The sequence below is a fragment of the Nocardioides sp. genome (assembly GCF_035697785.1).
Taxonomy (GTDB): domain Bacteria; phylum Actinomycetota; class Actinomycetes; order Propionibacteriales; family Nocardioidaceae; genus Nocardioides_B.
The window spans coordinates 1-53,535 of the sequence record NZ_DASSCL010000109.1 but is presented as its reverse complement, the minus strand read 5'-3'; the positions used below and the strand labels follow the sequence as shown (position 1 = coordinate 53,535).

General features: G+C 70.7%; 64 protein-coding genes. 34 read left to right on the top strand and 30 right to left on the bottom strand.

Annotation, left to right across the window (positions count from 1 at the left end):
• Nucleotides 1-1,130: 1,130 nt before the first annotated feature.
• From VFH10_RS11405 to VFH10_RS11345, 13 genes are all read right to left on the bottom strand, one after another.
• Nucleotides 1,131-1,526, bottom strand: coding sequence for a cupin domain-containing protein (locus VFH10_RS11405; protein WP_325128559.1), 396 nt, complete (start codon nt 1,524-1,526; stop codon nt 1,131-1,133).
• A gap of 195 nt (nt 1,527-1,721) precedes the next feature.
• Nucleotides 1,722-2,603, bottom strand: a complete 882-nt coding sequence (locus VFH10_RS11400; protein ID WP_325128583.1) for an EamA family transporter — start codon at nt 2,601-2,603, stop codon at nt 1,722-1,724.
• 248 nt (nt 2,604-2,851) lie between these two features.
• The gene (locus tag VFH10_RS11395; protein WP_325128557.1) at nt 2,852-4,474 is read right to left on the bottom strand and encodes an MFS transporter; all 1,623 of its coding nucleotides are present in this window, start codon (nt 4,472-4,474) and stop codon (nt 2,852-2,854) included.
• Nucleotides 4,471-5,793 carry an ATP-grasp domain-containing protein gene (locus VFH10_RS11390; RefSeq protein ID WP_325128555.1) on the bottom strand — a complete coding sequence of 441 codons (1,323 nt, stop codon included), beginning with the start codon at nt 5,791-5,793 and terminating at the stop codon, nt 4,471-4,473. The genes VFH10_RS11395 and VFH10_RS11390 overlap by 4 nt, the downstream gene beginning before the upstream one ends.
• Nucleotides 5,794-5,983: 190 nt before the next feature.
• Nucleotides 5,984-6,145 (bottom strand): hypothetical protein, encoded by a 162-nt coding sequence (locus VFH10_RS11385; protein WP_325128553.1) that lies wholly within the window; start codon nt 6,143-6,145, stop codon nt 5,984-5,986.
• 31 nt (nt 6,146-6,176) lie between these two features.
• Nucleotides 6,177-7,238: an aminoglycoside phosphotransferase family protein gene (locus VFH10_RS11380; protein ID WP_325128551.1), complete on the bottom strand. Its 1,062-nt coding sequence runs from the start codon at nt 7,236-7,238 to the stop codon at nt 6,177-6,179.
• A gap of 93 nt (nt 7,239-7,331) precedes the next feature.
• Nucleotides 7,332-7,826 carry a DoxX family protein gene (locus tag VFH10_RS11375; protein WP_325128549.1) on the bottom strand — a complete coding sequence of 165 codons (495 nt, stop codon included), beginning with the start codon at nt 7,824-7,826 and terminating at the stop codon, nt 7,332-7,334.
• A gap of 217 nt (nt 7,827-8,043) precedes the next feature.
• Nucleotides 8,044-8,247 carry a cold-shock protein gene (locus VFH10_RS11370; RefSeq protein ID WP_325128546.1) on the bottom strand — a complete coding sequence of 68 codons (204 nt, stop codon included), beginning with the start codon at nt 8,245-8,247 and terminating at the stop codon, nt 8,044-8,046.
• A 212-nt stretch (nt 8,248-8,459) separates the two neighbouring features.
• Complete coding sequence (locus VFH10_RS11365; RefSeq protein WP_325128544.1) at nt 8,460-8,771, bottom strand: DUF6510 family protein; 312 nt, start codon at nt 8,769-8,771, stop codon at nt 8,460-8,462.
• A 1-nt stretch (nt 8,772) separates the two neighbouring features.
• Nucleotides 8,773-9,456 (bottom strand): FAD-binding oxidoreductase, encoded by a 684-nt coding sequence (locus VFH10_RS11360; RefSeq protein ID WP_325128542.1) that lies wholly within the window; start codon nt 9,454-9,456, stop codon nt 8,773-8,775.
• Between the two features lie 109 nt (nt 9,457-9,565).
• Nucleotides 9,566-10,165: a sulfite oxidase-like oxidoreductase gene (locus tag VFH10_RS11355; protein ID WP_325128540.1), complete on the bottom strand. Its 600-nt coding sequence runs from the start codon at nt 10,163-10,165 to the stop codon at nt 9,566-9,568.
• Nucleotides 10,166-10,237: 72 nt separating this feature from the next.
• The gene (locus VFH10_RS11350) at nt 10,238-10,360 is read right to left on the bottom strand and encodes a hypothetical protein (protein ID WP_325128538.1); all 123 of its coding nucleotides are present in this window, start codon (nt 10,358-10,360) and stop codon (nt 10,238-10,240) included.
• A 128-nt stretch (nt 10,361-10,488) separates the two neighbouring features.
• Nucleotides 10,489-10,968 (bottom strand): hypothetical protein, encoded by a 480-nt coding sequence (locus tag VFH10_RS11345; RefSeq protein WP_325128536.1) that lies wholly within the window; start codon nt 10,966-10,968, stop codon nt 10,489-10,491.
• A gap of 163 nt (nt 10,969-11,131) precedes the next feature.
• On the opposite strand from VFH10_RS11345, the gene VFH10_RS11340 reads away from it, so the two are divergent.
• Nucleotides 11,132-11,722, top strand: coding sequence for a carboxymuconolactone decarboxylase family protein (locus VFH10_RS11340; protein WP_325128534.1), 591 nt, complete (start codon nt 11,132-11,134; stop codon nt 11,720-11,722).
• On the top strand, nt 11,719-12,597 hold the full coding sequence (locus VFH10_RS11335; RefSeq protein WP_325128532.1) for an RNA polymerase sigma-70 factor: 879 nt from the start codon (nt 11,719-11,721) through the stop codon (nt 12,595-12,597). The genes VFH10_RS11340 and VFH10_RS11335 overlap by 4 nt, the downstream gene beginning before the upstream one ends.
• Before the next feature lie 772 nt (nt 12,598-13,369).
• On the opposite strand, the gene VFH10_RS11330 is transcribed toward VFH10_RS11335, so the two are convergent.
• Complete coding sequence (locus VFH10_RS11330; protein ID WP_325128531.1) at nt 13,370-13,861, bottom strand: MarR family winged helix-turn-helix transcriptional regulator; 492 nt, start codon at nt 13,859-13,861, stop codon at nt 13,370-13,372.
• A gap of 94 nt (nt 13,862-13,955) precedes the next feature.
• Between VFH10_RS11330 and VFH10_RS11325 the strand changes: the two genes are divergently transcribed.
• The 3 genes from VFH10_RS11325 (at nt 13,956) to VFH10_RS11315 (ending at nt 16,494) form a co-directional block, all read left to right on the top strand.
• The gene (locus tag VFH10_RS11325) at nt 13,956-14,126 is read left to right on the top strand and encodes a hypothetical protein (RefSeq protein ID WP_325128529.1); all 171 of its coding nucleotides are present in this window, start codon (nt 13,956-13,958) and stop codon (nt 14,124-14,126) included.
• Nucleotides 14,127-14,223: 97 nt separating this feature from the next.
• Complete coding sequence (locus VFH10_RS11320) at nt 14,224-16,017, top strand: FAD-dependent oxidoreductase (RefSeq protein ID WP_325128527.1); 1,794 nt, start codon at nt 14,224-14,226, stop codon at nt 16,015-16,017.
• Nucleotides 16,018-16,188: 171 nt separating this feature from the next.
• Nucleotides 16,189-16,494 (top strand): GNAT family N-acetyltransferase, encoded by a 306-nt coding sequence (locus VFH10_RS11315; RefSeq protein WP_325128525.1) that lies wholly within the window; start codon nt 16,189-16,191, stop codon nt 16,492-16,494.
• Nucleotides 16,495-16,695: 201 nt separating this feature from the next.
• Here VFH10_RS11315 and VFH10_RS11310 read toward each other — a convergent pair whose 3' ends face one another.
• On the bottom strand, nt 16,696-16,983 hold the full coding sequence (locus VFH10_RS11310) for a hypothetical protein (RefSeq protein ID WP_325128523.1): 288 nt from the start codon (nt 16,981-16,983) through the stop codon (nt 16,696-16,698).
• A 212-nt stretch (nt 16,984-17,195) separates the two neighbouring features.
• On the opposite strand from VFH10_RS11310, the gene VFH10_RS11305 reads away from it, so the two are divergent.
• From VFH10_RS11305 to VFH10_RS11290, 4 genes are all read left to right on the top strand, one after another.
• Nucleotides 17,196-17,528 carry a hypothetical protein gene (locus VFH10_RS11305; RefSeq protein ID WP_325128521.1) on the top strand — a complete coding sequence of 111 codons (333 nt, stop codon included), beginning with the start codon at nt 17,196-17,198 and terminating at the stop codon, nt 17,526-17,528.
• A 156-nt stretch (nt 17,529-17,684) separates the two neighbouring features.
• The gene (locus tag VFH10_RS11300) at nt 17,685-18,146 is read left to right on the top strand and encodes an isoprenylcysteine carboxylmethyltransferase family protein (RefSeq protein ID WP_325128519.1); all 462 of its coding nucleotides are present in this window, start codon (nt 17,685-17,687) and stop codon (nt 18,144-18,146) included.
• Between the two features lie 92 nt (nt 18,147-18,238).
• The gene (locus tag VFH10_RS11295; protein ID WP_325128517.1) at nt 18,239-18,826 is read left to right on the top strand and encodes a DUF2231 domain-containing protein; all 588 of its coding nucleotides are present in this window, start codon (nt 18,239-18,241) and stop codon (nt 18,824-18,826) included.
• 44 nt (nt 18,827-18,870) lie between these two features.
• Nucleotides 18,871-19,482, top strand: coding sequence for a GNAT family N-acetyltransferase (locus VFH10_RS11290; protein ID WP_325128515.1), 612 nt, complete (start codon nt 18,871-18,873; stop codon nt 19,480-19,482).
• Nucleotides 19,483-19,593: 111 nt separating this feature from the next.
• Here VFH10_RS11290 and VFH10_RS11285 read toward each other — a convergent pair whose 3' ends face one another.
• The 4 genes from VFH10_RS11285 to VFH10_RS11270 form a co-directional block, all read right to left on the bottom strand.
• Nucleotides 19,594-20,847 (bottom strand): FAD-dependent oxidoreductase, encoded by a 1,254-nt coding sequence (locus VFH10_RS11285; RefSeq protein ID WP_325128513.1) that lies wholly within the window; start codon nt 20,845-20,847, stop codon nt 19,594-19,596.
• A 24-nt stretch (nt 20,848-20,871) separates the two neighbouring features.
• Nucleotides 20,872-21,174, bottom strand: coding sequence for a TraR/DksA family transcriptional regulator (locus VFH10_RS11280; RefSeq protein WP_325128511.1), 303 nt, complete (start codon nt 21,172-21,174; stop codon nt 20,872-20,874).
• Nucleotides 21,175-21,266: 92 nt separating this feature from the next.
• The gene (locus VFH10_RS11275) at nt 21,267-21,443 is read right to left on the bottom strand and encodes a hypothetical protein (protein ID WP_325128510.1); all 177 of its coding nucleotides are present in this window, start codon (nt 21,441-21,443) and stop codon (nt 21,267-21,269) included.
• Nucleotides 21,444-21,536: 93 nt separating this feature from the next.
• Entirely contained in the window at nt 21,537-22,097 is a 561-nt protein-coding gene (locus tag VFH10_RS11270; protein ID WP_325128508.1) for a hypothetical protein, read from the bottom strand.
• 186 nt (nt 22,098-22,283) lie between these two features.
• Here VFH10_RS11270 and VFH10_RS11265 point away from each other — a divergent pair, with 186 nt between their 5' ends.
• From VFH10_RS11265 to VFH10_RS11245, 5 genes are all read left to right on the top strand, one after another.
• Nucleotides 22,284-23,510 carry a PucR family transcriptional regulator gene (locus VFH10_RS11265; protein ID WP_325128506.1) on the top strand — a complete coding sequence of 409 codons (1,227 nt, stop codon included), beginning with the start codon at nt 22,284-22,286 and terminating at the stop codon, nt 23,508-23,510.
• A gap of 485 nt (nt 23,511-23,995) precedes the next feature.
• On the top strand, nt 23,996-24,469 hold the full coding sequence (locus VFH10_RS11260) for a hypothetical protein (RefSeq protein WP_325128504.1): 474 nt from the start codon (nt 23,996-23,998) through the stop codon (nt 24,467-24,469).
• Between the two features lie 158 nt (nt 24,470-24,627).
• Complete coding sequence (folE, locus tag VFH10_RS11255) at nt 24,628-25,206, top strand: GTP cyclohydrolase I FolE (protein WP_325128581.1); 579 nt, start codon at nt 24,628-24,630, stop codon at nt 25,204-25,206.
• Nucleotides 25,203-26,438 (top strand): NAD(P)/FAD-dependent oxidoreductase, encoded by a 1,236-nt coding sequence (locus tag VFH10_RS11250; protein ID WP_325128501.1) that lies wholly within the window; start codon nt 25,203-25,205, stop codon nt 26,436-26,438. The genes folE and VFH10_RS11250 overlap by 4 nt, the downstream gene beginning before the upstream one ends.
• Complete coding sequence (locus tag VFH10_RS11245; RefSeq protein WP_325128499.1) at nt 26,435-27,319, top strand: patatin-like phospholipase family protein; 885 nt, start codon at nt 26,435-26,437, stop codon at nt 27,317-27,319. The genes VFH10_RS11250 and VFH10_RS11245 overlap by 4 nt, the downstream gene beginning before the upstream one ends.
• Here the strand turns inward: VFH10_RS11245 and VFH10_RS11240 are convergent.
• Nucleotides 27,308-27,631: a MerR family transcriptional regulator gene (locus VFH10_RS11240; RefSeq protein WP_325128497.1), complete on the bottom strand. Its 324-nt coding sequence runs from the start codon at nt 27,629-27,631 to the stop codon at nt 27,308-27,310. The genes VFH10_RS11245 and VFH10_RS11240 overlap by 12 nt on opposite strands.
• Nucleotides 27,632-27,836: 205 nt before the next feature.
• Between VFH10_RS11240 and VFH10_RS11235 the strand changes: the two genes are divergently transcribed.
• Complete coding sequence (locus tag VFH10_RS11235) at nt 27,837-28,268, top strand: HSP20 family small heat-shock protein (protein WP_325128496.1); 432 nt, start codon at nt 27,837-27,839, stop codon at nt 28,266-28,268.
• A 377-nt stretch (nt 28,269-28,645) separates the two neighbouring features.
• Here VFH10_RS11235 and VFH10_RS11230 read toward each other — a convergent pair whose 3' ends face one another.
• The 3 genes from VFH10_RS11230 to VFH10_RS11220 all read right to left on the bottom strand — a co-directional run bounded on the left by VFH10_RS11230 (nt 28,646) and on the right by VFH10_RS11220 (nt 30,122).
• The gene (locus tag VFH10_RS11230) at nt 28,646-29,149 is read right to left on the bottom strand and encodes an SRPBCC family protein (RefSeq protein ID WP_325128494.1); all 504 of its coding nucleotides are present in this window, start codon (nt 29,147-29,149) and stop codon (nt 28,646-28,648) included.
• On the bottom strand, nt 29,146-29,457 hold the full coding sequence (locus VFH10_RS11225) for a metalloregulator ArsR/SmtB family transcription factor (protein WP_325128491.1): 312 nt from the start codon (nt 29,455-29,457) through the stop codon (nt 29,146-29,148). The genes VFH10_RS11230 and VFH10_RS11225 overlap by 4 nt, the downstream gene beginning before the upstream one ends.
• 83 nt (nt 29,458-29,540) lie before the next feature.
• On the bottom strand, nt 29,541-30,122 hold the full coding sequence (locus VFH10_RS11220) for a dihydrofolate reductase family protein (protein ID WP_325128489.1): 582 nt from the start codon (nt 30,120-30,122) through the stop codon (nt 29,541-29,543).
• A 414-nt stretch (nt 30,123-30,536) separates the two neighbouring features.
• On the opposite strand from VFH10_RS11220, the gene VFH10_RS11215 reads away from it, so the two are divergent.
• The gene (locus VFH10_RS11215; protein ID WP_414689865.1) at nt 30,537-31,715 is read left to right on the top strand and encodes an acyl-CoA dehydrogenase family protein; all 1,179 of its coding nucleotides are present in this window, start codon (nt 30,537-30,539) and stop codon (nt 31,713-31,715) included.
• A 12-nt stretch (nt 31,716-31,727) separates the two neighbouring features.
• Here the strand turns inward: VFH10_RS11215 and VFH10_RS11210 are convergent, their stop codons facing one another.
• Nucleotides 31,728-32,558, bottom strand: a complete 831-nt coding sequence (locus tag VFH10_RS11210) for a class I SAM-dependent methyltransferase (RefSeq protein WP_325128487.1) — start codon at nt 32,556-32,558, stop codon at nt 31,728-31,730.
• Between the two features lie 69 nt (nt 32,559-32,627).
• Here VFH10_RS11210 and VFH10_RS11205 point away from each other — a divergent pair, with 69 nt between their 5' ends.
• Genes VFH10_RS11205 through VFH10_RS11190 form a run of 4 tightly spaced genes read left to right on the top strand, consistent with a single transcriptional unit; the run spans nt 32,628 to nt 35,384 of the window.
• Entirely contained in the window at nt 32,628-33,281 is a 654-nt protein-coding gene (locus VFH10_RS11205) for a CDP-alcohol phosphatidyltransferase family protein (protein WP_325128486.1), read from the top strand.
• Nucleotides 33,278-34,120 carry a methyltransferase domain-containing protein gene (locus tag VFH10_RS11200; protein WP_325128484.1) on the top strand — a complete coding sequence of 281 codons (843 nt, stop codon included), beginning with the start codon at nt 33,278-33,280 and terminating at the stop codon, nt 34,118-34,120. Before VFH10_RS11205 ends, VFH10_RS11200 begins: the two co-directional genes overlap by 4 nt.
• A gap of 47 nt (nt 34,121-34,167) precedes the next feature.
• Nucleotides 34,168-34,680, top strand: a complete 513-nt coding sequence (locus VFH10_RS11195) for a sigma-70 family RNA polymerase sigma factor (RefSeq protein WP_325128482.1) — start codon at nt 34,168-34,170, stop codon at nt 34,678-34,680.
• Nucleotides 34,677-35,384 carry an anti-sigma factor family protein gene (locus VFH10_RS11190; RefSeq protein ID WP_325128480.1) on the top strand — a complete coding sequence of 236 codons (708 nt, stop codon included), beginning with the start codon at nt 34,677-34,679 and terminating at the stop codon, nt 35,382-35,384. Before VFH10_RS11195 ends, VFH10_RS11190 begins: the two co-directional genes overlap by 4 nt.
• Before the next feature lie 21 nt (nt 35,385-35,405).
• Here the strand turns inward: VFH10_RS11190 and VFH10_RS11185 are convergent, their stop codons facing one another.
• Nucleotides 35,406-37,049: a CDP-alcohol phosphatidyltransferase family protein gene (locus VFH10_RS11185; RefSeq protein WP_325128478.1), complete on the bottom strand. Its 1,644-nt coding sequence runs from the start codon at nt 37,047-37,049 to the stop codon at nt 35,406-35,408.
• A 102-nt stretch (nt 37,050-37,151) separates the two neighbouring features.
• Between VFH10_RS11185 and VFH10_RS11180 the strand changes: the two genes are divergently transcribed.
• Genes VFH10_RS11180 through VFH10_RS11155 form a run of 6 tightly spaced genes read left to right on the top strand, consistent with a single transcriptional unit; the run spans nt 37,152 to nt 41,977 of the window.
• Nucleotides 37,152-38,138, top strand: coding sequence for a zinc-binding alcohol dehydrogenase (locus VFH10_RS11180; RefSeq protein ID WP_325128476.1), 987 nt, complete (start codon nt 37,152-37,154; stop codon nt 38,136-38,138).
• Nucleotides 38,138-38,536, top strand: coding sequence for a 6-carboxytetrahydropterin synthase (locus tag VFH10_RS11175; RefSeq protein ID WP_325128474.1), 399 nt, complete (start codon nt 38,138-38,140; stop codon nt 38,534-38,536). The genes VFH10_RS11180 and VFH10_RS11175 overlap by 1 nt, the downstream gene beginning before the upstream one ends.
• The gene (locus VFH10_RS11170; protein WP_325128472.1) at nt 38,533-39,636 is read left to right on the top strand and encodes a glycosyltransferase family 4 protein; all 1,104 of its coding nucleotides are present in this window, start codon (nt 38,533-38,535) and stop codon (nt 39,634-39,636) included. The genes VFH10_RS11175 and VFH10_RS11170 overlap by 4 nt, the downstream gene beginning before the upstream one ends.
• Nucleotides 39,599-40,591, top strand: a complete 993-nt coding sequence (locus VFH10_RS11165) for a lysylphosphatidylglycerol synthase transmembrane domain-containing protein (RefSeq protein WP_325128577.1) — start codon at nt 39,599-39,601, stop codon at nt 40,589-40,591. The genes VFH10_RS11170 and VFH10_RS11165 overlap by 38 nt, the downstream gene beginning before the upstream one ends.
• Nucleotides 40,584-41,291: a RibD family protein gene (locus VFH10_RS11160; RefSeq protein WP_325128470.1), complete on the top strand. Its 708-nt coding sequence runs from the start codon at nt 40,584-40,586 to the stop codon at nt 41,289-41,291. The genes VFH10_RS11165 and VFH10_RS11160 overlap by 8 nt, the downstream gene beginning before the upstream one ends.
• A complete protein-coding gene (locus VFH10_RS11155; protein ID WP_325128468.1) occupies nt 41,288-41,977 on the top strand; it encodes a GTP cyclohydrolase II in 690 nt (229 codons plus the stop codon). The genes VFH10_RS11160 and VFH10_RS11155 overlap by 4 nt, the downstream gene beginning before the upstream one ends.
• Here VFH10_RS11155 and VFH10_RS11150 read toward each other — a convergent pair.
• The 3 genes from VFH10_RS11150 to VFH10_RS11140 are packed head-to-tail and all read right to left on the bottom strand — an operon-like array spanning nt 41,974 to nt 43,294.
• Nucleotides 41,974-42,159, bottom strand: coding sequence for a hypothetical protein (locus VFH10_RS11150; protein ID WP_325128466.1), 186 nt, complete (start codon nt 42,157-42,159; stop codon nt 41,974-41,976). The two genes, VFH10_RS11155 and VFH10_RS11150, sit on opposite strands and share 4 nt — an antisense overlap.
• Nucleotides 42,156-42,683 (bottom strand): VOC family protein, encoded by a 528-nt coding sequence (locus VFH10_RS11145; RefSeq protein WP_325128464.1) that lies wholly within the window; start codon nt 42,681-42,683, stop codon nt 42,156-42,158. Before VFH10_RS11145 ends, VFH10_RS11150 begins: the two co-directional genes overlap by 4 nt.
• Nucleotides 42,684-42,685: 2 nt before the next feature.
• Complete coding sequence (locus VFH10_RS11140) at nt 42,686-43,294, bottom strand: YceI family protein (protein ID WP_325128463.1); 609 nt, start codon at nt 43,292-43,294, stop codon at nt 42,686-42,688.
• Between the two features lie 133 nt (nt 43,295-43,427).
• On the opposite strand from VFH10_RS11140, the gene VFH10_RS11135 reads away from it, so the two are divergent.
• The 5 genes from VFH10_RS11135 (at nt 43,428) to VFH10_RS11115 (ending at nt 47,030) form a co-directional block, all read left to right on the top strand.
• The gene (locus VFH10_RS11135; RefSeq protein ID WP_325128461.1) at nt 43,428-44,336 is read left to right on the top strand and encodes an NAD(P)H-binding protein; all 909 of its coding nucleotides are present in this window, start codon (nt 43,428-43,430) and stop codon (nt 44,334-44,336) included.
• A gap of 4 nt (nt 44,337-44,340) precedes the next feature.
• Entirely contained in the window at nt 44,341-45,081 is a 741-nt protein-coding gene (locus VFH10_RS11130) for a type II CAAX endopeptidase family protein (RefSeq protein WP_325128459.1), read from the top strand.
• On the top strand, nt 45,078-46,034 hold the full coding sequence (locus VFH10_RS11125) for an SDR family NAD(P)-dependent oxidoreductase (RefSeq protein WP_325128457.1): 957 nt from the start codon (nt 45,078-45,080) through the stop codon (nt 46,032-46,034). Before VFH10_RS11130 ends, VFH10_RS11125 begins: the two co-directional genes overlap by 4 nt.
• Before the next feature lie 48 nt (nt 46,035-46,082).
• Entirely contained in the window at nt 46,083-46,667 is a 585-nt protein-coding gene (locus VFH10_RS11120; protein ID WP_325128455.1) for a DNA-3-methyladenine glycosylase I, read from the top strand.
• Nucleotides 46,668-46,880: 213 nt separating this feature from the next.
• Nucleotides 46,881-47,030, top strand: a complete 150-nt coding sequence (locus VFH10_RS11115; RefSeq protein ID WP_325128453.1) for a hypothetical protein — start codon at nt 46,881-46,883, stop codon at nt 47,028-47,030.
• 9 nt (nt 47,031-47,039) lie between these two features.
• Here VFH10_RS11115 and VFH10_RS11110 read toward each other — a convergent pair whose 3' ends face one another.
• The gene (locus tag VFH10_RS11110; RefSeq protein ID WP_325128451.1) at nt 47,040-47,423 is read right to left on the bottom strand and encodes a PaaI family thioesterase; all 384 of its coding nucleotides are present in this window, start codon (nt 47,421-47,423) and stop codon (nt 47,040-47,042) included.
• Nucleotides 47,424-47,591: 168 nt separating this feature from the next.
• Here VFH10_RS11110 and VFH10_RS11105 point away from each other — a divergent pair, with 168 nt between their 5' ends.
• Together VFH10_RS11105 and VFH10_RS11100 are read left to right on the top strand one after the other, a co-directional pair.
• Entirely contained in the window at nt 47,592-48,623 is a 1,032-nt protein-coding gene (locus VFH10_RS11105; protein WP_325128449.1) for a 5'-3' exonuclease, read from the top strand.
• Nucleotides 48,624-48,635: 12 nt separating this feature from the next.
• Nucleotides 48,636-50,096: a cobyric acid synthase gene (locus VFH10_RS11100; protein ID WP_325128448.1), complete on the top strand. Its 1,461-nt coding sequence runs from the start codon at nt 48,636-48,638 to the stop codon at nt 50,094-50,096.
• A gap of 105 nt (nt 50,097-50,201) precedes the next feature.
• Here VFH10_RS11100 and VFH10_RS11095 read toward each other — a convergent pair whose 3' ends face one another.
• Nucleotides 50,202-51,575, bottom strand: a complete 1,374-nt coding sequence (locus tag VFH10_RS11095) for an NADP-dependent succinic semialdehyde dehydrogenase (RefSeq protein ID WP_325128447.1) — start codon at nt 51,573-51,575, stop codon at nt 50,202-50,204.
• A 184-nt stretch (nt 51,576-51,759) separates the two neighbouring features.
• Between VFH10_RS11095 and glgX the strand changes: the two genes are divergently transcribed.
• The coding region (gene glgX / locus VFH10_RS11090; RefSeq protein WP_325128446.1) for a glycogen debranching protein GlgX at nt 51,760-53,535 on the top strand (1,776 nt) is incomplete at its 3' end.

Here is a 53,535-nt window from a genome sequence, read left to right as displayed (position 1 = left end):
CGGGTGACGGGAGGTCCAACGACCTCGCGGACGATGTCGCCGCCGGCACCCCCAAATTGGGGAGTGACGATCGGGACGCCGAACCATTCATCTCGGCAACTACCCACGCGGGCGTAACATTCGGGGGGAGCGGGTAGTCGATCGGCGCGCTTTTCGATGTGACCTGCCGCCGCCTGATCGAGGGGGCGCAAGATGACTCTCGCCGCGGAGCTGAGGGAGCTCACCAAGTCCGTCGGGACGCTTCGCGCGGTCAAACAGCGGGACCAGCACCTCGCCACCGGAGTGGCGCCAACGCGGGACCACGTGTGACTACGCCCGGGACGACGGAGTCACACGCGCCAGCGCTCGTGATCCTGGGCGGGCCCTGTGGGCTTGCATGGGCGGCAGGACTCCGCGGCTTCATGGCACAGATCACCGACGTCGCCAGCGTGAGCTGGTCCGGCACCTTCGGCTACATCCTTTTGCCCGGAATCGTGATCGGGGTCCTCTTGGGATGGGCAGAGCACCTGCGCAGGACGGGCGGTCGGCGAGGATGGCGGTGGCTCGCTCTCTCACCGCTGCCGTCCTTTCAGCGAAGGCTCGCTCGGAGTGCTCGGCATCTTCGAGGTGGGATCGGAGGCGGTGCGCTGGGCGTTCCGCTCTTCGCCGTGGCTGGCGGCTATGCCTGCTCTCGGCGTGGGCCTCGGTGGGGTCGGTCACTGGCCGGTGCGCTCGCCCTGACGGCCATCCCGATCTGGGCATTGACGGTGGAATCTTTCGCCGGGCCCGAGCTTGCAGTGGACAACGCACGCGGACTCTGGGTCGCCCTCTACTACTACTCGTTCATCGCCGTGTTCAGTGTCGCTGCCTCCATTCCCCATCGCGCGCCGGTGAGCGGCGGCCACACACGATCGGCGAGTCCGGGGTTGCCGCACGATGCGGTCGGAATCGCGGGATCGGCCTGCTGTGCTCTGCGACCCGCGTGAGCACTACGCTGCCGGAAGGCCTCCACCTGCTCTGGTCATCCCCCGTACCAGACAGGTGGGGGCCGCTGGCGTCGTGGGTCAGATCGGCGGAGCCGGAGGTCCTGGCTCGTCCGGCTCGCCCTGCCCCGCTGGCTCAGGCGGGGGAGTTGCCCCCTGATCTGTGCTTTACAGGGGGTCCGAAACTTTGAGCTGCGGCCCGACGAACTCCACCCAGTTGGCGCGCGCGATGTCCGCGAGCGCCTGCGGATCCACCGGTCCTGGTAGGAGCTTGGCGTAGTCCTCGAACAACCGCTCGGCTCCCGAGGGTGCGGTGATGATGAGCAGCCGAGCCGGGGAGCCTCCGACGTTCTGGAAGGCGTGCGGGGTGCCGCGCGGACCGAACGCCAGACCTCCCGCCGAGACGCGGAACATCTCATCACCCGCCTTGAAGCGGAAGTCCCCTTCGAGGACGAACCACACCTCGTCCTCACGCTGGTGCGTGTGCAGGGCGGGTCCGTTCTTCGGTGAGATCACCAGCTCTATGACTGTCAGGGACCCGTGGGTGTTCTCGGTGCTCGTCATGACATAGGCCGAGTCGCCGGTGGGGGTCTCTAGGCGGGTGGCCTCCCCGGCTTGCACGGAGAAGGGCCTGAGGGATGTGGACATCTCGTCTCCTCGGGGAATGCGAAAACGCTACGCCCGAAGCCCCGCAGCCGCATCGGTGGAAGTGCTCATTCCCCAGGACTGCCCATGGGCCGAACCCCGTACGTGGAGCCATCAGTCCCGGTCACTTCTCGCCATGGCTGCGCGCAACGCGCTGAAGTGGCGCCCAGTTCTGCGCACTCGTCCGACGTCGCGGGCGGATGTCGTGCGGGTCGCGCCCACGCTGGCGGCGGTCACGCAGGCAATCGCGAGCAGCTGCAGCGGGGTGAGCCATTCATGGAGGAGGACGGCGGCAACCAGCGCCGCGGTGGCCGGCTCCAGGCTCATCAAGATGCCGAACACCCGGGGCGGCAGACTGCGCAGGGCGGCCATCTCGAGGCTGTACGGGATCACCGAGCTGAGCAGACCGACCAGAGCCCCGAGGAGCAGCAGGCGGGGCTCGAGCAGGCCGGCGCCCGCCGTCGCTACGGCGAACGGAGCGATGGCAAGTGTCGCGACCGTGCTGGCCACCGCCAGTCCGTCGAGGCCGGCCCAGCGGCGCCCGGTGGCCGCCGTCGAGACGATGTACAGCGCCCAACAGCCGCCCGCAAGCAGCGCCAAGCCGAACCCGAGGGCGTCGACCTTCGTGGGCCCGGCGCCGAACAAGACGACGCCCGACGCGGCGAGGCCCACCCACACCAGGTCGCGCGGGCGGCGGCCCACCGCGGCGAGCGCCAACGGGCCGACGAACTCGATCGTCACCGCCACGCCCAGTGGGATCCGGGCGAAGGACTCGTAGAAGGCCCAGTTCATCGCACCCAGCGCCGATCCGAGCGCCAGCACCGGTCGCCAGTCCGCCGCGGTGCGACCGGCCAGCCTGGGGCGGGCGAGGACGAGCAGGATCAGCGAGCTCGTGAGGAGCCGCAGCAGCACCATCCCCACCGGCGGGATCTCGCCGAACAGTCCCTTCGAGACCGCCGCACCGAACTGCACCGACATGATGCCGATCAGAACCATCGACACCGGTGAGAAACGATCAGCCGAGTGCTCCCGATCAGCGGGCACCTTCACAACCCCTCTGCCGTGCGTACGTCCGCAGTGTCGGGACGACTGCCGCGGACCGGAACGGTGCCCATGCGGTCCGGGCGCTCCCACTCATCATCAGACCTCTCCTCGGCTGCTGGTCCCACGACAACCCTGCTGCCCTGAGGTAGCCACGGCACATAGGGAGGGGTCCCTATTGCTGGGCGAGCGCGCGATCGGCTTCATGTGGCTGCGGGGATGATGCGGATGTCTCGTTCTGCAGCGTCGCCGAGGACCTTGAGGGCCTCCTGGTAGGCCGGGCTGTGGTACGTCGTGATCGCGGCTTCGACGTTGGGGAACTCGATGAGCGTTGTCCTCTCGACGGTCCCGGTTTCATATGCGGCGGCAGGCAGTCCGCGGGCCAGGAACCGGCCGCCGCCGGCGAGCATCGCCGGGCCTGCCAGTTCGACGTAGGCGGCCAGACGCTCCTTGTCGTTGACGGAGCGGAACGTGTTGATCCAGTAAGCAGTCATTCTTTCTCCTTCTCTCTCCGTGCTTGGGTCGGGCTGGGTTGCCGCACCCGGCGGAGCCTTCGCGCAACTCAGCAGCGAGTCTTTTCCGTCGCCTCGCATGTCGGTTGTGCTGCCTTCGCGGCGCGGCGGGAGGCAGAGCTGGGCGGACACCAGGCCGGCCGCGGCGACCAGGGCCCACAGGGCCCAGGGGCCGATCGCGTATGCGGCTCCGCCGATGAGCGGTCCGGAGCCCGTACCGATCGTGTACGCGACGCCGTGCAGCCCCTGGTATCGCCCGATCATCCGCGGCGGAGCGAGACTTCCGACGTAGGCCTGGGAGATGGAGCTGTTCATCATCTCGCCGAAAGTCCATATCAGCACCGTCACCGACAGCAGGACCATGTCGGTCATGAACCCGGTCAGCGCGAGGCCGACACCTGTGACCAGGTTGCCGATGGCAAGTACGTACTCCGGGCGGTACCGGGAGACCGCGCCGGTGATCGGCAGCTCCAGAGCCAACACCAGCAGACCGTTGAGCCCGATCAGGAGACCGAAGTCGCGCTCGTTCAGACCCACGTCGCTGACGTGCAGGGGCAGGCCGACAGTGGACTGGATGTAGACGAACTCGGCGACCACGGTCATCAGCAGGAAGCGCACCATGGCTCGGTCGGCAAGCACGTGCCGGTAGCCCACCTCCTCGTCCGCCGACCTGTCCACGTCGACCTGGTCAGGCCGGGGCCGAGGGTCGTCCCGCAGCAGCACCGCCATCACCAGGCCGAACACCAGACACGCTGCGGCATTGCCCAGGAAGAGCCCCACATAGGAGGTGCTCGCCAGCACACCGCCGATGACGCCCCCAAGAGCGGCTCCCACGTTCATCGCGAACCGGAACACCCCGAAAGCGGCGAGCCGGTGCTGGTTGGTCGCGGCGACGGAGTCGATCAGCACCGCGGCGGCGGCCGGCCGGTAGATCTGCGACGTCACGCCGATGAGCCCGACCGTCGCGACGATGGTCGACAGCGGTCCGAGGAACGGCACGATCGCCGTCAGTCCTGCGGTGGTCAAAGCGGACAGCGCGATGGTCCATCGCCGGCCGATCTTGTCTGCGAGGTGGCCGCCGACGGCGTTGCCCAGCACCTTGCCCAGGCCGGACATGCCCAGCACGAGCCCCGCGGCGCCGGCGGAGTAGCCGCGCCCGGTCAGGTAGAGCACGATGAACACTGGCAGGAAGTTGCCGACCTGGTTGACCAGGATCCCGAAGCTGACGATCCACACCCGGCCGGGCAGGCTGCGCACGGCGTCACGGAAGCGCGGCTCGTCTGCCCCCGACAGGTCCGGCGAGGCCGTGCTCACGCGACGGGTTCGGTGCGCACCTGCACCGCCGCAGCCAGCCGTGCGCCGTGGGCGACCGCCTCGGCGGCTGAGGCGCCGCGGGCGATGACGTGACCGACCTTGTCCTCGTTCCAGGTCGGTGGTGGCACCTCATCACCCGGCTCCACATGCAGCCGAAGGTCAACGAATGCCGGGTCTGCGCGCACGGCTTCGACGCCTGTCACCTCCACCACTCGTCCGGGCTCCGGCGTGAGGAACCGGACGGCGGCTCCGCCCCTGGGCTCGGGTGACGAGGTCAGCGGCTCCACCACGCCGAACCCGGCGCCCAGCGCGTAGCGTTCCATGTCGACGCCGTAGGCGATCTCGGCCAGATCGTTGATCCGATCGCCGCCGATGCGGTTGTGTGACTCGACGATCCGCGGCCCACGCGAGGTCAGCTTGACCTCGGTGTGCCCGGGACCGTTGCGCAGTCCCACCGCGTCGAGGAAGGCCGTCACCTGCTGGGTCACCTCGCGCAGCGTCTCGGCCGGGCAGTCGCTGGGCTGCGAATGTCCGCTCTCGACGAAATCCGGGCCGCAGTCCTTGTCGGTCACCGCGACGACCACGTGCCGGCCCTCGAAGCTCAGGGTCTCCACACTGATCTCGGGGCCGTCCAGGAACTCCTCCAAGAGGAACTCGTCGCCGGAATCGGCGGAGGCGCGGTCCTGGTCGGCCCGGTGACCGTCGAGGGAGTGAACCCGCTCGGCGACGACGTCAACGTCGGCCTGGTCGTGGACGCAGAACACTCCCAGGCGGCCCGACTCGCGGATCGGCTTGACGACGATCGGGAGTCCGTGCGCGTGGACGAACTCTCGAAGGTCCTGCGTGGACCGACCGACCGCGCACGCCACCGGGCTGATTCCGTTCGCGGCCAGGTGCTGGCGCATGCGCCACTTGTCCTGCATCAGCTCCACGGTGGCGACGGACTCTCCGCTGAGGCCGAGCGCCTCGTTGATCCGCGCCGCCGGCAGCAGCCCGGGCTCGCAGAGCGACAAAGCTGCCTGGAACGGGTACGCCGCATGCAATGCCTGGGCGAACGGCAGGAGCCGGGCAAGGTCGCGGTAGTCGAAGAGCAGCGCCTGATCCACGTGGGGCCAGTGGCCGCGGTCGTACTCGTCCGGGAACTGGACGTGAACCACGTCCAGACCGAGCGCCCGGGCCTTGCGCACATGCCCGAGCCTGCCGCCGATGATCAGGATGCGAGGCCGTCGAGCGACCACCGGGGAGTGGCGGCTGGTGAGTGCGACTGCCGCGGGCGAGAACGGTGCCAGTGCTGTCGCGGCGAATTCGTCACTCATCATCAGACCTCTCCTCGGCGTTGTGTCGATCGACAACACTGGGGGTCTGAGGTAGGCCGCGCACATAGGGAGGAATCCCTATTTTCAGGCGTTTCGCCCTCGAGATGTCTTTCCGGATGTGTGCTGGGCAATCCCTGGTCAGGACGCTTGCACGAGGTGCGTCAGGTCGGCACGCTCGTGGGTGCTGCCCCGGTCACCCGCGGTCCAGGAGAGACGCGAGCCCTGCGAGGCCGGACGCGGTCACGCTCGGTTCGCCGAGCCGGCGGCCCAGTTCCAGCGCCTCCTGGTATCGGGCGTCGGCCGCGTCGGTGTCGCAGTCGGCTTCGTTGCACCGCCGCTGTGGCGCTTGGGTCACTTCGTGCCCCCTTGCCTGTGCTGCCGGTGCGCTAGACGGAGTAGCCCGCATCGGCCAGGACGTTACGACCCACCGCCGTACACCTGGCTCGTCTCTCCGGCATGGTCGTCCAGTAGTACCAGATCATCAGGGTGATGGAGAGTGCCCACGCCCGGCCGCGCAGCCAGGTCGCCTCGTCGACGCCGACCAGCTTGCGGAACAGCTCCCTGGCGGGGGCATCAAGGACCTCCCAGGCCACGACGAGGTCGACGGTGGGGTCGCCTACCGACAGGCCCCCGAAATCCAGGACTGCGGTCAGAGCCCCGTCACCTACCAGCAGGTTCTCGGCGGCCAGGTCACCGTGGTACCAACGCGGCGTCGTACGGTCCGCGGCTCCGGGCAGCTTCATCGCCTCGGCCCAGATCTGCGCGGCGGCGTCGAGGTCGAAACCGAAGTCCTCCAAGGACCGACACCGCTCGATGTTGTCTCGCGTCGCCTGGTCCATGGTCGCGAGCGGCTCGCCTCGGTACCACTGGAGGTGCGGGTCGTCGACCGCCTCCGTCGGCACGTCTGCCTGCCTCAAGGCGTCCAGCACCGAGGCCAGGTTCCCCGCCAGCTCTTCGCGTCGTGGGTCGACCGAGGTGTCCGGATCGACCACGTCCGGGTGGGCACCGTCGATCCAGCGGACCACCGACCAGCGCTCCGCGTATTCGGAGTCGGGTTCGAAAACGGCAACCACGTCAGGCACGGATACCGGGAGAAGTGGCCCCAGCACCGGCAGCCATGCGGCCTCCTTGGTGATGGTCGCCGACCCTCCGGGTTGCCGAGGCAGCCGGACCAGGAGATCTTCACCAAGACGGAACAACGCGTTGGTCGAGCCGCTCGAATCCAACCGGCGCACCGGCGCGGCAGCATAGGCGGGCATGGCCCGTCCAACCAGGGAGCGGACCAGGTCGACATCGATCGCAATCTCGTCGGAATGGAGGGCTCGCGTCACCCCCGGACTCAATCCCATCGTCAGGTCACTCCGCAACCGACTTGGGGACGCGGGCCAAGGCCGAGATGTGGGCGGTTGGCTCCTGGAAATCTCAATGTCTGTGGTTGGTCGGTTCATCCGCACACATGCGTGGACGGGATGTCGCATCCCTGGGGAAGCGCCATCCCGTCCAGGTGTAACCGCACGAGTTGCTCGGCGTTCTGGCAGGGCTTACCGGGTCAGCCGGGCACCCAGAGCCTGCGCCGCGACCACCAGCCCGGCCGTGATCAGCACGACGTCCTTGATGACGTACTGGGCCACGATCGTGGGGCCCTCCGGGAACATCTCGCCGGCGAAGAGGACCAGCGGCGACATGATCCCGACCATCGCCATCCCCAGCACCGCCAGGCCGGCCTTGAGGAACCTTCCGGTGATCAACGTGATGCCGATGAAGGTCTCCATCACGGCGGTCATCAACACCGCGCCCGTGCCAGACACGATGCCCAGCGTCAAGGCGTCGATGGTGCGAGCGGCCAGGTCCTCGGCGGGGCTGAGGCCAGGCACGAACTTCAGGGCTCCGAAGAGGAGGAACACAAACCCGAGGCTGACCCGCAGCGACCCGATGCTGTAGGTGTCGAGAAGGCTCTGCCCACGCGAGGCGAGCTGGTTGATTCGCGACGAGCGAGGGGCGGTCCCTCGGGTCGGCGCCGTGGAAAGTGTGGTCATGGTCTGACTCCGATCTGGTTGGGGGAGATGAGATCGGAGTGCTCGGGATTGATACGCGCTGCATCGAACTGGCCGCGCCACGGCGCGATTCTTTACTCGCAGCGGCGAGGGGTCAGGGACCCGTACGGCTCGGCGGCGGGATTCCACCAGAACACCTGGCGGATCAACGCACGAAGGGCCCCGACCGCGTGTGCGGTCGGGGCCCTCCGTGGTGAAGTCAGGAGATGCGGACGTTCTCCGCCTGCGGACCCTTGGGGCCCTGGGCGAGGTCGAACTCGACCTTCTGGTTCTCGTCGAGCGACTTGTAGCCGCCCGACTGGATGGCGGAGAAGTGGACGAACACGTCCTCGCCGCCACCATCCTGCGCAATGAAGCCGAAACCCTTGTCGGCGTTGAACCACTTGACGGTTCCCTGAGCCATGATCTGTTCCTTTGTTCGGTGCCGAGAGCAAGGTGCCCTCAAGCCGCTGAAGACATCCACCTGTACTGATGTCCAGCGAACCGAAAACCAGGAGTACGAGATACAAGCCGCGACAACTTGCGCGGCCAGGACAGCTGACAAGCCATCCCTTCAACCCGACCCACCATACGGCATCGGAGAACCCGCGCGGACCAGCCGCGTGACTCGGACTGTCACTGGCCGGGCTGCTGAGAGTCCACCGCTTTCGAGTCGGGCAGCGGGAACCGCCAGGAAGCCGAACCGCTCACGTCCAGCCAAACCTCCCGGGGCGTTTCCACGACTCTGGCCAGCACGTGGTCGCAGCCGCGACAGCGAAGGACGGTTCCGGGCCCCGCCACGAACGCAGACTGTTCGGCGAACGCCGCGGATCCCTTGCACTCTCCGCAGGTCACCGATACCGCGGAGACGTCGATACCGAAGATCTCGGTGAACAGGCCTGCGGCGGCATTGCCGTCGAGTGTGTGACTGGTGGCGCGCTCAGTCATGTCAGTCTCCTGAGGGTCCGAAGCGTTCTGCACGAATGGAATGGTCGGAGTACCCGAGGTCGCGGAGTGAGCCGATGACGTGTTCCACGAAGGCGGTTGGGCCGCAGACGTAGGCGCGGGGCGCCGGACGGTGGGCCCATCCGGCATCGGCGGGTGTGGCAAGGTCCGCGTGGGTGACCCGGCCGGCCGGCCGCAGCGTGCCTTCGGGAGCCTCGCGGGTGTAGAGCAGCTCAACCAGGATGCCTTCGTCCGCGGCGCGCTGCGCAAGCTCGCCGGCATAGATGACACTTGCGGCGTCGCGCACGGAGTACACGAGCCGAAACGGCGCGCCGCTGTCGAGACGAATGCGCTCGCGCACCATCGCCATGAGCGGCACCACGCCTGAACCGCCACCGACGAGCAGGACCGGCTGCTCGACGGGCGCCTTGGCGCTGGGTGTCCACACGAACCAGCCGCCGATGGGTCCGCGCACCTCGAGCTGGTCGCCGAGCTCCATGTCCTCCACGAGGTACGGCGACACCTCACCGCCACGGACTCGCTGCACGGTGATCGACACACGCACGCCGTCCGACGGGGCGGAGATCGAGTAAGCCCGCTGTGCTGAGTAGCCATCCGCAGCCGTCAGCCGTACGTCGACGTGCTGACCGGCCCGGTGACCCGGCCAGCCCGCGATCTCGAAGGTCAAGGTCCGTGCCGTGCTGGTCTCCGACCGCAGGCCGACGAGGCGAGCGGGAAGCCACCGGGGCCGTTGGTCGGTCAGCTTCGTGCGAGGACGGGTCCCGGAGGCGGCGAGCTCAGTCACCGTCGTACCGCTCTTCGCGCCACGGGTCGCCGTAGTTGTGGTAGCCGAAGCCTTCCCAGAAGCCGGGCTCGTCGCCGGTCATCATCGTGAAGCCGTTCAGCCATTTCGCCGACTTCCAGAAGTACAGGTGCGGAACGAGGAGACGGACCGGGCCTCCGTGCTCCGCGGGGAGCGGGCCGTCGTCGTACTCGAAGGCCACCCAAGCCCTCCGGTCGAGCAGGTCCTCGAGCGGCAGATTGGTCGTGTAGCCGCCGTAGGAGTGCGCCATCACGTAGTCAGCTGCGCTCTCGACCTTCTCGAAGAAGGCGTCGACGGGAACCCCGCGCCATCGGGTAGCGAGCTTGGACCAACGCGTGACGCAGTGGATGTCGACCTCGATGTCTTCGATGGACATCGCCATCAGGTCCGCCCAGGACCAGCTCTGCTTCTCGCCGGTCTCCGTGGTGACGGTGAGCGACCAGTCGCCAGTGTCGACGTACTGGGTGGGCCCGGCGGTGAGGACCGGGAACCCGTCGGTCAGGTGCTGTCCCGGTGGGAGCGACGCAGCCTCGAGCTGACGACGTCCACCGAACCCGCGGGTGACGATGCCCATGTCCCCTCCAGTGAGGGCTCGAAGTGATTCCACCGATGCTAGACGGTCCGCCCCTCCAGCTCTCGAGTCGAATCAGCCTCCGGTCCGCGTCTCCCAGTGGCGCAGGGTGGCGTTGAGCGCGTGCAGCGCACGCGTCCAGGTCTCGTCGCTCGGCGGGTCACGGTGCTCGAAGGCGCCACCTGCTGCACCAGTCACTTCACGACCCGTGCCTATGGGTCCCAGATGCCCCACCCGAACATCGCGCTGAGAGGTTCCTTCACGAGCGGCCCCCGTCCTGGGGTCACGTTGTGAGGGAACCGATGTCGTCGACGTGGCGGACGCACTCAGTCAGGAGCCGAGCTCGAGCTCTGCTCGAAGGACGCCTTGAGCGCGTCGACCGTGATGGTGCGCTCCTTGACGGCGAACCGCCGCAAGATCGGTGTCCCCAGGCGCCACGCGCCGTACGGCACCAGCTTGGCGCGATGACAGACCAGGGTCTCGGTGTCGCTGACGGACTGCAGGTAGTAGCTCGGCCAGCCCTCGAACTTGAGCTTGCCCGACTTCGACTTCTCCCACCAGTGGTAGACGATCGTGTGCGGCGCCTCCATCTCGGCGAGCTCCCCGGGCATCGAGCCCTGACTCGTCTCATCGACGAACGTCGTTCCGACGGTGGGCTCTCCGGGGGAGGTCTGCCGAGTGCGCCTGAGCATGCTGCCCGTGCCGGCCATCCAGTCGTTGTGCCCCTCGATGTCGACGAGTCTGGAGAACACCTGGTCGATCGGTGCCCGGATCGTGCGCTCGAGCTCGAACTCGATGGGCTTCATGCGAGCCAGCATCCTCGTTCCGGTGGATGCGCTGCAACGCTCGGCTCGTGCCGACGAGGACGTCGAGCTCCCGCCGATGTCACATCCGTGGTCCGGCTGGTGTCTCTATGGGCGTGAGGACCTACCAACCTGTCGACACAGCTACCGGACATGAGGAGCAGTGATGGAGCACACGACCCGTATCCCCCCGGCCGAGATCACCGGCGTCAAGGGAATGCTCATCAAGCGGATGACCGAGAAGAAGCTGGGCAAGGTGCCCACGGCGGTGGGCGTCTACTGGCACAACCCCAAGGTTCTGTTCGCCACCTTCGGTCTCGGCGGCAAGCTGCAGAAGTGGGACGCCTGCGACGAGGGGCTGAAGTCGTTCGCGCACATGGCGGTCGCATCCCTGGTCGGCTGCACGTGGTGCCTGGACTTCAACTACTTCGAGGCCCGCAACAAGGGGCTCGACGTGGAGAAGGCGCGGGAGATCCCGCGATGGCGCGAGTCGCAGGTCTTCACGCCGCTGGAGCGGGACGTCCTGGAGTACGCCGAGGCGATGAGCCTGACGCCGCCGACGGTGACCGACGAGCTGGTTGACCGGCTGCACGCCGAGCTGGGGCCGGCCGCCGTTGTCGAGCTCACGACGGTGATCGCGTTCGCGAACATGACAACGCGTGGCAACGTGGCGCTCGGCATCGAGTCCGACGGCTTCGCCGCGGCGTGCGGCCTGAAGCCGCTGGCGGAGCGGCCGGGGGTAGCGTCCGTCGCATGAGCGAGGATCCCTTCGTCGCCCATCGCGGTCTGCTGTTCACCGTCGCCTACGAGATGCTCGGCTCGGTCGCCGACGCCGAGGACCTGGTGCAGGAGGCATGGCTGCGATGGGCAGCGTTGGCCGAGACCGAACGCTCCGAGATCCGAGAACCCCGGGCGTACCTGGTGCGGATCGTGACCCGGCTTTGCCTGAACCGGTTGCGCACGCTGGCGCGGCGGCGCGAGGAGTATGTGGGCGAGTGGCTGCCCGAACCGGTGCTGACCGGCCCGAGCGTCGCCGAGGACGTCGAGCTCGCGGAGAGCGTGTCCATCGCGATGCTGGCGGTGCTCGAGACGCTGCTGCCGACAGAGCGCGCGGTCTTCGTGCTCCGCGAGGTCTTCGCGGTGCCGTACGACGAGATCGCCGAGGCGCTGGACAAATCGCCAGCCGCGGTGCGCCAGGTAGCGACGCGGGCCCGCAAGCACGTGGCAGCGCGCCGACCGCGGATGTCGGTGAGCCGCGCCGAGCAGCAGCTGGTGGTCGAACGGTTTCTCGCCGCGCTGACCACCGGCGACGTGCCCGCACTGCTCGAGGTGCTGGCTCCCAAGGTGCTCGTCGTGGGCGACGGCGGCGGCCTCGCCCCGACGATCCCGAAACCGGTCCGCGGGGCCGCGAAGCTCGCGCCGGTGATGGCTCGCTTCGCCGAGCTCGCACCCGGCGCCCAGGCCTTCATCGTCGACCTCAACGGCGGGATCGCGGCCCGCATCGACCCCGGCGGCGAGAACGACACGGCCGTGTCGTTCGTCATCGAGGACGGCCGGATCACCCAGATCTACGCGATCCGCAATCCGCACAAGCTCAAGCGGCTCGAGGAGGTGACCGAGCTGCGACGGTGATTGCCTCGGTCCTGGGATCGAAGCGGTTCCGAGTACGCGGACCGGCCCCCGGACCATCCACTGCCCGGGCCCCGTCGACCGCGGCGCTCATACACGCCTCCCGTGCATACGCTGTTGAGGTGCAGGAGCCCGGCCGTGACGCGTCGCAACCTTCGACAGAGACGCTGCAGGTCGGCACCTCCCGTCCTCGGCTGACCGAGAAGGCGCCTGGCACCTGGCGACAGCCCGCCGCGGCCGTCCTTGTCTTCTTCGTCGGCGTTGCCGCCGGCGGCGGTGCGCTCCTCTGGTGGCAGGCTCGACCGACGCCCCCCGCCTTTCGTGTCGACGAACATGCCGTCGAACTCGTGCTCTTCGAAGCGGTACCACCCCGCGCGGGGTCAGGCACCTCGGAGTCGCCCATCAGCCCGCTCCAGGTCGATGGCGCCTTACTCCTGTCCGGTTTGGTCACCTCCACGGTGTTGAGGATCGGTACCCCCGGCCAGAGTCTCGAGGTCCGCGCGCCTGCCCTGCCCGTGACGGTCTCACCGACGCGTCGACTCCAGTCGGTCAGTCTCGAGATCATCGTCCGAGACTGCCGGGCGGCGAGCCGATGGACGCCCGGTGTCGCCAGGCCCTTCACTCTTGCCTGGCGGGACGAGGACGGCAGGGTGCACCTCGACCGAGCGGGCGACTTCGACAGGTCGCTGGCGATCTCGCTGGCCCGGTACGTCGACTCCTCGTGTGACAAGCCACGCAACGGGTGAGTGCTCTCACCGGACCGCTCGCGCCGCCTTCAGTCGGCAGGCCCAGCGTTGGCGTGGCGTCGTTCGAGGGTCTCGACCAACCGGGCCGCGACGTGAGCAGCCTGCTGTAGGTCCTCCTCCGGCCAGCCGGCCAGGAGCTTCTCGTAGACGGCGCGTGCCGTCTGTTTCGTACGCCGGTGTCGCGCGGCACCGGTGCGGGTGGCACGGACCAGTACCGCGCGCCCGTCCCGCGGGTCCGGGGCGCGGTCGACCAGGCCGAGCGTCTCCAGTCGTCGGACCTGTGTGGTCATCGTCGATCTGTCGACCTCCTGCCAGTCTGCGAGCTCGGAGAGCCGGACGGGGCCGCTGTCGGTGATCCGTCCCAGCAGCCAGGCATCAGTGGCCGAGAGCGCCGGATCCGTGTGCGCCAACATCGAACGTCTCACGTCACTTCGGGTGAACCATCGCACCAGCATCGGCACCGCGCGCTCCAGGGCAGCGGCCGCCTCGGTGAGGGCTCCCTCGGTTGTGTCACGACTCATGTAGTGAGACTAGCCCAACCATTTTGGTTTGACGCCTCCAACCGTTATGGTTGAAACATCAAGCAACGAATGCGTTCGATGAAGGAGTGAAGGAATGACGACCGGCGCCGCCGTCCCGCACGGAGCCCAGCCTGTCCGACCGACGCGGGTCGGACGCGCAGCGGTGGCGGAGGGTCACGGCAGCGTCGGAGTCAACGTCCCCGACATCGTCGACGTCTGGGGCGCCGACTCGTTCCCGGCCAGCGATCCGCCGGCCAACTGGTAGCGGCCGCGAAAGACGGCCGCTGCCCGACGCACGAACTGATTCCGATGGAGGAAGCATGAACAGAAGTTCGACCCAGCACACCGGTTCGATCGGGACCGTGTCCCAATCGGGCATTCCTGACGAGGTCGACGTGGCAATCGTCGGCTCCGGCGGCGCCGGGCTGATGGCGGCTCTCACCGCCGCGAAGGAGGGCGCGCGCGTCCTGGTCGTGGAGTCCCGCGAGCTCGTCGGCGGCGCCACCGGTATCTCGGCGGGTGCCGCGTGGATCCCCAACCATGGCTTCTCGGCCAAGGACCTGAAGGTGCACGACGACCTGGACCAGGCCCGGCGCTACATCTACGGCCAAGGTCGCGACCAGACGCTCGACCACGATCTCGTGGAGAAGTTCCTCGAAACCGGACCTCGTGTCGCCCGGTTCATCGAGGAGCACACACCCTTCGGGTGGATCCCGACGATCTGGCCGGACTACCGTTCTGACATCGACGGCGCCTCGGTCGGTCGGGCCCTCTTCCCCGGCCCGTACTCCCCGCAGGGGCTGGGCGACGCCGCGAGGTTCGTGCGGCCGGCCCTGACCACGGGCATGGCCAAGAACCCGCTGCCGTTCTGGTTGCTGGGTGGGATCGGCAGCGAGGACGTCTGGCTCGCCGGGCCGGCACTGGTGGGAGCCTTGCTCGAGGCCGGCCTGCGCAACGGGGTCGACGTCCGCGTCGAGGCACCGGCGACACGGCTCGTCATCGCGGAGTCGGGGGTACGGGGGATCGTCGTACTGGTGGATGGCGTCGAGCACACGGTGCGCGCCACCAAGGGTGTGCTGCTGGCCAGCGGAGGATTCGAGAGCTCGCCCGAAGTCACCACGGCTCACCTGGGCGCGCCCTTCGGCGTGCAGGTATCCCCCAAGGGTCATGACGGCATCGCGGTGCAGCTCGGCAAGGAGGTGGGTGCCGACCTGACCGGCATGGAGGATGCCTGGTGGATGCCCGGAGTGCAGCTGCCCGGTGAGGAGCTGGAAGGCCGCCCGCTCAGTCGTGTGTTCCTGGGCGAGCGAGCGCTGCCACACAGCATCATGGTGAACAGTAAGGGTGAGCGCTTTGCGAACGAGGCGTTGGCCTACGACCAGTTCGGGCAGATCATGCGCGAGGTCGACCCGGAGACGGGCACCATGCCGAACGCCACGGCGTGGTTGATCTTCGACCAGAACTACTGGGCGAAGTTCGGGATCTTCGGCGTCACGCCGGGCGGAGAGGTGCCCAACTACCTCCACCGCGCCGACACGCTGTCAGAGCTGGCGGCCAAGATCGGGGTCGACGAGGTGGGGCTGCTCCGCACGGTCGACCGGTTCAACCCCGAGGCGGCTCGTGCGCGCGACCCGCAGTTCAACCGCGGTGACACGTTGTTCGACCGCTACTTTGGCGCCTTCTACCCCCGGCTGGGCAAGAACTCGCCCGACGCGCGGTTCCCCTCCGCGACCGCGAAGGCGCGGACCGGCATCGCCGCGGCGATCGGTCCGGTCGTGAGCAAGCTCGCGGGACGGGTGGCGAGGAAGAACGACCCCGAACGCGTGCGCTCCATCGTGGTCGGGCCCCTGGCGAGGATCATCCGACCCGTGCTGAGGAGTCCGAGGTCGAGCGTGTTGGGGCCGGTCGACACCGCGCCGTACTACGCGATCAAGGTCGAGGCCAGCGCACTCGGCACCGTGGGTGGGCCGAAGACCGATGCACTCGGGCGCGCGCTGGACACCGACGGCAAGGTCATTCCGGGCCTCTTCGCCGCCGGTAACGCAGGAGGCGCGCCGACCAAGGGTTTCTACGGAGGCGCCGGAGGGACGATCTCGCTCGGACTGGTGTTCGGCTTCCTGGCGGGACGAGAAGCAGCGCGGCGCAACGACGGTTGAGCAGCTCGGTGCCGGCCTCGACCGTCCGAGACGGCGGTCGAGATCCCTCCCGTGGAGGGATCGCCGAGTACCCTGACCTCCCATCGCACAAGGACGCGATCGGCTCAGGTCTCCCGTCCGAGGCAAGGCTGACGGCTCCTACACCACCCCTACTCCCACTGAGGTCGACCGATGACGATTCAGGTGATCGACGCTCCGGAACGGCAGAGGTACGAGGCCGTCCGAGACGGCGCGGTCCTCGGGTTCGCGGCCTATCAGAAGACCGCCGAGCTGATCGTGTTCACGCACACCGAAGTAGATCCATCCCTCGAGGGGGAGGGCGTGGGCGGCGCCCTCGTGCAGGCCGCGCTCGACCACGTGCGGACTCTGGGGTTGCGAGTGCTGCCGATCTGCCCCTTCGTCCAGGCTTGGATGGTGCGACACCCCCAGTACGGCGACCTGGACTACAGGCGGCCGGCCACCAGAGTCACCGACTGATGCGGTGCTTGTGGGCCGATCGGCCTACCGCGAGAGCAGGAGCACGAGCAGCCCGGTCACGACGAGCGACAGGACGAGTGACGCACCACAGCCGAGCCGGTTGCTGAAGAAGAAGAACATGGGGTGCCTTTCGCGGAAAAGGACCATGGACGCCGCCCTGGGAGGTGGGCGACGTCCATGGGGCATGGGTGCTGGCGCGGGTTACCGGTTGTCGTCGTCGTAGAAGTCGCGACCGCCGGACTTGGCCAGGCCACGGCTCACCATGTAGCCGATGGTCAGCAGGGTGATGTAGAACCACGCCTCCTGGGCGCCGAAGTCGCTTGCGTCCACAGTCGCCGAGGCGATGAGGACCCCAACCACCGCGACCACGTAGGCGATGAGCTCGGTGGTCTTGTAGGACGACTTCGTCTCGGTGCTGACCCGGCGGTCGGCGCGGACGTCCGCTCGCGGCTGGGTGGCGGTGTGAGTGGCAGTGTGTGTGCTGGACATAGGTGTCTCCTAGGAATTCGTAATGATGAAGAGGCACCTGCGTTCTCAAGTGCGGCGTCTTGAACGACGCTCGGACGCCCCGTACCCGCGGGGCACAAGTCCACGCAGCCTTGTAACCCGTCTCACACCAACGTCCTGGTATGTCGCGATCCGCGGGGCGAGTCGGGTCGAGACGTCTTGCCGGGAGCGGGGCGCGCTGACAGTGTCGAGGCATGCCGCCCAGCGCCGCAGGCCCGCTGTTCGACGAATTCCTGGCCACCGCCGATGCAGTGGCGCTGGCGCGCCCCGAGGTGGACCTCGAGATGGCTCGAGAGGTGTTCCACGAGGCCGCGACCCTGCTCCACAACGGTCTCGCGCTCGACGAGCTCGACGACCACGACGTCACAGCTGTTGTCGCGGGCCTGTGCAGCGATCTGGTTGCCGAGGATCCGGGCGCCGCGATTCGCGCACGTTCTCAGGGGACGTTGGCGGACCCCGGAGATCTGCATGATCCGGAGGGCGTGTCCGCGGCCTACCTGGTTGCCGCAGCGATCCTCCAGCTCTGAGGAGCGCGCCGGGGCGCCTGCATCAGCCGCATCCACTTGTGGCGTCAGGGCGTCCGACCGCGACAAGGAGTCCGGCCCTCGACAGGCAGCGCCGGCCACGGCAGATTGTCAGCCATGTTGCGTGTGCCTCCGCCCCTGATAGCACTGGCTGCCGGAATGGCTCAGCGAGCGCTGACCGGCAGGACGCAGGCGCCGAAGGCGGGCCGGACGGCGGTCTCGGGGTGCCTTGCGCTGGCCTCCATGTCGATGGCCGGCGCGTCGGCGGCCCAGTTTCGACGGAGGGGGACCACAGTCGAGCCGTTCCACCCCGAGCGCGCGTCCGCGTTGGTGATCACGGGGGTGAACTCGGTCAGCCGCAATCCGATGTACGTCGGGATGGCCGGGGTGCTGGTTGCGCACGCGCTCTGGCGGACCTCGTGGGTCGCTCTGATCCCAGTCGCGGGGTTCGTCGTACTCATCGATCGGGCGCAGATTGCAGCAGAAGAGACCGCGCTGGGGCAGAGGTTCGGAAGCGAGTACGAGGCCTACTGCGCATCGACCCCGCGTTGGCTGGACCGGAGGTCCCTGGCTCGAGCCGTCGACATGCTGGTGCCTTCATGGCGGCCGACAACGGCCTGAAGCCATCGGCATTGACCCTGGGCGTTCAGCAGGGCAACGATGGTCCGACGGCGACCGGGGAACCTCCTCGATGTGCGCCTGAGGGGAGTCGTATGAGCACCGTCGAACAACCTCCCAGGATCGTCCGTTGGACGATGGGGCTCGAGGACGCGAGCGTGCTCGACTCCCCGGTGCGCGCCCTGGAGCCATGGGTCCTTGCCGGGTTCGGCAAGGGGACCCGAGCGTCGGTGCTGAGGGGGGAGTGGCTCGGGCACGCGGTCCACCCACTGCTGACAGACATGGTGCTCGGCACCTGGACCTCGGCGAGTCTGCTGGATCTGTTCGGCGGACCCGACTCCTCGGCCTCCGCCCAGAGGCTCGTCGGCGCCGGTCTGCTTGCTGCGGGGCCGACAGCCTGGACCGGCTGGTCCGAGTGGTCGGCGGCCGGTCCCCGCGACAAGCGGGTGGGTCTCGTGCACGCGCTCATCAACGCGGCCGCTATCGGCATGTACGCCGCGTCGTGGGTGGCCCGCCGCCGCGGCCGGCAGGGCGCCGGCGTCGGCCTGGCTCTGGCCGGAGCCGCGGCAACTGGGGTGGGTGCCTATCTCGGAGGCCACCTCATCGGGGCACGCAAGGTCGCGAGCCATGACCCCGCCTACGACGAGAACTCTGCGGGTGCATCGGCGGGGGCCTCGTCGTAGCCAACCGGACGCCGATCGTCCGCAATGCGGCGTAGCCTGCACGCATGTCTGCCAAGCCCTCGACGGAGGTGGACAGCCTCACCGTCCGCCCTCTAGCGCGCGACACGTGGCCCGCTTTCGCCGACCTCGTCGCGCGGCACAACGGTGTGTTCGGCGGGTGCTGGTGCACCTATTTCCACTCGCTGTCTCGCGACCCGAACCGCACCTACGAGAGCAACCGGGAGCTGAAGTGCGCGTTGGTCGAGGAGGGGCGAGCCCACGCAGCCTTGGTGTTCGACCAGGACGTGGCAGTGGCCTGGGCGCAGTACGGACCGCCCGAGGAGCTGCCTAACCTCCACCATCGCCAGGAGTACGAGGCGGGACTGGTCACGCCGCCAGACTTCCGGATCACCTGCATCTTCGTGGACCGACGCTATCGGCGGTCCGGGATCGCGGCTCTCGCCCTCCGAGGGGCCCTCGACCTCATCGCCGAGGCCGGAGGCGGGCTGGTCGAGGGCTACCCGCACGACATGTCGAAGCAGCCGGAGGGCAAGAAGATGTCGTCCTCGTTCCTCTACAACGGCACCCGCCGGATGTACGAGGAGGCCGGCTTCACCTACCAACGGTCGAAGGGCCTGAAGAACTGTGTGATGACCCAGGCGGTTGACCCTGCTTGACGCGAAAAGACAGGGCACCTCGCTGGGGCCGGCGGCGGGCGCTGAATGCCCGCGAAGGACGCAAAAGGCGTCGGCCATGCGTTCGGGTGTGACGCGCCGCCTCGGGTTCGGTCAGCGGAGCGGGTCGAACGGCCGTAACGTCGTCGGCGCCCGGCCGGTGTCGACCTGCTCCGCGAGGAGCCTCCCTGTCAACGGACCCCAGGCGATGCCCCACATGCCGTGGCCCCCAGCCGCGAACACACGCGGGGACCTGGTCCGGCCGATCAGCGGCAGCCCGTCGGTCGTGCACGGTCGCGACCCGACCCACTCGTCGCTGCGGTTGTCGAGGTCCACGCCGGCGAACAGCGGACGGACGGCGTCGACGATGCTGTCGACGCGGCGGTGGTCCAAGGGAGCCTCGGGGCTCCTGAACTCCATCATCCCGGCGACGCGCAGCCGGCGTTCCCCTGCCGGTGAAGTGATCGGGGTGCAGGCGACCCGCTGGGTGGGGAAGTACACCGGACCGGCCGGGAGCCTGTCCCCGGTGACGCTGAAGCTGTAACCGCGCCCGGCCTGCACCAGCCGTCGTACGCCGAAGGGGCGGACCAGCCGGTTGAGCCAGGCGCCGTTCGCGGCCACCACGGCGTCGAAGGTCCGTGCGCGGCCATCGGCCGTGTGCAGCGCCACCCGGTCGTCGAGGTCGAGCACCTTGCGGACATCGGCCTCGGGGACCACGGCACCCCCGCGCTCCTGCACCGCGTCGGCCAGCGCCTTCACGAACGCCGGTGGGTTCAGGTACCGCTGGCCGTGGATGCGCAGTGCCGCCCCCACCTCGGTGGAGAGAGTGGCTTCGACTTGGCGCACCTCGTCTCCGTCGAGGACGTCGACCTTCACCTCTTGGCCGGCAGCCCGGATCTCGTCGAGCTCCGCCAGCATCGCGTAGCGGTCCCGGACCATGCGGAAGCAGACGAGGAACGGGTCCGCGTCGACGGTGGGGCTGTCGACCCCGCCGTCGGTGAGGTCGTCGAAGGCATCGAGCGCCATGGCGTTCATCGGCACGTAGTCACGCATCGCCCTCGCCCACCGCCGGTGCGTCGAGTGCCGCGCGAACGACGTGAGGAAGCGCACCAGCCGGGGATCCGCGGTCGGCGGCACGTAGACCGGGGAGGTCGGCTTGAGCAGCGCCCGCACGCCGTACGCCAGGACGGAGGGGTGCGGCAGGGGCGTGGTGAGCTCCGGGGTGAGCCAACCCGCGTTGCCCCAGGACGCCCCGGCTCCGGGGTGAGCGCGGTCGAGCACGGTGACGCCGAACCCACGCTCCTGGAGGAACCAGGCGGTGGACAGGCCGACCATGCCGGCCCCGACGATGCCGATGTGGCGTTGCATGAGTACCTCCGTAGGTTGTCGGCGTCAGCGCTGGGCGCACCGGGTGCAGGTCGCGGCCCACGGACGAAGCTCGAGCCGAGCCGGGGGGATGGGCTTCCGGCAGGCGGAGCAAGTGCCGTAGCCGCCGTCGTCGAGGCGTCCGAGGGCCTGTCGGATCTCGAGCAGGAGCCGCTCGACGCTCTCGCGGTGGCGGGCGGCGACCGGGTCGCCGGGTGAGTGCGGCAGCTGGGCGAGCTGTCGCGAGCGCGTGGTCTCGGCGATCTCGAGGTCGAGCCGCACGGCCTCGAGCTCGATCGTGGGTCGTGGCAGGGAGGAGTGAACGGTCATGCCTGGTCCTTGCAGACGAGTGCGCCGAGCATCTTCGAGACGGCGCACGACGGCCGGCGGACCTAGGAAGGTCGACGCCGGAGGGCGCGGGATCAGGAGTGGTTCGGCGGAGCCCGGTCGACGCTGCGACGGAGGACGTCGAGCCCGCGGATGCCCCGGGCCTGCTCGCTCAGGGCCAGCGCGAGGAGGGCGGCGCCCGACGGCACGTGGGACGGCGTGTGGGCACGGTCGACCGCCGCGGTGCGCGTCGTCAGCTCGGTGCCCTCCATGCCCGGACCATAGCCGATCGTCTCAAGGGGCGACGGGTCGTCCCGCCAGGTGGAGAGACCCACCGACGCCGGGCCGGTGCGCCACGTCGGGGGTCATCCGTCGTACCCGGAGGTGAGCTCGTTCCAGTCGATCGCCGATCCGGTCGCTCGCTCACCCCTGAGGTACGGCAGCGGGTCGGACTCGGCTCGGGCGCCGGACGCGAGCCGCGCGTCGAAGCCCGCCTGGTTCCTGCGCTCGAGCTCGTCGAGGTAGAGCTGTCGCGTCTGCAGGACTCGGCTGAGCTGCCGGGCCGATGCTGCCTCCTGGACCAGCGTGGAGCTCGTCCGCCACTGCCGGCACAGCTGCTCGTCGGTCATGGCCGGCAGGTCTGGGGGCGTCGCCGGCGGCGGCGTCCCGGGAAGGATCGCGAACTCGGGAAAGGCAGCCGCGAAGGCCTGACTGAACCCGTCGAGACGGCTGGCCGAGGTCGGCGGCGCCGTCTCGCACCACCGCAAGGAGCTGCGTACGACGCGGGGGCTGGTCCCCACGACCGCCAGCGCCAGCACCGCCGCGACGACGGGCGCCAACAACAGCACGGCGGCGATGAAGCCGACGGTGCACAGCGGCACCACCACGCCCGACCACACGATCCGGTAGATCCGCTGGCCCTTCATCGTCGTCCTCGATCCTGCTCGACACCCCCCACCATGCCGCGAAGGCACAGCGCACGTCGCCGTCCCTGACCGGCCGACAACCTGCGCCGTAATTGCCGACGAGCGGAAACGAGGCCGGAGAACGCGTGCTTGCCGGGCCCCGGCAACGTGTCGTGTACTGGTGGCCGGCTCGAGAGGGGCGGCGCGATGGAGCGGAACGGCGGGGACTCGGGCGAGGTGGAGCAACCCTGGCTCGTCGAGGTCGCGCGCCTGGCCAGCCGGGACGCGGGCAACGTGCCGAGCGGCTATCTGGGCGGCTACCTGACGATGCTGGCGGACGCCGCCGCACTGGGTCGTTTCCCGGACCGCGCGGAGATCGGTGCCGTCCGGCTGCAGGGGCGCCGCGCCGCGGAGGACGGTATCCCGGTCGGACAGGGCGTCGACCTCTACCTCTCCGCCGCGCGACGCGTGTGGAGCGAGCTCCCGGCGGTCATCCGCGAGCGTGACAACAAGGCCGTCCGCTCTGCAGCGGAGGCTCTCCTGCAGGTGGTGGACGACGCCGTGGCCGCCTTCGCCGAGGGTCACGCCGAGGCGGGCCGCGAGATGGTGCGGCGCGAGGAGAACCTGCGGCGCGAACTGGTCGAGGACCTGCTCCGCGGTGACGCCCACCTCAGCGAGCTGGTGGAGCGGGCCGAGCCGTTCGGGCTCGACCTGACCCGCGCCCACCAGGTCGCCCTCGCCCAGCCGGGACGGCGGCTCTCCGAGGTCGCCGCCGCCACGTCGGCCCTCGAACGAGTGGTGATCGACCGGTTCGGGGACCGCGATGTGCTGGTGGCAACCAAGGACGGACTCGTCGTCGTGCTCGCGCTGGCCGAGGCGACGGGTGCCCGCCCGATGGCCGACGGCCTGTCGACCACCGGCGAGCTGGGCAAGCTCGTGCACGCCGAGCTCAGCCGACTGCGGACCACCGGCCCGTGGCGGGTTGCCGTCGGGCGAGCACACCCGGGCGCCTACGGGATCGCACGGTCCTACGAGGAGGCTCGCGAGGGACTGACGATGGCGGACCGCATGAACCTCGACCGGCCGGTCGTCGAGACCCGGGACCTGCTCACGTATCGGGTCCTCGCCCGTGACCAACCGGCGCTGGTCGACCTGGTGTACTCCGTCCTCAACCCGCTCCGGCGGGCCCGCGGGGGCGCCGCACCCCTCGTCGACACGCTCGCCGCCTACTTCGGCTGCGGCTGCGTGGCCACGACGACGGCCGGCACGCTGCACCTGTCGGTGCGGGCGGTGACCTACCGGCTCAACCGGGTGAAGGCGCTCACCGGCTTCGACCCTCTCGACCCGGCGCAGCGGTTCACCCTCCAGGCGGCCGTCCTCGGCGCCAAGCTCCTCGACTGGCCGGACCGACCGCTGACGCCGCCGGCGCGCTAGTCGCTGATTGCCGAGGGTCGGCAACCGATGTTGCCCTTCCTTGTCCGAGCGGGGCCATGGTCGGGGCCCGCTCGGAGGCGCACAGTCGAACTACGACAACCGAAGAGAAGGGTGTGGTGCTGATGCCTCACCCCACGTGTCAGCACGGGTCGCCGGTCCCCTCGCCACTGTCCATGACGACGGCACCCACCACTGCCACGGAGCCGGCTCCCCTTCCGCTCGAGCAGCCGGCAAGGGTGAGGGCGTGGGTTCCTCCCGGCCCGAACGGAGGAACCCACGCACAGCCACACGATCCGTCGCCGGCAGCGCCTCGATCGCGTCGGCGCCTCGTCGTCTACGCGGCCTTTGACTCACCCTGGAGCTACCTCGCCTCGCGCCGGGCCACCGTCCTCGAGGCGGTCGGCGTCCACGTCGACTGGCGCGCCGTCGTCGAGGAGGCCGCTCCCTCGACCGCGGCTTCGGCCCGCGCGGAACGCCTCGACCGCGTGCACGCGGAGCTGGAGCGCACGCTCGCGGTTCTTCTGCCCGAGGAGACCCTGCCCTCGTCCCTGGCCGGCTTCGTCCCCGGCACCGCCGCCGCGGTCACCGCGTACGCCGACGCGTACCAACGGGGCGCGAGCAGGCAGGCCCGGCGAGCGCTCTTCGACGCGCTCTGGCTGCATGGCTTCGACCTGGCGGACCCACGCGAGACGCACACGCTGATGGAGGACGTCCTCTCCGCATTCCGGCAGAGTCACCGGCCCGGACGACGCGCGGACGCCCGCCCCGCACGGCGGCTCCAGCGCCAGTGGGAGGCGCAGCGGCGCGCCACCCGTGCCACGGCGCTGCCGGTGCTGGTGCGCGATCGGGGACCGGCTCTCGAGGGTCCGCAGGTGGCCGACTGGCTGGCTCGGGCGACGGCGTGGGTCCAGCGGTCGACTGCCGCGAGGTCACCAGAGTCTAAAAGACAAACACCTTGACTTAAGAATCGTCCCGGCTCTACTGTCGAAGAAACTCTCTGCTAGAAGACCTCGGCAAAGGAGCGGTCATGGGCCAGCCATCCCTCACAGCAAGTGCGCGGGACATCGGATCCCTCCCCGACGAGGGCGAAGCGGAGGTGCTGCCCTGGCGGCCACGGATGACGCCCGACACCGCCGAGGTGGATCTCGACGCGGCCGAGGCAGCTGCGGCGGCCCTGCTCGTCGCGCTCGGCCAGGACCTGGGTTCCGCCCATGTCGCGGACACACCGCGCCGGATGGTCGCGGCGTACGCCGAGCTGCTGACCGTGGAGCCGTTCGACTTCACGACGTTCCCGAACAGCGAGGGCTACGACGAGCTCGTGCTCGTCGAGGACATCCCCGTTCGATCCGTGTGCGAGCACCACATGCTGCCCTTCGTCGGGGTGGCCCACGTCGGCTACCTTCCCGCGGACCGGGTCCTGGGGCTGTCGAAGCTGGCCAGGGTCGTCGACTTCTACAGCCATCGGCCGCAGACCCAGGAGCGGCTCACCCAACAGGTCGCCGAACACCTCCAGACGCACCTCTCCCCCCGCGGAGCCGGTGTGGTGGTCGAGGCCGAGCACACCTGCATGACCCTGCGCGGGGTGCGTGCCATGGGCTCCCGCACCGTCACCTCCGCCCTGCTCGGGAGACTGCGCACCGACGCGGCCTCCCGCGCGGAGTTCCTCGGCCTCACCCGTGACCGGAGGACACGATGACCCGGCGGCCCCAGCGCCCCGAGCGCATCGTCGTGGTCGGGGGAGGTCTCGCGGCCGCCAGCGCCGTGGTCGGCCTGCGCGAGCACGGGTACGCCGGCGCGGTCACCCTGATCGGCGCGGAGCCGCACCTGCCCTACGAACGGCCACCCCTGTCCAAGGGCTACCTCGCCGGCGACACGGCCCTCGACGAGGTCTTCGTGCGGCCCCGTGACTGGTATCGGGGCCACGACGTGGACATCCTGCTCGGCACCGCCGCCCGCGAGATCGACCTCGCGGGGCACACGGTCACGCTGGACGCCGTCCGCGTCGGGTACGACCGGCTGCTGGTGGCGACCGGTGCGTCCGCGCGTCGACTGCCCTTCCTGGACGCTGCGGGAGTTCCCGTCGCCTACCTGCGCACCCTCGACGACAGCACCAGGCTGCGCCGCGAGCTGCGTCCCGGGCTCCGCGTCGTCATCGTCGGCGGAGGATGGATCGGGCTCGAGGTGGCGGCCTCGGCGAGGACCGCGGGCTGCGAGGTGACCGTCGTCGAGGCGCTCGAGACGCCGCTGCAGCAGGTGCTCGGCCCCGAGCTGGGTGAGGTCTTCGCTGACTTGCACCGCGAGCACGGTGTGGACCTGCGCACGAGTCGGATGGTCACCCAGGCCCGGCTCGAGGGCGGCGACGTGCTGGTCGGCCTGGACGACGAGAGCGTGCTCTCCGCGGACCTCCTCGTCGTCGGAGCGGGTGCGGTGCCCAACGTCGACCTCGCCGAGCGGGCGAACCTGAAGGTCGACGACGGGATCGTGGTCGACGCGCTGCTGCGGACGTCCGACCCCGACGTGTTCGCGGCCGGCGACGTCGCCTCGGCGTACCACCCCGTGCTTGGCGCCCACCTGCGCGTCGAGCACTGGGACAACGCCATCGGCCAAGGGCGTTGCGCGGCCGTCAACCTGCTCGGCGGCGCGCAGCCCTACGACCGGCTGCCGTACTTCTTCACCGACCAGTACGACCTCGGCATGGAGTACGTCGGACACGTCGGACGGTCCGGCTACGATGAGGTGATCATCCGCGGCGACGTGCATGGTCGTGTCTTCACGGCGTTCTGGATCGTCGAGGACCGCGTCGCGGCCGGCCTGCACGTCAACGACTGGGACGCCATCGACCATGTCCGTTCGGTCGTCGCTGCCGGTGCGGTCGACCTGACCGCGCTCCGCGACGCCTCCGTGCCGCTCGCGGACATCGGGCCATGACCACGGCGTTCGTCCTCTCCGGCGGCGGCAGCCTCGGGGCGGTGCAGGTCGGAATGCTCCAGGCGCTGGCCGAACGCGGCGTCGAGCCCGACCTGCTGTTGGGCACCTCAGCGGGGGCGGTGAACGCCGCCTGGGTGGCCGACCACGGCACCGGTGCGGACTCGCTGGCGGGACTCGCCGACGTGTGGACGAGGCTGCGGCGCAGGGACGTCTTCCCGGTCGCCGGTCGCCAGGTCCTCAGCGGCATCAGCGGTCTCAGTCCCGCGGTCTGCTCCAGCACGCCCCTGCGCCTCCTGGTCGATGCGCATGTCCGCGTCCAGGACCTGCGACAGACCGCCATCCCGCTGCACGTCGTGGCCACCGATGTCCTGACCGGCCGGGAGACCCTCATCTCCGACGGTCCTCTCACCACGGCCGTGCTGGCCAGCGCAGCCGTGCCCGGGCTCCTGCCGCCGGTTGCGCACCACGACCGATTCCTCATCGACGGTGGAGTCGCCGACGGGACCGGTGTGAGCTCGGCCCACGGCCTCGGGGCCGACGTCATCTACGTGCTGCCGGGTGGGTCGGCGTGCGCCCTGCCTCAGCTCCCGCGCGGCGCCATCGGAGTCGCGCTGCACGCCCTGACCCTGCTCATGCAGCAGCGGCTCGCCCACGAGATCCGGCTGCTGGCCGGGTCGGCACACATCAAGGTGCTCCCGCCGCTGTGCCCACTGTCCGTGTCCCCGGCGAGCTTCGGGCACGCCGCCGAGCTGATCAGACGCGGTCGGGAGGCCACCGCAACCTGGCTCGACACGGGAGGAACCGAGCGTCCTCGGCAGGATCGCTACCTGTCGCTGCACGACCACGGCGAACCCGTGCCCGGGCCGGCGTCAGCCGCCTGACGTGCGTCGCTGTGCTTCCTTGCGGTTGCGACCGCGGAGTCTGGAGATCTGGTCGCGAAGCCGCTCGGTCTCGTCCTCGAGCGCCAGGACCTGCTCGGCACCGGCGAGATTCAGTCCGGCTGACAGCAGCGTCGTGATCCTGTTGACCCGCTCGATGTCGCGGTCGCTGTAGCGGCGGGTGCCGCCCTCGGTGCGCTGCGGGTTGAGCAGCCCCCGACTCTCGTACAGGCGCAGCATCTGAGGGTCGACGCCGGTCAGCTCCGCCGCGACGGAGATCGCGTACAGCGCCCGGTCGGGTCCCCACTCGGTCATGGCGCCCTCCGCCGGGTCGTGGCCGGACACCGCGCGCCGACGCGTTCGTCAGCGAACGCGCTCGCCATGCCGGGCCTCCGCCCGTCTCGAGAAATTCCTCCCGATCCCCACTTGAGGATCTGTTGTAGTCGTGCTATATGAATCTGTGTCAGCCACCATAGATAAATGGTGGTGAAGAAACAAGACATGATGTGGAGGTGTAGTCATGCTGATGCGTACCGACCCGTTCCGCGAGTTCGACCGGATCGCCCAGCAGCTTCTCGGCGCTGGCACCACATCCCGGCCCGCGGTCATGCCGATGGACGCCTGGCGCGAAGGGGACACGTTCGTCCTCGAGTTCGACCTGCCCGGTGTGCGGCCCGAGACGCTGGACATCGACGTGGAGCGCAACGTCCTGACGATCAAGGCGGAACGGCCCGCCTCGAACGGCGACTGGGAGATGCTCGCCGCCGAGCGGCCGACGGGTCTGTTCAGCCGGCAGCTGGTGCTCGGCGACAACCTCGACCTCGACCACGTCAAGGCCGACTACGACGCCGGCGTGCTGAAGCTGACCATCCCAGTGGCCGAGGCGGCGAAGCCGCGCAAGATCGAGATCAGCACCGCTTCCAGCAGCGAGCAGCAGGCCATCTCGTCCTGAGCCGAGGCTGTTGGGGTTCCACGATGACATCGGGCGTCGACCTCGCAGGCCGACATCCCGCCGCCGGGTGCACCGTCACGCACGACACTGCGGCAGTGGACCTGCGCGACCTGCTGGTCGCTGATGACGAGTGGGTCCGCGACGAGATCGACGCCATCGTGGAGGCCGGCTGGGGCCGGCGCCGTCCCCCCGTGCCCTGAACCGCACCAGGGAGCGCACCCGCCGCGTAGGTCAGGGGACGAGCGCCGCCCCACGCCGGGTCGGCCACCTCTCGAAGTGCTGATCCCGGCCACCCCACCGGTCCATCCACGCGGTCCTCCGCGCGTCGAACGCCGTTATCCGCGCCAGGTGGGGGCCCACGTCACGAGCATCGGCTCTCAGCCCATGGCGTACATGAGCGACCCGGGTGTGGTGAGCAGCTCGCCGGTCTCCAGCAGTGTCTTGAGGCCGGAGAGGATCATCGGCCAGCCGCCGTACAGCTCGGCGTTCGCGCTCTCCGGGAGCTGGTCGTGGACCACCGTGAGGCGGCAGGAGTCCCCGACCGGCGCGATCTCCCAGGTGACACGGGTGGTCCCTTGCGCCTTCACCTCGTCGCTCCAGAGCGCCTTGAACGACTGCACCAGCAGGCGCGGCGGCTCGACGACGAGGTTCTCGCCCTCGGCGATGTCGACGACTCCGGGCACTCCCGCGCGGTACGTCGAGCCCACAGCCCAGTCCGACTGCGTCTGGACCCCGAAGCTGAACTTGGCGCGCTGCGCCGGATCCGTGATGGCCTCCCAGACCCGCTCGGGCGTGGCCTTGATGTAGATCTCGAACACAGCAGTGTCCCCGACCGGGGCCGTGCCCTCGGCGAACGAGACGGTGGTGACGCTTGCGGTCATGACGTGTCCTCCAGGTCTGACTTGAGCTCCGTGAGCGCGGCCGCCCACGGCTCGGCGTACTTGCTCACCCAACGGTCGTGGATGAGTCGGATCGGCACGGGGTTGAGGAAGTGCAGCCTCTCGCGCCCACGCTTGCGGGACACGACGAGGCCGGCCTCCTCCAGGATCTTGAGGTGCTTCATCACCCCGAAGCGCGTCATCGGCACCCGCTCCTCCAGCGCGGTCAGCGTCTGACCGTCCTGGACGAACAAGGCGTCGAGCAGGTCGCGCCGGGTCGGATCCGCAAGGGCCTTGAACACCGCGTCCACGCCCCGAGAATAGGTGACCATTTGGTCACATGTCAACGGAAGGCTGTCCGCGGGCCGGACCGATGCGCGGCCTTCGGAGCGAGTCAGGTGGGCTGGTCGCTGCCCGGAGGGCCCGCGAGCACCGTGGGCACGTACTCGAGGAGCTGCAGCCTGCCGTCGAAGGTGCGGCTGGCGATCATCTCCATGGCGACGTCCGGGTACCCGTCGTAGATCCGCTCCCGACCGGTGCTTCCGGTGACGACGGGGAAGACCACCACTCGGTAGCGGTCGACGAGGCCCGCCTCGAGCAGCGACCTGCACAGGGTGAGGCTGCCGAGCGTGCGCAGACCTGGGATGGTGTCGTCCGCCTTCATCGATCGGACGGCCTCGACCGGGTCGCCGTCGACCAGGCGCGTGTTGGCCCAGTCGAGTGGCTCCGTCAGGCTCGAGGAGAACACCACCTTGGGCACTTCGTTCAGCTCCCCCAGCCCCTCCTCGCCGGACGCGGCGAAGCCGGACATCAACCGGTAGGTGGTCGCCCCCATCAGGACCGTGTAGTCGCCCTCCGGCGACTCGCCGAGCCAGCCCAGGTACTCGGGCCCCTCCAGGCCCCAGAAGCCCGGCCATCCCTCGGCAGCGGCGTATCCGTCGAGGGAGGTGATGAAGTCCACCAACAGCTCAGGCATGGGTTTCCTCTCGCTCGTGGGACTTTCCACCGTGCAGGGTCCGGTCTTCGGCGGCAACCCTTTCGACCTCGAGCACCCAGATCGGCGAGCCGGTCCTCGGGCCGGCTGTCCTGCGGTTTGGTCCCCAACCGCAAGATCCGGGCCGCAAATCCTGCAGTTCGTGACCACTCGGCGGGGTCAGGGTCGGGCGCTGCTGCACGGGACCCGGAGGACCTGCCGTTGGGGACCAAACCGCAAGATCCGGGCCGCGAAAGCTGCAGCACGTGACCAATCGGCAGGGGTCGGGGTAGTGGCTGGAGCACCCTCGAGTCCGGGCGCGCGCCCCGACTCGATCACCCCTAGTTCCTTGGCAACAGCGGCCCATCAGGTCGCACCGGGTTTCCGGTGCGGGCACTGGTGCGGGAAAGTTGCCGCATGGCAGACAAGGTCACGCAGGGCCCGCTCGAGATGTTCGGCACCGACGCACTCGTGGACGAGGAGAGCCTCGCCATCCGGGACACGGTCCGGCGGTTCGTGCGCGACCGGATCCGCCCGGAGATCGCCGAGTGGTACGAGACCGGCACGATGCCGGTGCGGGAGCTGGCCAAGGAGCTCGGCTCCCTCGGCGTGATGGGCATGCACCTGACCGGCTACGACTGCGCGGGGACGTCCGCGACGGCGTACGGGCTGGCGTGCCTGGAGCTCGAGGCCGGGGACTCCGGGCTGCGGTCGCTGGTCTCGGTGCAGGGATCCCTTGCCATGTTCGCGATCTGGAAGCACGGCAGCGAGGAGCAGAAGCAGGAGTGGCTGCCGCGCATGGCCGCCGGTGAGGCTGTCGGGTGCTTCGGGCTGACCGAGCCGGACTTCGGGTCCAACCCGGCCGGCATGCGCACGGCGGCCCGCCGCGACGGGGACGACTGGGTGCTCTCGGGCAACAAGATGTGGATCACTAACGGCTCGGTCGCCGACGTGGCCGTGGTCTGGGCCCGGACCGACGACGGGATCCGCGGCTTCGTCGTGCCCACGGATACTCCTGGCTTCTCCGCCCCCGAGATCAAGAAGAAGATGTCGCTGCGCGCCTCGGTGACCAGCGAGCTGGTGCTGGACGACGTGCGGCTCCCGGCGGCGGCGATGCTGCCCGGGGCCAAGGGGCTGTCCGGTCCGCTCTCGTGCCTCAACGAGGCTCGGTTCGGGATCGTCTTCGGTGCCCTCGGGGCGGCTCGCGACTGCCTGGAGCGCACCATCGCGTACGCCGGGGAGCGCGACATCTTCGACAAGCCGCTGTCGGCCTACCAGATCACCCAGACCAAGCTCGCGGACATGACGCTGGAGCTCGGCAAGGGGATGCTGCTGGCGTTGCACCTGGGCCGGCTCAAGGATGCCGGTGAGCTGCGGCCCGAGCAGGTCAGCCTCGGCAAGCTGAACAACGTCCGCGAGTCCATCGCGATCGCCCGTGAGTGCCGGACCCTGCTCGGCGCGGCCGGGATCACCCTGGAGTACCCGGTGATGCGGCATGCCAACAACCTCGAGTCGGTCCTTACCTACGAGGGCACGAGCGAGGTCCACCAGCTCGTGATCGGTCAGGCGCTGACCGGGGAGGCGGCCTTCCGCTGACCGGGTGCGCGGTCAGGCCGGCTGGGCCAGCAGGTCGTCGTGGCCGACCGTCACGGACAGTTGCCCGGCAGCCAGCTCGGCCATCCGCCGCTCGGCGTACGGCGTGACGTCGGAGGCCAGCTCGGGACGCTGCTCCGTGGCCGCGCCGACCCAGCCGCGGAACCACTCGGTCACCAGGTCGGAATCGGCAGGGCCGAGGAGCCAGGGACTCGGACGAACCTCGACGTGGTGACCGCGTGCGGTGAAGGCCGCGACCGCCGCGCCGACGGCGTCGGGGCCGAGCAGCCGGCCGGATGGCGTGACCCGGCGCTGGTGTGCGTTGAACGCGTCCCCCAGGGCGGCGTCGAGGGGCTGTTCCGGGTCCAGTCGCACCTGACCGTTGACGCTGAGCGTGACCAGGACGGGGCAGCCGGCGTCGGTGCAGGTGGCGACGAACCGGTCGAGCTCGTCGGCGGTGAACATGTCCAGCAGCGCCGACGCGGTGACCAGGTCCGCGCCCGTCAGCTCGTCGTCCGAAAGGCGCGTGATGTCGCCGCACCGGGTCTTGACGCGCACCGGCGCGCCGTCGGCGGCCCTGACCGGGGCGTGGTCCGCCGCGAGCGCGAGCAGGTCGGAGTCCCGGTCGTGGAGGACCCAGCGTTGTGGCCCGGGCAGCCGCGGTGCGAGCCACCTGGCCATCGAGCCGGACCCGCAGCCCAGGTCGTGCACCCGCACCACACGTTCCGTGGGCAGCCGGGCGCTCACCTGGTGGACGAGGTCGCTGGCGCGGGCGGCCGCGTCGGCCGGCTCCCGCAGCCGCAGCCACGCGTCGAACGTCAGTGCCGGGCCTTGCACAACGCTCACCTCGCCTTCCGTGAACCGGACGCTAGCAACTTCCGTACTCCTGGGTGACCGACTGAACGGGGAGGCGACGTGCTGGGGCTGAGCGCTGCGGGCTGGCTGGTCGGGCTGGCGTGTCTAGCCGTGCTCTACGTGTCGGTGACCCGCGGTCTGTCCTCCTACCGGCACACGCCGGGGCCGGCCGACCTGGTGACGCTGGTCCGGGCGACCTTGACCTGCGGGGTGGCCGCCCTCGTCGCGGATTCCTTCGTCGGCGACGCCGCGCAGGCGGCGCTCGTCGCCCTGGCGGTCGTGGCGCTGGCGCTCGACGCCGTCGACGGCCCGATCGCAAGGCTGACGGGCACCACGTCCGCGTTCGGGGGGAAGTTCGACGGCGAGGCGGACGCGTTCCTCATGCTGGTGCTCAGCGTGTACGTCGCGGGGACGGTCGGCGTCTGGGTGCTCGCCATCGGACTGCTGCGCTACGCGTTCGGCGCGGCGGCGCTGGTGCTGCCCTGGATGCGTGAGCGGCTGCCCTACCGCTACTGGCGCAAGGTCGTTACCGCGGTCGCGGGCATCGCGCTCGCCGTGGCTGCCGCGGGTGTCGCGCCCACCTGGCTCACCACCGGTGCTCTGCTCCTCGTGCTGGCGACACTGGTCGAGTCGTTCGGTCGCGACGTGCGCTGGCTGTGGCGGCACCGGACCGAGGTCGCCGAGGCGCCCGTGCTGCTCGTCGGTGAGCCGTGAGGCAGGAGGACCGCGCCCGCTTCGACCTGGCGCTGGGCCGGGCCCGCCACTCGGCGTACCAGGACGGCGAGTTCATCGAGCAGGAGAGCTTCATGAGGGTCGGCGAGATCCTCGCGCTGGCGGAGCGGGCCGGCATCGGCCCCGGGGTCTCCGTGCTCGACGTCTGCTGTGGGGTGGCCGGACCGGGGCGACTGGTCACCCGGGCGACCGGATGCAGCTACCTCGGCGTGGACGCCAGTGCGGAGGCCGTCGGGATCGCCCGCGAGCGTGCGGCCGGGCTCGACTGCCGGTTCGAGGTGGGTCGCGTGCCGCCGCTCCCACCCGGCCGGTTCGACGTCGTGCTGCTGCTCGAGACCCTGCTCGCGTTCTCCGACAAGGACGCCCTGCTGCGGCACGTGGCGGCGGCGATGGAGGACGGCGGGCGGTTCGCGTTCACCGTCGAGGAGGGCGCGCCGCTGACGGACTCGGAGCGGGCCGCGATGCCGGATGCCGACACCGTCTGGCCGACACCACTGCCGACGCTGGTGGACTCCCTGGAGCGGGCGGGCCTCCGGGTCAGCTGGCAGGCCGAGCTCAGCGCCTCGCACCTCGCGATGGTCGAGAGCCTGACCGAGGCGTTCGCCGCCGACGAGGCCTACATCGTCGAGCACGTCGGTCGGCGCGGGTACGCCGAGCTGGTCGCCGCGCATCGGCTGTGGGGCGACTGGCTGGGCCGGGGACGGGTGCGCAAGTTCGCCCTGGTCGCCGAGAAGCTGCCGGCTGCGGCCTCGGGGGCCGAGAACAGGGGGGCCAGGACCGCCCCCACGGGGGATGTCGCGCATCTGGCGGGCCAGACATGATGATGGTGTCTCGGGCGATCAGCGTGTCTACGAGGGGAGCCGCCGCCATGCCCGAGACGCCTGCAGCCCTGATGGAGCAGCTGTACGAGGAGCACGCGGCTGCCCTGTGGGTGTTCTGCCTGCGGCTCACCGGCCACGACCGGTCCCGCGCCGAGGACGTCGTGCAGGAGACCCTGCTGCGCGCCTGGCGCAACAGCCACGTGCTCGAGCGGCCCCCGGGGTCACTGCGGTCCTGGCTCTACACGGTCGCCCGCAACATCGTCATCGACGAGTGGCGCACGCACCGCTCGGAGCGCGAGCTGCCGGTCGCGGAGGTCCCCGAGCACGACGCCCGCGGCGACAAGGTCGACGAGCTGCTGCTGTCGTGGATCGTCGCCGACGCGCTCCAGAAGCTCTCCGTGGACCACCGCGCCGTGCTGCGCGAGTGCTACTACCGGGGTGCGTCCGTGGCCGAGGCCGCCGACCGCCTGGGAATCCCGCCCGGCACCGTGAAGTCACGCAGCCACTACGCCCTCCGCGCGTTGGCCCTCGCCCTGGAGGAGATGGGGGTGAGCCCGTGACCTGCGAGCTCGCCCACCAGGACGCCGCCTACGTGCTGGGCGCCCTTTCTCCCGGTGAACGGTCGGAGTACCAGCGCCATCTCGCCGGCTGCGACGAGTGCTCGCGGTCGGTGCGCATGCTCGCGGGGATGCCGGGCCTGCTCGCCCGCGTGCCGGAGGACGTGCTCGACGTCGCTCGCACTGATGACGACCCGGTACCCAGCACGCTGCTGCCCGCCCTCGTCGAGGAGGTACGACGACGCGGCAAGCGACGCACCTGGCTGGTCTCCGGGCTCGCCGCGGCCGCCGCCGTCGCGGTGATCGCCGGCTCGGTCGTGCTCGGGAACGTCCTCAGCGGTGACCAGCAGGCGCCCTCGGCCGGTCCCTCCGCCTCCCCGCCGTCCGTGGCTCCGGCGACGCCGATGTACCCGGTGCGACCCCTCCCGGTCACCGCCGAGGTCAGCCTGACCAGTGTCTCGTGGGGCACCCGGCTCGACCTGACCTGCACCTACGAGGAGCCGAAGGACGGTCACGAGGGCAGGTCGTGGCGCTACGCCCTCGTCGTCGAGACCCGGGACGGCGAGGCCGAGCAGGTCGCGACCTGGGTCGCCAAGCCGGGGAAGACGTTCGACATCACCGGCGCGACCGCGAGCCCGAAGAGCGAGATCGCCGCGGTGGAGGTGCAGACGCCCGAGGGGGAGACCCTGCTGCGGCTGCACACCTGACGCTGCCGCGCGGGGTGGCGGTCAGCCGGGGCCGAAGGTGGTCAGGAACCGGTCCCGGAAGCTGTCCATCCGCCAGACCGGCGCGTCCGGCCCCGGGCGCAGGCCCTCGTCCCAGCCCCAGCCGGAGACCTGCCGCAGCACGTCGGGGTCGTGCGCGAGGATCGACACCGGCACGTCGTGGTCGGGGTCCGGGCCGGTGACGTAGGTGTGCGGCTGGTGGTCGCCGAGCACGACCATCACCAGGTCGTCGTCGGCGTAGGTGCCGACCCAGGAGACCAGCGCCTCCAGGGAGTAGGCCACCGACGAGGCGTACTGCTCGCGCACGTCGTCGGGGTCCTCGAACACCTCGTCGGAGGTGGGGCCCTCCTTCTGCATGCCCTTGTAGACCGAGCCGTCCCCGAGGGAGCTCCACGGCACCATGCGAGGCAGCGGGGCCCACGGGTGATGGCTGGAGGACAGGTCGACCTCGGCCATCACGGGCTCCCGGTCCCGCTCCGTCAGCTCGAGCTGCTCGAACCTCGAGAGCAGGTACTGGTCGGGCACTCGCGACCACCCAAACTTCGGGCCGGCGTACTGCAGCGCGCCGAAGTCGACGAGCCCGTCGTAGCCGTAGAAGTTCGCGCCCTCCGGCCAGGCCTTCTTCACGGCGGGAAGGGCGAAGACCGTACGCCAGCCCGCACGCTCGAACGCAGAGCTGAGCGTCATCCGATCTCCCGCCAGCAGCTGGTCGTAGCGCTGCTGGTTGTCGAGCCACAGCCCGGACTGCAAGGTGGCGTGCGCCAGCCAGCTGCCGGCGCCGAACGTGGGCGAGGTCAGGAAGCCGCTGCGCGCGGAGAAGCCCAACGCGTCGAGGCGGCTGGTCCCCGCCTCGAGGACGCGGCTGACCTCGGGGGAGAGCACCGGGTCCTCGATCGCGACCCGGCCGTAGCTCTCCACGAACACGACCAGGACGTCCTTGCCGCGGAGCCCGGTCAGGAGCCTGTCCGCGGGCACGTCGGCGAACGGGTCGTCCTCGACCTCGGCGGTGAAGATGACCCGGTCCCGGATGTCGGCGCGGAGCTGGCGTACGTCGGAGTAGACCCGCTCGGCGGCACTGGCGGAGGCCACTCGTCCGCCCGGCGAGAGCTGGAGCCCGGTCACCGCGGCGAGCACCCAGGCGAGGCCCAGCGCGCTGACCGCGACGAGTGACGGGCGACGGTGAACTGCGGCCAGCCGGGTGAGACGCAGCGTCGCGAGCGGGAGCAGCGTCAGGGCGGCGACGGTGCCGAGGACCGCACCGACGACGGCGGCGACGGCCCAGCCCAGCCCCTCGGTATCGCGCACGACGCCGACGCCAGGGCCGAGGAAGGCCCAGTCGACCGCGGGGTCGAAGGGCCGGTCGAGCACCACCTCGAAGCCGATGTTGGTCACCTTCACCACCAGGACGAGGCCGAGCAGGAGGCCGAACACGACCGCGGTGACCTGGCGGGCCCGCTCCGGCAGCACGACGGCGAGCGCGATCACGACGAGCGCCTCGAGGGGGATCCGGAGGAACGTCGAGGGGGTCAGCAGGTCGAGCTCGTCGGGAAGCACGAGAGCCGCCCAGACCAGGACGCCGGCGAGCAGCGTCAACGCGAGCGAGAAGGCCCGGTGTCGGTGCCCCCGCCCCGCGTGAAACAACCGCACGTGTGTCCCTCCCACAGCGTCGCGCTACACAGTCCCATACGTGAGCCGCCATGCTGGGGTTCACCAAGTGGTCCCTCCCGGGACCGGCGGAAGGGGTGAGCGGTGACGCACGAGGCGTTCGCCTACTGGCTCGAGGAGCCCGGGCGGGGGGAGATCAGGCCCGCACAGGTCCCCGACCCAGGCCCCGACCAGGTCCTGGTCCGCACGTTGCGCTCGGCCGTGAGCCGGGGGACCGAGTCGCTCGTCTTCCGCGGCGAGGTGCCCGTCGACCAGTACGACGTGATGCGCGCGCCGTTCCAGGACGGCGACTTCCCGGGCCCGGTGAAGTACGGCTACCTCAACGTCGGGGTCGTCGAGCAGGGGCCCGAGGCGTTGGACGGCCGCACCGTCTTCTGCCTGTTCCCGCACCAGACGAGGTACGTCGTCCCGGCCGACGCGGTCACGGTGGTTCCCGACGGAGTACCGCCGTCCCGCGCGGTGCTCGCCGGCACCGTGGAGACCGCGGTGAACGCCCTCTGGGACGCGGCACCTCTGGTCGGGGACCGGATCGCCGTGGTGGGCGCCGGCATGGTCGGCTGCTGCGTGGCTCGCCTGCTGGCCCGGATGCCCGGCGTCGAGGTCACCCTGGTCGACGTCGAGCCGGAGCGTGCCCGCACGGCTGCGGCGCTGGGCGCGGACTTCGCTCGGCCGGAGGAGGCGGTCGGTGCCCGGGACCTGGTGTTCCACACCAGCGCCACCTCGGCCGGGTTGCAGCTGTCCCTCGACCTGCTCGCGCCGGAGGCGCAGGTGGTGGAGGTGAGCTGGTACGGCGACACCCCGGTCACCGTGGCCCTGGGCGGCGCGTTCCACTCCGCTCGGCTCGGCATCCGGGCCAGCCAGGTGGGCACGGTCGGTGGCGCTCGCCTAGGGCGCCGCTCCCTGGCCGAGCGGCGGGCACTGGCGCTCGACCTGCTGCACGACGAGGCGTTCGACGTGCTGCTCACCGGGAGCTCGAAGTTCGAGGAGCTGCCGGACGTGATGCCGCGACTGGTGTCGGGCGAGCTGCCGGCTCTGTGCCACACGATCGTCTACGACCAGGGGGAGAACTGATGTTCAGAGTGACCGTCCGCGACCACATGCTGGTGGCGCACAGCCTGCGCGGCGAGGTCTTCGGGCCGGCACAGGCACTGCACGGCGCGACGTACGTCGTCGACGCGACATTCCGCGCGGAAGAGCTCGACACGGACGGCATCGTCGTCGACATCGGGCTGGCCACCCAGGAGCTGCACGCCGTGGTCGCCGACCTGAGCTACCGCAACCTCGACGACGACCCCTCGCTGGCCGGGGTGAACACGACCACCGAGACGCTCGCGAAGGTGGTGGCCGACCGCCTGGCCGACCGGATCGCCGACGGCGCGCTGGGGGAGAGCGCGCGCCGGGCCGCCTCGCTCGAGGTGGTGCTGCACGAGTCGCACGTCGCGTCCGCGGGTTACGAACGGTCACTGTGACCGGTGCGGGCGCGATGACCGTCCTGCACGCCGTCCTCCCCGACAGCGTGGACGACCCGCGGCGGCCGAGCGGCGGCAACGTCTACGACCGCCGGGTGCTCGACGGCCTGCGCGACCTGGGCTGGGAGGTCCACGAGCACCTGGTGCCGACGCCCTGGCCGCGGGTGGACCCGGCCGCCCGGGGGCTGCTCGAGAGCATTGTCAGTGGGTGTCCGGACGGTGCGCTCCTGCTCGTCGACGGCCTGGTGGTCTCTGCCGGGCCCGAGGTCCTCGCGGCGGCCGGTGCGCGGCTGCGGCTCGTGGTGCTGTCGCACATGCCGCTGGGGCACGCCGACGATGCGGCGGCCGCGGGGGAGCGCGCGGTGCTGGCGCATGCCTCGGGGGTCGTGGCGACGAGCCGTTGGACGCGTGACTGGCTGGCCGAGCACCACGGCGTCCCCGCGCAGCGCGTGCGGGTCGCCGTCCCGGGTGTCGACCCGGCGCCGACCGCCGTCGGCACCAAGGATGGGGGTGGGCTGCTGTGCGTCGCGGCGGTGACTCCCGGCAAGGGCCACGACGTCCTGCTGAGGGCGCTGGAGGGAGTCTCCGACCTGACCTGGCGGTGCACCTGTGTGGGCGCGCTCGACGTCGACCCCGAGTACGCCGACGGTCTGCGCCGCGCGGCCGAGGACCGCAGCCTCGGAGACCGGCTCACGTTCACCGGACCGCTCACCGGGGAGGCGCTCGACCGGGCGTACGCCGCTGCCGACGTGCTCGTGCTGCCCTCCCGCGGGGAGACCTACGGCATGGTGATCGCGGAGGCGCTGGCTCGCGGGCTGCCCGTCGTGTGCACCGAGGTCGGGGGTGTGGCCGAGGTGTTCGGGCCCGGCGGCGACCGGGACCGTCCCGGCCTGCTGGTGCCGGTCGGGGACGCCGTCGCGCTCGCGGACGCGCTTCGCGCATGGCTTTCGGAGCCCCCGCTCCGCACCCGTCTGCGTCGGTCCGCGCGACGGCGCCGGGACTCCCTGCCCGGCTGGCCGGACGCGGCCCGGGTGCTCTCCGAGGCACTGTCCGCCGTCCGGTCTGAACCACCCCGGCGTCCGATCCGTATGGGCAAGTAGGCACGAGCAGAGGGGAGGTCGGGCGATCGGGCAGCGACGCTGGGCCTGGGTTCGTCTCGCGTGCGGGGCGGCCGTGCTCGTCGTGCTCGTCGGCTCGCTCGGCTTCGGACCGTTCGTGCAGGGCCTGCGCGACCTCAGCCTGGCCGCGCTCGCCGCCGCGATGGTGATCACCGCGCTGTCGATCCTGTGCGCTGCCTGGCGGTGGCGGCTGGTGGCCCGCGGGCTCGGCCTCGACGTACCGCTCGGCGCCGCGTTCACCGCCTGCTACCGCGCCGCGTTCCTCAACTCCACCCTCCCGGGCGGTGTGCTCGGCGACGTGCACCGGGCCGTGGACCGCGGTCGGCGGACGGGGGAGCTGGGACGCACGGTCCGCTCGGTCGCCTGGGAGCGCTCGCTGGGCCAGGGGGTGCAGGTCGCGCTCACCGTCGTGGTGCTGCTGGCCATGCCCTCACCGATCCGCACGCCCCTGGTCGTCGCGGCGGTGCTGGCCGTGGCTGCCGGTGTGCCGATCGTCCTGCTGCTGCGTGGCCGGCCGGTGCGGGGCCGCGGGTGGCCGTCGCGGGTGCTCCGCGCTGCGGTCGAGGACCTCACGGCGATCCTCAGGGGACCGCGCGTCTGGCTCGGCATCGTCGCCGCCTCGCTGCTGGTGGCGCTCGGCCATGCGGCGGTCTTCGTGGTCGCCGTTCGGGCGTCCGGGGAGACCGTCCCACTGGGCACCGCACTGCCGCTGGCCCTCGTGGTGCTGCTCGCCGCGGCCATCCCGGCGAACCTCGCCGGTTGGGGTCCGCGCGAGGGCGCCGCGGCCTGGGCCTTCGGCTTCGCGGGACTCGGGGCGGCGCAAGGCGTTACCGTCTCGGTCATGTACGGCGTGATGGCGCTGGCCGCCACACTGCCCGGGGCGCTCGCGCTGGTGCCTCTGCGGCGCGCTGCGCCCGAGGCGGTGAGCCGTGCCTGATCGCCCCTACACCGTGCTGAGCTGTGCGATGTCCATCGACGGCTACTGCGACAGCGCGTCCGACGAACGGCTGGTGCTCTCCAACGCCGAGGACCTCGACCGGGTCGACGCCGTGCGCGCGGGTTGCGACGCGATCCTGGTCGGCGCCGGCACGGTCCGCAACGACAACCCCCGGCTGGTCGTGCGCGACTCCGCCAGGGCGGCGCAACGCGTGGCGCGGGGACAGCCGCCGACGCCGATGAAAGTGACGGTCACCGAGCGCGCGAAGCTCGACCCGGAGGCGCAGTTCTTCACCGTGGGCGACACCGTCAAGCTCGTCTACTGCGCCGGCGACACGGTGGACACGGCCCGGGACCTGCTCGACGGCGTGGCCACGGTCGTGGACGCGGGCCGTCCGGTGCGGATGCGGTGGCTCTGCGAGGACCTGCACGCACGGGGCGTGCGGCGGCTGATGGTGGAGGGGGGCGGGACCGTGCTCACACAGTTCCTGACCGAGGATCTGGCCGACGAGCTGCAGCTCGTGGTGGCCCCGCTGTTCGTCGGGGACTCCCGCGCGCGACGGCTCGTCGACGACGGGCGGTTCCCGTGGCGGCCCGACAGTCGCGCCCGGCTGCTGGAGACGCGCCCCATCGGCGACGTCGTACTCCTGCGCTACGCGCTGTCGTCGCGCTGCCCGGTGCCGGCCGAGGACGCCCGATGACCCGCCGCGACCTGCCGGCGGCGACCATCCGGACCCAGCTCACGCTGCCGCTGAGGTTCGCGGACGGGTTCGCGACCGCCGCGCGGGTCTTCACCTTCGACGGCCTCGTCGACGGCCGCGAGCACGTGGCGCTCGGCCTGGGTGAGCACGCGCTCCCGGTCGCGCGACCCACCGCGGGCGACTGGCGCGCCGCTGCGCCGCCGCTGGTCCGGCTGCACAGCGAGTGCCTCACCGGAGACGTGCTGGGCAGCCAGCGCTGCGACTGCGGTCCGCAGCTCGCGGAGGCGGTGCGGCGGATCACCAGGGAGGGCGGCTTCCTGCTGTACCTGCGGCAGGAGGGCCGCGGCATCGGCCTGTACGCCAAGCTCGACGCCTACGTCCTGCAGGACACCGGGCTCGACACCTACGACGCCAACCTGGCGCTCGGGTACGCCGCCGACGAACGCACCTACGCCGCGGCCGCGCAGATGCTGCACGCGCTCGGGCAGGAGGACGTCGCGCTGCTCAGCAACAACCCCGACAAGGGCGACCAGCTGGAGTGCCACGGCATCACGGTCAGCGAGCGGGTGCCGACCGGCGTCCACCTGAACGCCGCCAACGGGCGCTACCTCGCGGCCAAGGCCGACCGCGGCGGACACACCCTCGACGGGGTCTGGGGCGACGAGCCGGAGTCCGCCGGCTCCTAGCCGCCGCCCTCCGCTATCGGAGCCCGCACCGCGGCGTACGCCGGACCCTCGGGGAGATGAGGCGCAACGCTCAGGATCTCCCGCTCGTCGGACCCGCGGCCGTGCAGGAGCACCCCCAGCGGAGTCGAAGGGTCGGTCGAGCCGTGGGTGGCCACAGTCGGGGGAGCGAAGGTGCCGGTCACGACGCGACCTCCGGTCCCTGCGGGACCAGCTCGGCGGCGGTGCGGACCCCGGACCACTCGCGCACCTCGTCGTCGAGGTGGAGCCGCTCGACCGGTGCGGCGTTCTCGTAGGCACCCCACTGTGCCCGGGGGAGCATCCACATGACCTCGAACTCGTTGCCGTCCGGGTCGGTGGCGTAGAGGCTCTTGGTGGCGCCGTGGCTCGACTCGCCTTGGAGCGCCCCCAGCTCGGCCAGCGTGGACCGCGCCTCGACCAGCTCGTCGATGGTGTCGACCTGCCAGGCGAGGTGGTAAAGCCCGAGCGTGCGGCCGGGTCCGCTGACTTCCTGGGGTTGCGGCCCGACGCCGAACAGGCCCAGGTCGTGGTGGTTGCCCGATCGCGGCAGCCGGAGGAAGGCCGCGTCGGCACGCGGCTCCCTCGCAACCACCTGCATCGCGAAGGCGCGCTGGTAGAACTCGACGCTGCGCTCCAGGTCGGCGACGAACAGCACCGCGTGGTTCAGCCGGACGGCGTTGACGGTCATGCTCAGGCGTTCTCGGAGACGAGCGCGATGGCGGAGATGTCGAACTCGAGCTTGGCCCTCTCGCTGACCAGCACGCCGCCGGTCTCGAGGGCGGCGTTCCAGGTCAGGTCCCAGTCCTTGCGGTTGACCGAGACGCTGCCTTCGAAGCCGATGCGCCGGTTGCCGAACGGGTCGGTCGCCGCGCCGGTGTGCTCGAACTCGATCGTGACCGGCTTCGTCACGTCCTTGATGGTGAGGTCGCCGGTCAGTGCCCACGTGTCGGCGTCGACGAGCCTGGCGGAGGTGGAGGCGAAGCGGATCTCGGGGTAGGTCTCCACGTCGAAGAAGTCGCCGGAGCGCAGGTGGCCGTCGCGGTCGGCCGAGCCGGTGTCGATGCTGGCTGCCTTGATGACGATCTGCGCCGACGAGGCGGCCGGGTTCGCGGCGTCGAAGTGCGCGGTGCCCTCGAACTCGCCGAACTGGCCGCGAACGGTGGTGACCATGGCGTGCCGGGCGGAGAAGCCGACGCGGGTGTGCGAGGCGTCGATGGCGTAGTCGCCGGAGAGGGTGGTGGTCGCGGCCACGGGAGCCGGGACGGTGGCGGTGCTGGTCTTGCGGTTGAACAGACCCATGAGGTGCTCCTCGGATAGATAACTTGAAGGTTCAATCAATATAGAGAGCCGAATGTTGAAATGTCAAGCGTTCCGTCCGAGGGATGGTCACGGCCCAGCATGGGGATCCCGGCCGGCGGGTATGAACCCCGGCGTGACTCATGACGGACCAGTCCTGGTGACCGGCGCCTCCGGGTTCGTCGGCCGCCGCGTCGCCGCCGCGCTCGAGGAGGCCGGGCACGCCGTGCGCGCGATGACCCGCCGGCCCGAGGCGTACGACGGACCGGGTGACCCGGTCCGGGGCGACGTGCACGAGCCCCCGTCCCTCGTCGAGGCGCTCGACGGCTGCGGCGCGGCGTACTACTTCGTGCACTCGCTGGACTCGGCCGACTTCGAGCGGCTCGACGCCGATGCCGCCCGGGCGTTCGGGCAGGCGGCCGGCGACGCGGGCGTCAAGCAGATCATCTACCTCGGCGGCCTCGGCGGTGACTTCGACCGACTGTCCTCGCACCTGCGGAGTCGTCGCGAGGTGGAAGGGCTGCTCGGGGCCGGCGGGGTCCCCGTGACGGTGCTGCGCGCCGGCATCGTCGTCGGGCACGGCGGGATCTCCTGGGAGATGACCCGCCAGCTCGTGCAGCACCTGCCGGCGATGGTGACGCCGCGCTGGGTCAGCACGCGCACGCAGCCGATCGCGGTCGACGACGTGGTCCGCTACCTCGTCGGCGTGCTCGGCCACCCGGACGCGGAGGGGCGCGTGTTCGAGGTCGGTGGGCCGGAGGTGCTGAGCTACGCCGACATGCTCAGGCGGGTGGCGAAGGTCGAGGGTCGCACCCTGCCGATCATCCCGGTGCCGCTGCTCAGCCCGGGCCTCTCGTCGCGCTGGCTCTCGCTGGTCACCGACGTCGACACCCAGGCCGGGCGCAACCTCGTGGACTCGATGGCCACCGAGGTGGTCGTCCAGGACGACTCGATCCGCGACGTCGTACCGTTCGAGCCGATGAGCTACGACGACGCGGTCCGCACCGCCCTCGCCGAGTGGCGCCAGAGCCGGCGGAAGGGCTGAGCCGGTGCACGGGCGCGGGCTCCGCCACCGGCTGCGGGGCCGGCTGCCGATGCCGCTGACCCACGTGGCGCCGGTGGCGCACCACGAGTCGCCGGCGGTGAGACGGCGGCGACGACGCGTGGTGGCCGGCGTATCGGTCGCCGGCGCGGGCCTGCTGGGGGCATCGTTGTCGACCCGGCCGGGCTCCAAGGAGTTCTACGGTGCGACCCTGACCGTCGCCGGCGTGTGGACGGCCGGCGGCCTGCTGTCGGGCCCCCTGCACCTCGGCTGGATCCAGGGGCGCGACCGGCGGCTGCGCCGCCCGGTGGTCACGCCGATCGCCACCGGTGTCGGCGCGTTCGGCTTCTTCTACGCCTGCGCCCTCGCCGCCCGGGCGATCCCGCCGTTGGACCGCGCGATCTCCCGCGTCCTCGTGTTCGCCGAGGAGGGCGACGAGCCGCTGGTGCTGCTCACGACGCTCGCGAACGGACTCGGTGAAGAGGTGTTCTTCCGCGGCGCCCTCTACGCGGCCCTCGGGGAGGAGCGGCCCGTGCTCACGTCCACCGCGGTCTACACCCTGGCGACCGCGACGACCCGCAACCCGGCGCTGGTGCTCGCCGCCGCGGTGATGGGCACGCTGTTCGGCTACCAGCGGCGCGCCTCCCACGGGCTCCAGGCGCCGGCACTCACCCACCTCACGTGGTCGGCGCTGATGGTGCGCTACCTCCCACCGCTGTTCCGTCGCGCCCACGAGGAGACCCGATGACCCGCCGGCTGGACACCCTGCTCGACCGGACGGTCGCGCCCGGCTACTCCAGGCTCGGCTATCTCGTACGACGAAGGTGGTGGCCCGACGACGACCCTCCTCCGGGGGCGCTGGCCGGCAAGCGGGCCGCCGTCACGGGGGCGAGCTCCGGGCTCGGACAGGAGACGGCGCTCGGCCTGGCCCGTCTCGGCGCCGCCGTTCACCTGCTGGTCCGCAACGAGTCCCGGGGGAGGGCGGCGGCGGAAGCGATCACGGCCGAGCTCCCCGGTGCCGAGCTGCACGTCGAGGTCTGCGACGTGTCCGACCTCGAGGACGTGCGACGCGCGGCCGGCGACCTCGTGGCCCGGCTGCCCCGTGTCGACGTACTCGTGCACAACGCAGGTGCCATGCCGGCCGAGCGGACCGAGGCGCCGGGTGGTCACGAGCTCACCGTCACGCTGCACGTGCTCGGCCCGCTGCTGATGACCGAGCTGCTCCGGCCGGTGCTGGCCGGTCACGACGCCCGGGTCGTGCTGGTGTCGTCCGGCGGGATGTACACCCAGCGGCTCCCGGCCCACGACCCCGATTACCAGCGAGGGGAGTACAAGGGCGCCGTCGCCTACGCCCGCTCCAAGCGAATGCAGGTCGCGCTCACCCCGCTCATGGAGGAGCGCTGGCGCGGCGACGGCATCCGCGTGCACGCGATGCACCCCGGCTGGGCGGACACCCCCGGGCTGGCGACGTCGCTGCCGCTGTTCCGCAAGGTGACGAGCCCGCTGCTGCGCGACGCTCGTTCCGGCGCCGACACCGTGGTCTGGCTGGCGGCGACCCAGCCGGCTCCGCCGGGCGGCCGGTTCTGGCACGACCGGGCCGCGCGCGACACGCACTACCGCGCGGCGACACGTGAGGCACCCGGCGACCGGGATCGGATGTGGCAGTGGGTGCTCGACGCCGCCGGGCTGCAACGCGACTGAGCCGGTGAACGCGCTGCTCTGGGGGTGGCTGCCGGTAGGTTCGCCGCCATGACCGTGATCGGCGACGACGGCCTCGCTCGTCCGACGTGGGCGGCGACCGACCCGCTGCTGCGCGACTACTACGACACCGAGTGGGGGATGCCGGTCCGTGACGAGACGGGGCTGTTCGAGCGGCTCAGCCTCGAGGCGTTCCAGTCCGGCCTCTCCTGGGCGACGATCCTGCGCAAGCGCCCGGCGTTCCGCGCGGCCTTCGACGGCTTCGACCCCGACACGGTGGCGGCCTACGACGAGCACGACGTCGCCCGGCTGATGGCCGATGCCGGGATCGTGCGCAACCTCCGCAAGATCGAGGCCACCATCTCCAACGCACGGGCGACCGTGGGGTTGCGCGAGGACGGCGGCCTCGTCGACCTGGTCTGGTCGTTCAAGCCCGACCGCACCCCCGCCCCGACGTCGTACGCCGACGCGCCCACCACGTCACCGAAGTCGAAGGCGCTGGCGAAGGCCCTGCGTGCCAAGGGCTTCGTGTTCGTCGGACCGACCACGATGTATGCGCTGATGGAGGCCGTCGGCATTGTCGACACCCACCTGGTCGACAGCCACCGGCGGGGCAGCTCGGGGATCTGGACATGACCCGTCGCACGCATCCTGCATCTTTTACGCGGACTTCCGGCGGCCCGTCCCCGGCCGCACCTATCCTGACCTCGGCGGTACGGAAAGGGGACAAGGGTGGACCGGTTGCGGTGCCCTCACTGTCGCAATCCCATCAAGCCGCAGCACGCGACCGCCGGGCCGTCCGAGGGCGGGGAGACCTATCACGCTGACTGCTGGGACCTGGCACGGCGGGTGAGCGTCGGGAGCGCCCTCGAGCAGCAGCTGGACTACCAGCGCCGGGTCGCCGCGGAGGGGTTGTCCGCCCTGATAGCGCCGTACGTCTCGGCGTTCGCGCGCCCCGAGGGTGAACCGACCCCGGCGTCTGACCCGCTGTCGATCTGACCCGGCGGCTCAGCCGGCCAGGTTCTGCAGCCGCACCTGACCACGGGCGACGGTCCGCCCTTCGGCGTCGACCGTCTCCACCACCCACACCTGCTGCGACCGTCCGCGGTGCACCGGCGTAGCGGTCGACCTGAGCTCGCCGTCGCTGACCGCCCGGTAGAAGTCGGTGTTGTTGTTGACCCCGACCACCTTGCCCCGATCGCCGAACCAGACGGAGGCGCCGACGCTGGCCAGCGTCTCCACCACCCCGCAGTGTGCGCCGCCGTGCGCGACCCCGAAGGGCTGGTGCAGGGCCTGGTTGACCGCCCAGGTGGCGACCACCCGGTCGCCGGTGACCTCCTCGTACCGGATGCCGAGGTAGTCGGCGAACGGGCCTCCCGGGTTCGTGTGCATTCGCCGATCCTAGTGGGGGGCCAATTCACTGGGGACCCAGTGAATCGCCCGCTCCCCGGTGTGAACTCACGGCGGGAAGGAGGAGATCGCCACGGGAAGGTCAGGCGAAGCCGCCGACCCGACCGGTTGCCGCGCCGGCCGTCGGTGGGTCGTGGCAGGCTGGCCCTGATGTCCACCCCGACGCTGCTCGCCATCGACGGCAACTCCGTGCTGCACCGGTGCTTCCACGCCTCCGCGCGCAGCGGGTTCCGCACCGCCGACGGCCGGGCCGGCTGGGCGATCCGCGGCTTCCTCTCCATGCTCGGCGCCGCCATCGACCGGGCCTGTGCCGACGCGGTCGTCGTGGGCTTCGACGACCCGGACGTGTCCGTACGCCGCGATCGGTGGCCGATCTACAAGGCGCACCGTGACCCCAAGCCTCCGACGCTCGACGAGCAGCTCGAGGAGGCCGTGCACGTGCTCCGTGACCTCGGTGTGGTGGTGGTGCGTCCCGAGGGGCTCGAGGCCGATGACGTGCTGGCGTCCGCGGCGGCCTGGGCGCCGACGGTCGGTGCGCGCACGGTGATCGCCACGTCCGACCGCGACTCGTTCGCCCTCATCGACGAGCACACCCGCATGTTGAGGATCCTCAACGGCGGCGTCGACGCCTCGCCGATGCTCGACCCGCACCGGCTCACGCTGGTCACGGGTGTCCGCCCGGAGCAGTACCTCGACTTCGCCGCGCTGCGTGGAGACACCTCCGACAACCTGCCCGGTGTCCGCGGCTTCGGCCCCAAGACCGCCGCCCGCCTGCTCGCGGAGTTCGGCTGCGCGGAGGCCGCCTTCGACGACGCCGTCGCCGGAGGGGAGCTATGCCGGGCGGCGCTCGGCAAGGCGCTCGCGCGGACCCTGGCCACCGACGAGGCCCGCGAGACCTGGCAGCTCAACCGGGCGGTGATGACGATGCACCGCGACCTGGCGCTCGGTCTCGAGCCCGCGGCCGGGCGCGGTGGGCTGCCGCTCCCGCCCGACGTGGTGCGCCCGGTGCTCTCCCGGTTCGAGCTGCACGCGCCGGGGCTCGTCCGGTCCCTCACCGGCATGGCGATCTCGGTGCCGCGTCCGGTCGACATGGACGACGCGTGGCGACCCCCGCGGGTCCACTCCGCCGCCCGGTTCCCGCCACTGCCGCGCCAGCCCGAGCCCGACCCCACCCTCTTCTAGGAGACCGCGGAGTTGGGCAGCCTCCTCGTGGCCGGCACCACCTCCGACGCCGGCAAGACCGTCGTGACGACGGCACTGTGCCGGGCCTTCGCGCGCCGCGGTGTCCGGGTGGCGCCGTTCAAGGCGCAGAACATGTCCAACAACTCGATGGTCACCGTCGAACCCGACGGCACCTGCGCCGAGATCGGCAGGGCCCAGTGGGTGCAGGCGATCGCCGCCCGGGTGCAGCCGGAGTCGGCGATGAACCCGGTCCTGCTGAAGCCCGGGAGCGACCTGGTCAGCCACGTGGTGGTGCGGGGTCGCCCGGCCGGGCGGCTCGGCGCGCACGACTTCGCCGGCGGTCGCGACGGCCTCGCCGAGGCGGCCTACACGGCGTACGACGAGCTGGTGGGGCGCTTCGACGTGGTGGTCTGCGAGGGCGCCGGCAGCCCGGCGGAGATCAACCTGCGCGCCCACGACTACGTCAACATGGGCTTGGCCCAGCACGGCCGGATCCCGACCGTGGTGGTCGGGGACATCGACCGGGGCGGGGTGTTCGCCGCGATGTACGGCACTCTCGCCCTGCTCGACGAGGCCGACCGCGCGCTGGTGGTCGGCTGGGTGGTCAACAAGTTCCGCGGCGACCGCGGGCTGCTGCGTCCCGGCCTCGACCGTCTCGAGGAGCTCACCGGGCGACCGGTGCTCGGCGTGCTGCCCTGGCTGCCCGACCTGTGGCTGGACTCCGAGGACTCGCTGGCGCTCCGTGACCGGGTACGCCGCACCGGGGCCGCGGCCGACCCGCTGCGGGTGGCGGTCGTGGTGCTGCCGCGAGTCAGCAACTTCACCGACGTCGACGCGCTGTGCGTGGAGCCCGGCCTCGACGTCCGCTTCGCCGACCGTCCGCGCGACCTGGCGACCGCCGACGTGGTGGTGCTGCCCGGCACCCGGGCCACGATCAGCGACCTGGCCTGGCTGCGCGAGACCGGCCTCGCCGACGCGGTCACCGCCCACGCCCGGCGGGGTGGTGTGGTGCTGGGGATCTGCGGTGGCTTCCAGATGCTCGGCGTGACGGTCTCCGATCCTGACGGGGTGGAGGGCCGGCCCGGCACCCGGGTCGAGGGCCTCGGGCTGCTCGACGCGCACACGACGTTCGACGCCGACAAGGTGCTGAGGCTGCCGGTGGGTTCCGCGCTCGGCGTACCAGCCTCCGGCTACGAGATCCACCACGGTCGCGTCGAGGTCGCGACGGGCGATGAGTTCCTCGGCGGGGCGAGGTCGGGCCGGGTCTTCGGCACCATGTGGCACGGCAGCCTCGAGGGCGACGACTTCCGGCACGCGTGGCTGGCCGAGGCCGCCGAGCTGCTCGGCCGCCAGGCGTTCCAGGCCGGACGCGTCTCGTTCGCCGGGCTCCGCGAGGCGCGGCTCGACACCCTCGCGGACGCCGTCGAGGAGCATCTCGACGTCGGCGCGCTCCTCGACCTCGTCCGCGGCTGACCGGCGGCCGGCGGCCGGTGCCGAGGGGTCACTCGTGCAGCGACACGCCGTCGAGAGGCCCGATTAGGTGACTCCTCGCGCGTTGCCCCGTCGGGGCGGGGAGGGTCAGGCGATCCAGACGGTCTTGATGTTGGTGAACTCGCGGATGCCGTGGTCGGCCAGCTCGCGTCCGTGACCCGAGGCCTTCACCCCACCGAAGGGGAGGGCCGGGAAGGACGCCACCATGCCGTTGATGAAGGTCTGGCCGGCCTCGAGGTCGCGGACGAAGCGTTCCTGCTCCTCGGAGTCGTTGGTCCACGCGTTGGAGCCGAGGCCGAAGCGGGTGGCGTTGGCCAGCGCGATCGCCTCGTCGACGTCGGCGACCTTGTAGACCATGGCGACCGGCCCGAAGACCTCCTCGCGGTAGACGTCCATGTCCTCGGTGAGGTCGGTGAGGATCGTCGGCGGGTACCACCACCCGTCCCGGTCGGGCCGCTCACCGCCGAGCACCACGCTCGCGCCCTTGTCGACGGCGTCCTTCACCAGCCCCTCGACGTCCTCGCGGCCCTGTTCCGTGGCGAGCGGTCCGACGTCGGTGCCCTCCTCCATCGGGTCGCCCACCACGAGGGCGGACATCTCCTTGGTGAAGTGCGCCATGAACTCGTCGTAGACGTCGGCGTGCACCAGGAACCGCTTCGCCGAGATGCACGACTGGCCGTTGTTCTGGGTGCGCGAGACGGTCGCCACCTTGGCGGCCTGCGCGAGGTCGGCCGACGGCATCACCACGAACGCGTCGGAGCCGCCGAGCTCGAGAACGACCTTCTTCAGCGACTCGCCCGCGGTCCGGCCGACGGCCACGCCGGCGCCCTCGGAGCCGGTGAGCGTCGCGGCGGCGACCCGGTCGTCCCGGATCACGCGCTCGACCTTGCCGCTGCCGATGAGCAGGGTCTGGAAGACGTCGTCGGGGAAGCCGGCCTCGCGGAACAGGTCCTCCATGAACAGGGCCGTCTGCGGCACGTTGCTCGCGTGCTTGAGCAGCCCGACGTTGCCCGCTGCCAGCGCGGGCGCCGCGAAGCGCATGGCCTGCCAGAGCGGGAAGTTCCACGGCATGATCGCCAGCACCACGCCGAGCGGAAGGTAGCGGGCGTAGGCCTTGCTCGCGTTCACCTTGGCGGCGTCGACCTCCTCGTCGGCGAGGATCGCCCCGGCGTGGTCGGCGTAGTAGCGCAGCACGGCGGCGCACTTCCCGATCTCGGCGGCCGACGCCTTCTTGGTCTTGCCCATCTCGAGCGTCATCAGCGAGGCGAGCTCGTCGGTGCGCCGGTCGAGGATGTCGGCCGCCGCACGAAGCCAGCCCGCGCGCTCCTCGAAGGAGGTCAGCCGGTACGTCGCGGCGGCGGCCGCGGCCCGGGCGATGCGCTCCTCGAGCTGCTCGTCGGTGAGCTCGTCGAACGTGCGGAGCACCTCTCCGCTGCGGGGGTCAGTCGTCGTGATCGGCATGGGGCCACTGTTCCATGCCCGCGGGCGCGAATGAAGTGCTGATTCCGCAGCTTCGGCCGAGCTCGCATCGTCGACCCGCTTGGGGGGTACGGTGCATCGGCAGCGCGACGAAGGACCCCGCTGCGCGACCATGACACGGAGCCCCGGAAAACCCGGGCCTCGCCAGCACCTCCGAGAGGGAACCATGCAGATCTGGCCCGGCCGCCCCTACCCCCTGGGGGCGACCTACGACGGCTCGGGGACGAACTTCGCCCTCTTCTCCGAGGTGGCCGACAAGGTCGAGCTCTGCCTGATCGACGAGCAGGGCGGCGAGACCCGGGTCGAGATGCAGGAGACCGACGCGTTCGTCCACCACGCCTACCTGCCCGGCGTCCAGCCCGGTCAACGCTACGGCTACCGGGTCCACGGCCCCTACCGGCCGGCCGAGGGCCACCGCTGCAACCCGGCGAAGCTGCTGCTCGACCCCTACGCCAAGGCGGTCGAGGGGCAGATCGACGGCGACGAGTCGCTGTTCTCCTACAAGTTCGACAACCCCGACAAGTTCAACAAGCGCAACAGCCGCGGTCACACCATGCTCGGTGTGGTGGTGAACCCCTACTTCGACTGGGGACAGGACCGGCACCCCGACCACGAGTACCACGACACCGTCATCTACGAGGCGCACGTCAAGGGCCTGACGATGACCCACCCCGACGTGCCCGAGGACATCCGCGGGACCTACGCCGGGATCGCGCACCCGGCGACGATCGACCACCTCAAGAACCTCGGGGTCACCGCGATCGAGCTGATGCCCGTGCACCAGTTCGTCCAGGACACGACCCTGGTCGACAAGGGCCTGGCCAACTACTGGGGCTACAACACGATCGGGTTCTTCGCCCCGCACAACGCCTACTCCGCCTCCGGCCAGCGCGGCCAGCAGGTGCAGGAGTTCAAGGCCATGGTGAAGGCGCTGCACGAGGCGGACATCGAGGTGATCCTCGACGTGGTCTACAACCACACCGCCGAGGGCAACCACCTCGGGCCCACGTTGTGCTTCCGGGGCATCGACAACGCCGCCTACTACCGGCTCGTCGACGAGGACAAGGTGCACTACTACGACACGACGGGCACCGGCAACACCCTGCTGATGCGGCACCCGCACGTGCTGCAGCTGATCATGGACTCGCTGCGCTACTGGGTCACCGAGATGCACGTCGACGGCTTCCGGTTCGACCTCGCGTCGTCCCTGGCCCGCCAGTTCCACGAGGTCGACCGGCTGTCCGCGTTCTTCGACCTGGTGCAGCAGGACCCCGTGGTCAGCCAGGTCAAGCTGATCGCCGAGCCGTGGGACGTCGGCGAGGGCGGCTACCAGGTCGGCAACTTCCCGCCGCTGTGGACCGAGTGGAACGGCAAGTACCGCGACGCGGTCCGCGACTACTGGCGCGGCGAGGGCTCGACGCTGGCGGAGTTCGCGTCGCGCATCACCGGCTCCTCGGACCTCTACGAGCACTCCGGTCGCAAGCCGATCGCCTCGGTCAACTTCGTCACCGCCCACGACGGCTTCACGATGCGGGACCTGGTCTCCTACAACGAGAAGCGCAACGAGGCGAACGGCGAGGACAACAACGACGGGGAGAGCCACAACCGGTCGTGGAACTGTGGCGTCGAGGGTCCGACCGACGATCCGGAGATCCTGGCACTGCGCGCCAGGCAGATGCGCAACATCATGGTCACCCTCCTGGTCAGCCAGGGCACGCCCATGATCAGCCACGGCGACGAGTTCGGCCGCACCCAGCGCGGCAACAACAACGTGTACTGCCAGGACTCCGAGATCTCGTGGATGGACTGGACGATGTGCGAGACCAACGCCGATCTGGTCACCTTCACCCGCCGGGTCACCGAACTGCGCAAGAAGCACCCGGTGTTCCGGCGTCGCCGCTTCTTCGAAGGCAAGCCGTTGCGCACCGGCGACGAAGTGCGC

What these genes read in the sequence shown, in the direction of transcription:
- VFH10_RS11405 (WP_325128559.1), bottom strand. Translation starts at nt 1,526, where the DNA reads ATGACGAGCACCGAGAACACCCACGGGTCCCTGACAGTCATAGAGCTG.
- VFH10_RS11400 (WP_325128583.1), bottom strand. Translation starts at nt 2,603, where the DNA reads ATGGTTCTGATCGGCATCATGTCGGTGCAGTTCGGTGCGGCGGTCTCG.
- VFH10_RS11390 (WP_325128555.1), bottom strand. Translation starts at nt 5,793, where the DNA reads ATGATGAGTGACGAATTCGCCGCGACAGCACTGGCACCGTTCTCGCCC.
- VFH10_RS11380 (WP_325128551.1), bottom strand. Translation starts at nt 7,238, where the DNA reads ATGAACCGACCAACCACAGACATTGAGATTTCCAGGAGCCAACCGCCC.
- VFH10_RS11375 (WP_325128549.1), bottom strand. Translation starts at nt 7,826, where the DNA reads ATGACCACACTTTCCACGGCGCCGACCCGAGGGACCGCCCCTCGCTCG.
- VFH10_RS11370 (WP_325128546.1), bottom strand. Translation starts at nt 8,247, where the DNA reads ATGGCTCAGGGAACCGTCAAGTGGTTCAACGCCGACAAGGGTTTCGGC.
- VFH10_RS11365 (WP_325128544.1), bottom strand. Translation starts at nt 8,771, where the DNA reads ATGACTGAGCGCGCCACCAGTCACACACTCGACGGCAATGCCGCCGCA.
- VFH10_RS11355 (WP_325128540.1), bottom strand. Translation starts at nt 10,165, where the DNA reads ATGGGCATCGTCACCCGCGGGTTCGGTGGACGTCGTCAGCTCGAGGCT.
- VFH10_RS11345 (WP_325128536.1), bottom strand. Translation starts at nt 10,968, where the DNA reads ATGAAGCCCATCGAGTTCGAGCTCGAGCGCACGATCCGGGCACCGATC.
- VFH10_RS11340 (WP_325128534.1), top strand. Translation starts at nt 11,132, where the DNA reads ATGGAGCACACGACCCGTATCCCCCCGGCCGAGATCACCGGCGTCAAG.
- VFH10_RS11335 (WP_325128532.1), top strand. Translation starts at nt 11,719, where the DNA reads ATGAGCGAGGATCCCTTCGTCGCCCATCGCGGTCTGCTGTTCACCGTC.
- VFH10_RS11330 (WP_325128531.1), bottom strand. Translation starts at nt 13,861, where the DNA reads ATGAGTCGTGACACAACCGAGGGAGCCCTCACCGAGGCGGCCGCTGCC.
- VFH10_RS11325 (WP_325128529.1), top strand. Translation starts at nt 13,956, where the DNA reads ATGACGACCGGCGCCGCCGTCCCGCACGGAGCCCAGCCTGTCCGACCG.
- VFH10_RS11315 (WP_325128525.1), top strand. Translation starts at nt 16,189, where the DNA reads ATGACGATTCAGGTGATCGACGCTCCGGAACGGCAGAGGTACGAGGCC.
- VFH10_RS11310 (WP_325128523.1), bottom strand. Translation starts at nt 16,983, where the DNA reads ATGTCCAGCACACACACTGCCACTCACACCGCCACCCAGCCGCGAGCG.
- VFH10_RS11305 (WP_325128521.1), top strand. Translation starts at nt 17,196, where the DNA reads ATGCCGCCCAGCGCCGCAGGCCCGCTGTTCGACGAATTCCTGGCCACC.
- VFH10_RS11300 (WP_325128519.1), top strand. Translation starts at nt 17,685, where the DNA reads ATGGCTCAGCGAGCGCTGACCGGCAGGACGCAGGCGCCGAAGGCGGGC.
- VFH10_RS11295 (WP_325128517.1), top strand. Translation starts at nt 18,239, where the DNA reads ATGAGCACCGTCGAACAACCTCCCAGGATCGTCCGTTGGACGATGGGG.
- VFH10_RS11290 (WP_325128515.1), top strand. Translation starts at nt 18,871, where the DNA reads ATGTCTGCCAAGCCCTCGACGGAGGTGGACAGCCTCACCGTCCGCCCT.
- VFH10_RS11285 (WP_325128513.1), bottom strand. Translation starts at nt 20,847, where the DNA reads ATGCAACGCCACATCGGCATCGTCGGGGCCGGCATGGTCGGCCTGTCC.
- VFH10_RS11280 (WP_325128511.1), bottom strand. Translation starts at nt 21,174, where the DNA reads ATGACCGTTCACTCCTCCCTGCCACGACCCACGATCGAGCTCGAGGCC.
- VFH10_RS11275 (WP_325128510.1), bottom strand. Translation starts at nt 21,443, where the DNA reads ATGGAGGGCACCGAGCTGACGACGCGCACCGCGGCGGTCGACCGTGCC.
- VFH10_RS11270 (WP_325128508.1), bottom strand. Translation starts at nt 22,097, where the DNA reads ATGAAGGGCCAGCGGATCTACCGGATCGTGTGGTCGGGCGTGGTGGTG.
- VFH10_RS11265 (WP_325128506.1), top strand. Translation starts at nt 22,284, where the DNA reads ATGGAGCGGAACGGCGGGGACTCGGGCGAGGTGGAGCAACCCTGGCTC.
- folE (WP_325128581.1), top strand. Translation starts at nt 24,628, where the DNA reads ATGACGCCCGACACCGCCGAGGTGGATCTCGACGCGGCCGAGGCAGCT.
- VFH10_RS11250 (WP_325128501.1), top strand. Translation starts at nt 25,203, where the DNA reads ATGACCCGGCGGCCCCAGCGCCCCGAGCGCATCGTCGTGGTCGGGGGA.
- VFH10_RS11245 (WP_325128499.1), top strand. Translation starts at nt 26,435, where the DNA reads ATGACCACGGCGTTCGTCCTCTCCGGCGGCGGCAGCCTCGGGGCGGTG.
- VFH10_RS11240 (WP_325128497.1), bottom strand. Translation starts at nt 27,631, where the DNA reads ATGACCGAGTGGGGACCCGACCGGGCGCTGTACGCGATCTCCGTCGCG.
- VFH10_RS11235 (WP_325128496.1), top strand. Translation starts at nt 27,837, where the DNA reads ATGCTGATGCGTACCGACCCGTTCCGCGAGTTCGACCGGATCGCCCAG.
- VFH10_RS11230 (WP_325128494.1), bottom strand. Translation starts at nt 29,149, where the DNA reads ATGACCGCAAGCGTCACCACCGTCTCGTTCGCCGAGGGCACGGCCCCG.
- VFH10_RS11220 (WP_325128489.1), bottom strand. Translation starts at nt 30,122, where the DNA reads ATGCCTGAGCTGTTGGTGGACTTCATCACCTCCCTCGACGGATACGCC.
- VFH10_RS11215 (WP_414689865.1), top strand. Translation starts at nt 30,537, where the DNA reads ATGGCAGACAAGGTCACGCAGGGCCCGCTCGAGATGTTCGGCACCGAC.
- VFH10_RS11195 (WP_325128482.1), top strand. Translation starts at nt 34,168, where the DNA reads ATGCCCGAGACGCCTGCAGCCCTGATGGAGCAGCTGTACGAGGAGCAC.
- VFH10_RS11175 (WP_325128474.1), top strand. Translation starts at nt 38,138, where the DNA reads ATGTTCAGAGTGACCGTCCGCGACCACATGCTGGTGGCGCACAGCCTG.
- VFH10_RS11155 (WP_325128468.1), top strand. Translation starts at nt 41,288, where the DNA reads ATGACCCGCCGCGACCTGCCGGCGGCGACCATCCGGACCCAGCTCACG.
- VFH10_RS11145 (WP_325128464.1), bottom strand. Translation starts at nt 42,683, where the DNA reads ATGACCGTCAACGCCGTCCGGCTGAACCACGCGGTGCTGTTCGTCGCC.
- VFH10_RS11140 (WP_325128463.1), bottom strand. Translation starts at nt 43,294, where the DNA reads ATGGGTCTGTTCAACCGCAAGACCAGCACCGCCACCGTCCCGGCTCCC.
- VFH10_RS11125 (WP_325128457.1), top strand. Translation starts at nt 45,078, where the DNA reads ATGACCCGCCGGCTGGACACCCTGCTCGACCGGACGGTCGCGCCCGGC.
- VFH10_RS11120 (WP_325128455.1), top strand. Translation starts at nt 46,083, where the DNA reads ATGACCGTGATCGGCGACGACGGCCTCGCTCGTCCGACGTGGGCGGCG.
- VFH10_RS11110 (WP_325128451.1), bottom strand. Translation starts at nt 47,423, where the DNA reads ATGCACACGAACCCGGGAGGCCCGTTCGCCGACTACCTCGGCATCCGG.
- VFH10_RS11105 (WP_325128449.1), top strand. Translation starts at nt 47,592, where the DNA reads ATGTCCACCCCGACGCTGCTCGCCATCGACGGCAACTCCGTGCTGCAC.
- VFH10_RS11095 (WP_325128447.1), bottom strand. Translation starts at nt 51,575, where the DNA reads ATGCCGATCACGACGACTGACCCCCGCAGCGGAGAGGTGCTCCGCACG.